Source organism: Allobosea sp. CCNWLY174, from assembly GCF_037120455.1.
Lineage (GTDB): Bacteria > Pseudomonadota > Alphaproteobacteria > Rhizobiales > Beijerinckiaceae > Allobosea > Allobosea lupini.
Genome location: NZ_JBBBBQ010000002.1, coordinates 448,578 through 503,644, shown reverse-complemented (window position 1 = coordinate 503,644; position 55,067 = coordinate 448,578). Strand labels below are relative to the sequence as shown.

Genomic DNA, 55,067 nt, shown 5'->3' with positions numbered 1-55,067 from the left:
GCTGCCGGTCGAGGCCGGCAGCTGGGAGGAGAACCCGCCGACCATGCTCGAATTCGCCCGGCGCGACCTGCGCTGGTGCCTCGGCAATCTGCAGTATCTCAAGATCATGGACATCCCCGGCCTGAAGGCGATGAGCCGCTTCCAGCTGGCCTGGGCGATCCTGATGTTCATCGGCCTGCCGGCCTGGACGCTGATGATCGCGCTCCTGCCACTGAAGGTGCTGGAGGATCGCGGCATCGCCGACTACCCGGCCGGCTCCGCCGCCTTCCTCTATGTGCTGTTCTTCGCGATGTACCTCTCGCCGAAGCTCGCCGGCTTCGCCGACATCCTGCTGACCAAAGGCGGCACGCAGCGCTATGGCGGTACGGCGCGCTTCATCGTCTCCTCGCTTATCGAGATCGTCTTCGCCTTCCTGCAGGGCGCGGTCTCGACCTTCCGGACGACACTGTTCATGGTCGGCCTCGCCTTCGGCAAGGCGAAGATCGGCTGGAACGGCCAGGCGCGCGACGCCCACGCCCTCTCCTTCGCGACCGCCGTCGCGGGCCTCTGGCCGCATCTGCTCTTCGGCCTCTACATCTTCGGCACACTCATGGTGCTGTCACCGACCGTGCTGATCTGGTCGCTGCCGCTGACCGCCGGCTACATCCTCGCCATCCCCTTCGCCATGCTGACCGCGGCGCCGACACTGGGCGCCTTCTTCGTCCGCACCGGCCTCTGCGGCATCCCCGAGGATTTCGACCCGCCGGCCGAGATCGTCGCGATCCAGGGCGGCAAGGCGCGATGAAGCCGGTCGCCTACCCCAAGGGCACGGCGAAAAGCCTGTCGCGCTCGCTGCGCGTCTATCACGGCGACCATGTCCGCAAGGTCGCGATGGATTCGCTCCATGCCCGCTTCCTCAGAGCCGGTGATCTCGCCTTCGACATCGGCGCCCATGTCGGCGACCGCATCTCCTCTTTCCGCAGGTTGGGCGCCCGCGTCGTGGCGCTGGAACCGCAACCCGGCCCGGCCAGGGCCCTGCGCCTGATCCATGGCCGCGATCCCAAGGTGACGCTGGTCGAGGCCGCCTGCGGCGACAGCGAGGGCACCGCGACGCTCAGGATCAACAGCGCCAACCCGACCGTCTCGACGCTTTCGGGCGAGTTCGTCGATGCCGCCCACGGCCAGGACGGCTGGCGCGAGCAGGTCTGGGACCGCGAGCTCACCGTGCCCTGCACCACGCTCGATGCGCTGGTGGCCAAGCACGGCCTGCCCGCCTTCATCAAGATCGATGTCGAGGGCTTCGAGGCGCATGTCCTCGCCGGTCTTTCGCAGACGCCGGCCGCCCTCTCCTTCGAGTTCACCACGATCCAGCGCGATGTCGCCGAAGCCTGCCTCGCCCGGCTCGCGGCGCTCGGAACCTATCGCTTCAATGTCGCGCTCGGCGAGAGCCAGCAGCTTGCCTTCCCTGCAGCAGTCGATGCGGAGGATATGGGCAGCTATCTCCGCGAGCTCCCACACGAGGCGAACTCCGGCGACGTCTACGCGCTGCTGTCGCGCTGACCTCTCTACAGGCCGCTCTGACCGAGCCAGGAAAGCCCGGCCGCGACCAGCAGGCCGAGCCAGCCGGGATGCCGGCCCCTGGTCGCGTAGAGTACGAGGAGCGAGCCGGCTAGCGTCGCGATCGCCATGATGCGGATGTTAAGCGCGTATGTCGGCAGGTCGGGGGACCTAGCGATCACCATCAGCAGTGCCGCCAGCCCCCATCCCAGCACCGAGCACAGGTGCCAGTTCGCCCAGAGGATTCGCAGGTGCCGTTCGCGCAGCGGCGCCGGCGCGTGGAGCGGCACGATCGTTCCCGCCCGCAGCTGCCGAAAGATCAGGATCTCGCCGATCACGGAGTGGGCAATGCCGATCAGGATCATCAGCACGCCGGCGGCCAGCAAATAGCTTTGCATCGAAGGCAATCCATGCCCGTGAAGGGGCAGGACGCGCCTCACGCAACGGCAATCTGACCCAGCCCGCAGCGATTGCGGAAGCTGCCACGGTGTCGCGCTTCCGTCTCGGGCGGATCGGCTTTATGACCCGGCTCAGCCTGCGTTCATCTTGCGCTGTCCAGGCTGACCACGAAGGCAACCGGCCAAGGATGACCATGCTCGCTCTCGTTCGCCCCCTCGCCATCTCCGCGGCGCTTCTGCTGACCGCCCTCGCCGCCCGGGCAGCCGGCGACGTCGCCGTCGAGGTCAAGAACGAGTCGGAGCAGGTCGCCTGCGCCGAGAAGGACAACGTCACCATCAAGGCGATCTCGCCCGAGGTCCGGCGCTTCCGCATCGAGGCGGCGCATCCGGCCTATATCGCCGGCCTGCTGCGCGACAACTGGGACGCCGACTGGACCGATTGCGACATGAGCGGCGATCCCGTCCACAAGGCGCCGGTGCCGCCGCAGCGCATCACCTTCTATGAGAGCATCGAATACTGGCTGGTCGGCTACACCTTCGAGAGCTTCTGGCGCCCGGCCGAGACGACCTTCCGCGTCGGCGACCGCGTCGAGAAGGGCCTGCACCTCGTCCAGCTCTGGAAGCTCGGCAAGACCGGCTCCTACGAGGTCCTCGTCGTCTATCCGCAGGACGGCTACTGGCGCGTCCGGCCGCTGCCGCCGCAGCAGCTCTCGGCGGCCGCCTATGGCTCCTCCTTCCTGTTCGGACCGATCGAGCAGGATGGCGCCCGGCCGGTGGTGAACATCAAAGAGATCGCCTTCGATCCCAAGACGCTCTCCTTCAAGCTCAGTTTCAAAGACGGTTCCTCCGGCACGCTGAAGCTCGACAGCGTCGACGAGAATCGCATGGTGCTCGACGCCGTGCTCGACAGGCCGGTGACCGGCGGCAAGGCCTTCGCCGCGCTGCGTTCGATGTACGTCACCGAGTTCAACAACGACGTCGCCCGCATCGCCATCCGCGAGCCCGGCGCCAAGGGCTGGCGCGAGGAGGCGCTGATGCCCTTCACCGGCGGCAAGGCGACAGATGTCTGGATGGGCCGCACCACCCATTCGCGCCACAACACTTCCTCGCCTGACATGGTCTTCCGCGCCTTCTCGAAGGACCCGAACCCGCCGGCCAAGCCGGAGGCGAAGAAGTAGCGTTTTCGCTGTAACCACTCGCGAGTCATCCCGGACAAGCCGCGAAGCGGCGCCGATCCGGGATCCATGCCTGAACCGTTCCGGAATGGGTCCCGGGTCTGCGCTTCGCTCCGCCCGGGACGACCAGAGCCTTTGAAGACGAGGCGTGCGAAGAACAAGCCCGGCCATGGATACCAGCACCATCGCAAGCCTGATTCTCGGCGCCGCTCTCGCCGGCTTCGTGCAGGGCCTCTCCGGCTTCGCCTTCAGCCTCGTCGCCATGTCGGTCTGGGCCTGGACGCTCGATCCAAGGCTCGCCGCGGTCATGGCCGTGTTCGGCGGGCTGACCGGCCAGACCATCGCGGCCGTTACGGTGCGCCGCGGCTTCGACTTCGCCCGGCTCTGGCCCTTCCTGCTCGGTGGGCTCGCCGGCATCCCGGTCGGCGTCCTGCTCCTGCCGCTGGTCGAGCCCGATATGTTCAAGGCAGGGCTCGGCATCCTGCTCGCCGTCTGGTGCCCGATCATGCTGTTCGCGCCGCATCTGCCGCCGGTCCGCTCTGGCGGGTCCCTGGCGGACGGCGCGATCGGCTTGATAGGAGGCGTCATGGGCGGCTTCGGCGGCTTCACCGGTGTGCTGCCGACACTGTGGTGCTCGCTGCGGCGCATGGACAAGGACGCGCAGCGCTCGATCGTCCAGAACTTCAACCTCGCCACGCTCGCCGCGACCATGCTCGGTTATGTGCTGGCCGGGAACGTCACGCGCGAGATGTGGCCGGCCTTCGCCATCGTCGCACCGGCGATGCTGATTCCCTCGCTGCTGGGTGCAAAGCTCTATATCGGCATCAGCGAGCAGGCCTTTCGCCGCATCGTGCTCAGCCTGCTGACGCTGTCCGGAATCGCACTGCTGGCCTCGTCCTTGCCCCGTCTGCTCGGCGGCTGACTGAGCGGAACCCCCACCCGCCGCGCAGGTTAACGATGACGGGCCCGTCCTAACGGGCTAGCCTGCTGCCTCGATCCGACTGACGAGACCGACCAATGCCGCGTTTTGCCGCCAATCTTTCGATGATGTTCAACGAGTGGGAGTTCCTCGACCGCTTCAAGGCGGCGGCCGAGGCAGGATTCGAATCGGTCGAGTTCCTGTTCCCCTATGAGCATGCACCGGAGAAGGTCGGCCTGGCGCTTGCCGGCGGCGAGTTGGAGCAGGCTCTGTTCAACCTGCCGCCCGGCGACTGGGCCAAGGGCGAGCGCGGCATGGCCGCCCTCCCCGGCCGCGAGGAGGAGTTCCGCGCCGGCATCGAGACGGCGCTGGCCTATGTCCACGAGACCGGCGTCAAGCGCGTGCATATGATGGCGGGCCTGACCGACCCGAACGATCCCGCCGCGCAGAAGGCCTATCGCGCCTCGCTCGCCTATGCCGCCGACAAGCTCGGCGAGCACGGCATCGACCTCCTGCTCGAGCCGATCAACGGCAAGGACATGCCGGGCTATTTCCTCAATGATTTCGACCAGGCTGCGACGTATGTCCGCGAATCCGGCCGGCCGAACGTCAAGCTGCAGTTCGACATGTATCATTGCGAGCTGATCCATGGCGATGTCGGCACGCGGCTGGAGGCGCTCTACCCGCTGGTCGGCCATGTCCAGATCGCCAATGCCGAGGGCCGGCACGAGCCCGACGGCACGCGGCCCGACTATCCCGCGCTGTTCGCCCAGCTCGATTCGCTCGGCTATCCCGGCTTCGTCGGCTGCGAGTATCGTCCGCGTGCCGGCACGCTCGAAGGCCTCGGCTGGTTCTCGCCCTGGAAGAAGCACGCGTGAGCGCGGGCTTTCCCCATCCGGTGCTCGTCGCGGATATCGGCGGCACCAATTGCCGGCTCTCGCTGGTGCCGACCCCCGGCGCCCTGCACGAGCCGCTCGCCCGGATCAGCACCGGCGCGCACCCGACGCCCGAAGCCGCGCTCGGCTCTGTATTGTCGACGCTGACGGTGAAGCCGCGCTCGGCCATCCTCGCCGTCGCCGGCCCGCTGGATGGGCGCAAGGCGCAGCTCACCAATGCCAGCTGGCATTTCGATGGGCCGGAGCTCGGCCGCGCCCTCGGCTTCGAGCAGGGGTTGCTGGTCAATGATTTCGAAGCGCTCGCGGCGTCGCTGGCCGTGCTCAGGGATCGCGATCTGTTCAATCTCGTCCGCGGCCAGCCGGAACCCGAGGGCCCGCGCCTCGTGCTCGGTCCCGGCACGGGCTTTGGCGCTGCAGCTCTCTTGCGGCGCGGCGACACCGGCATGCTGGTGCCGACCGAATCCGGCCATATCGGCATCGGCCCGGAGGACCCGACCGAGGTGAAGCTGTGGCCGGCTCTGTCCGATGGGCTCGCGCGCGTCACCGTCGAGGAACTGCTCAGCGGCAGCGGTCTCATCCGCTTCCATCGCGCGGTGATGCGCCAGTCCGACGTCGCCGAGCCTGATGTCAGCGCCGCCGACGTGAGCGCGCTGGCGCTCGACGGCAACCCCGGCGCACTGATGGCCGTGGTCTGCTTCTGGCGGCTGCTGGCCCGCGTCGCCGGCGATCTCGCGCTCGGCTTCAAGGCGACGGGCGGCGTCTACCTGGCTGGCGGAATCGCGCCGCGCATCCTGCCGCTCGCCGACAAGGCCACGATCCACGCCGTCTTCGCCGGCAAGCCGCCGGTCGAGGATCTCGCCGCCCGTTTCGCGCTCAACGTGATCACCGCCGATGATCCAGCCGAACAGGGACTCGCCGCCATCGCCGCGGCTCCCGGCCGCTTCGGCCTCGACGATCCCGCGCGCTTGTGGTTTGCCTAGGCGCAGCGGCGCTCGCCTGACCTCATTCGAAGACGATTCCCAGCCTTGCCCCAGCTCTACGGCATCCAGGTCCTGCGCGCCCTCGCGGCGCTGATGGTCGCAGTCCATCACGTCCAGGCCGAAGCCGGCTTTCTCGCAGCCAGGGCCGGCACCGTCTTCATCCCTTCGCATGCCTTGCCTTGGAACGCCGGCGTCGACCTGTTCTTCGTCATCTCCGGCTTCATCATGGTGCATTCCTCGGCCGGTCTGTTCGACAAGCCCGGGGGAGCGCGCCTGTTCATCGCCCGGCGCATCGCCCGGATTGTGCCGCTCTACTGGGCTGCGACCACGCTCTTCCTCGTCGTGCTCCTCGCCTCGCCAGCCCTGCTCAATTCCGGTGCTCCGAACCTCCAGCAGATCGCCGCCTCCTATCTGTTCTGGCCCACGGCGAATGCCGCGGGCGAGCTGCAGCCGGTCTATTCGCTCGGCTGGACGCTGAATTACGAGATGCTGTTCTACGTCCTGTTCGGCGCGGCCTTGCTCGCGCCGGGGCGGCTGGTCGTGCCTCTGGTGACCGTGGCGCTCGCCGGGCTGGTCGGGGCCCAGGCGCTGGCCGGGCCGCTTCCCCTGCCCTTCGGCTTCTGGGGCCAGCCGATCGTGCTCGAATTCGCCGCCGGCATGGTGGTCGGCCTGCTCCGCCAGAACGGCCTCAGGCTCGACGGCCGCCTGCGTTGGCTGATGGCGGCAGTGGGGATCGTCGTTTTCGTACTCGCCGCCGGCGATGGCTGGGCCCAGACTTCCTGGGGCGCGGTTGTCCTGCGTGGTACCGGTGCACTGCTCCTCGTCGGAGCCGCCGCCTGCGGGCGCAATGTCACCGCCCCTTCGGCGCTGGTGCGTTCGCTGGCGGCACTGGGAGATGCCTCCTATGCGCTCTACCTGGTCCATCCCTTCGCGATGCGGGCGCTGCGCGAAGTCTTCGCCCATCTCGCACCGAGCGCGACCGGCCTCTTCATCGTGCTTGCGCTGGTCGCCGCCGTGCTCGCGGCGCTGGCCGTCTACCATTGGTTCGAGCGGCCGATGACGAAGGTTTTTAGGCGGGCGCTGCGGGCTTAGACTCGTCATGGTCGGGCTTGACCCAACCATCTCGGAAACCAGCTAGCTGGTCCTGAGATTCTCGGATCTGCGCTTCGCTTCGTCCGAGAATGACGCTCACTTTTTCTTCAACCGCATCCCCTTCAGCGATTGCCCGACCACGCCGCCATCGCGCCGGCGCTGCGACCGCTTGGCGACGATCGTTTCGACGTGCTCGGCCTGCGGGAAATAGCCGCGCTCCAGCACTTCGAGGGTATATTCCTCATAGGTCAGGCCGAGGGCCTCGGCCCGCTCCTGGCGCCTGAGCGCGATCTCGCGCGGCTTCTTCCAGGCCTTGCGATGGGCGAAGCGCCAGTCGAACGTGCGGCCGATCTCGCCTTTGTCGGCCGCGGGCTTGCGCTTCTTCTCCTCCAGAGGCGGGCCGCCATTATCGCCGATGCGGGCGGTTCTGGGCTTGCGCAGGGCCGGCTGTCTCATGGCCATTATCTCATATGAGATACAAAACGTATCTCATAGTGGATCGAACTTGGTCGCACCGCAAGCCCCGGCGGGGTGAGAGGCGGCGGCCGCAAAAGATCGCCGTGCGTTCGACCGGACGCGGCAACCGTGATCTATCGATTTCGTTTCGCATCGGGCTCTTCCGAAAAGTGGTTTCCACTTTTCGGCCCGATGCGATATCCCGCCCGCCATGGCTCCTTTGCTCCACCTTCGCGACGTCGCGCTCACCTTCGGCGGCCAACCCTTGCTGGAGGGCGCGGAAATCGCCGTCTCGGCCGGCGAGCGGGTCTGCCTGGTCGGCCGCAACGGCTCCGGCAAGTCGACCCTGCTCAAGATCGTGGCCGGCATTGTCGAGCCCGACAGCGCCGAGCGGTTCGTCCAGCCCGGCGCGACCATCCGCTATCTGCCGCAGGAGCCCGACTTCGCCGGCTACAAGACCTCGCTCGCCTATGTCGAGGCGGGCCTGGGCCCCGGCGACGATGCCTATCGCGCGCAATATCTGATCGAGGAACTGGGCCTGACCGGCGAGGAAGACCCCGCCAGCATGTCGGGCGGTGAATCGCGCCGCGCCGCGCTCGCCCGCGTGCTCGCGCCCGAGCCGGATATCCTGCTGCTCGACGAGCCGACCAACCATCTCGACCTGCCGGTGATCGAATGGCTCGAGCAGGAGCTGAAATCGCTGCGTTCAGCCATGGTGCTGATCAGCCATGACCGCCGCTTCCTGAGCTCGCTCTCGCGTGCCACGATCTGGCTCGACCGCGGCGTGACCCGGCGCGTCGAGCGCGGCTTCGGCGAGTTCGAGGCCTGGCGCGACGAGGTTCTCGCTCAAGAAGAACTCGACCGCCACAAGCTCGACCGCAAGATCGCCCGCGAGGAGGACTGGCTGCGCTACGGCGTCAGCGCCCGGCGTACCCGCAACCAGCGCCGGCTTGGCGAGCTGCATGGCCTGCGCGAGCAGCGCCGGACCGCCCGCCAGGCCGTTGGCTCCGTCCGGCTCGAAGCGAGCGAGGCGCAGGCCTCCGGCAAGCTGGTGATCGAGGCCGTCGACATCGCCAAGGCCTATGACGGCAGGCCGGTGGTCAAGGATTTCTCGCTGCGCGTCGCCCGCGGCGACTGCATCGGCATCGTCGGCCCCAACGGCGCCGGCAAGACGACGCTGATCAACCTGCTGACCGGCGCGCTGAAGCCCGACTCGGGCAAGGTCAAGCTCGGCGCCACGCTCGAAATGGTGACGCTCGACCAGCGTCGCGAAAGCCTCGACCCGGCGACCCCGCTCGGCGACGCGCTGACCGGCGGCGGCTCGGACCAGGTCATGGTCGGCGGCACGCCGCGCCACGTCATCAGCTACATGAAGGACTTCCTGTTCCAGCCGATCCAGCGCGGCACCGCCGTCGGCGCGCTCTCCGGCGGCGAACGTGGCCGGCTGATGCTGGCCCGCGCGCTCGCCAAGCCGTCCAACCTGCTGGTGCTGGACGAGCCGACCAACGATCTCGACATCGAGACGCTCGACCTGCTGCAGGAATTGCTCGCCGACTATGGCGGCACCGTCCTGCTGGTCAGCCATGACCGCGACTTCCTCGACAGGGTGGTGTCCTCGACCCTGATCTCGGATGGCGACGGCGTCTGGACCGAGTTCGCCGGCGGCTATTCCGACATGCTGGCCCAGCGTGGCCGCGGCGTCGGCGCCAAGGTGCGCGCCGTTCCGGTGAAGGGATCGGCAACGGCGTCAGCGACGCCCACCCCGACCGCCAGTACCGCTGCTGCCAAGCGCAAGCTCTCCTTCAACGAGCAGCACGCGTTGAAGACCCTGCCGCAGCAGCTCGAGAAGCTGCAGGCCGAGGCCGGCAAGCTCAATGCCGCGCTGGCAGGCGATCTCTACACCCGCGATCCAAAACTCTTCGCCAAGGCGACCGCGAGGCTGGACGAGGTCACGCGCGAGATCGCACAGACGGAAGAGCGCTGGCTCGAGCTGGAGATGCTGCGCGAGGAGATCGGGGCTTAAGGCGGCGGCCGGTGCAGCCCATACAATTCCGCTATCCGGCCAATCGCGAAAGCGTATTTATCTCGGCCGCCAAATCGCCCCACAGTCGCCCGGCAAAATGCTTTCCGAGGGAACACCAATGAGACTTAAGGGCAAGACCGCGCTGATCACCGGCGCGGCGCAGGGCTTTGGCCTCGGCATCGCCGAGACCTTCGTACGCGAGGGCGCACGGGTCGCGGTGCTCGACATCAACGGCGACAAGGCCCGCGAGGCCGCCAAGGCGATCGGCCGCAAGGCCTTCGCGGTCGCCTGCGACGTCGGCAAGGCCAAGAGCGTCGATGCCGCCGTGGCCAAGGTGATCAAGCGCTTCGAGCGGCTCGATATCGTCGTCAACAATGCCGGCATCAGCCATCGCAACCAGCCGATGCTCGATGTCACCGAGGCCGAGTTCGACCGCGTCTTCGACGTCAACGTCAAGTCGATCTTCCTGATGGCCAGGGCGACGGTGCCGCATTTCCGCGAGCATGGCGGCGGCGTCATCCTCAATATCGGCTCGACCGCCGGTGTGCGCCCGCGCCCGGGCCTGACCTGGTACAACGGCTCGAAGGGCGCCGCGAACCTGCTCTCGAAGTCGATGGCGGTCGAGCTCGCGCCGGACAGGATCCGCGTCAACGCCATCGCCCCGGTCGCCGGCGAGACGCCGCTGCTCGCGACCTTCATGGGCGAGGACACGCCCGAGAAGCGCAAGGCCTTCACCGCGACGATTCCCTGGGGCCGCTTCTCGACGCCGCAGGACATCGCCAATGCCGCGCTGTTCCTGTGCTCGGACGAGTCCGAGATGGTGACCGGGTCGATCCTGGCAGTCGACGGCGGCCGCTGCGTCTGACGCGGCCCTTCAGACCAGCCCGCCGCCCGTCAGCGGTATCGACTGCAGCAGCTTTACCGTGCCGTCGAGATCGAAGGCACGGCGTTCCAGGCTGATGCGAGGGGCCGCCGCAGGCCCCTCGATGCGCAGCAGGTGCCAGCAGGCGAGCTCGGCATGACCGCCGCGCAGGCCGATCGAGGCCGAGGGCACGCCGACGATCGGCACGTCGTGCTCGAGCCCCCGCCGCCAGGCCAGCGAGAAACGGTGGTTATGGCCATGCAGGACGAGCTCGGCCCCGGCCCGGCGCAGCATCGCCTCGAAGGCATCGGCGTCGACCAGTTCGCGCGTGCGCCGCGCGCCGCCGATATAGGGTGGGTGGTGAATCAGTACGACGCGGATCAGCCCCTCGGCCTTGGCTTGCGTCAGCAGCTTCTCGGCAATGGCGATCTGGGCCGAGCCCACACGCCCGGTCGCCATCAGCGGCATGGTCGGGATGCCGGTGTTCATCCCGATCAGCGCGACGGAGCCGCGCTGGCGATACCAGGGATAGCCGGCCTGTCCGTCATCGCTGGCGCACCAGGGCGCAAGCTCGCGCGCCAGCGCCGACAGTGACGAACGCGCATAGCAATCGTGATTGCCCGGCACGAAGCTGACCGCATCGCGCGGGCCGAGCGTATCGAGGAAGGAGAGCGCCGTCTTGAACTCGGTCGGCAGGCCGATATGGGAGACATCGCCGGTGCAGGCGATGTGGTCGGGCTTTTGCGCCAGGATGTCGGCGACGATCAGCCCGAGGATTTCCATGTCATGGGCATGGCGCCGCTTGCGTCGCCAGTTGACATAACCCGTGGCGCGCTTGCCGAGCAGCTCGCGCAGCGAGAACTTGGTCAGCGGCCCGAGGTGCGGGTCGGAGAGATGCGCGAGCGTGAACACACTCCAGCGCTTGCCTTCAACGCCCGCGCCGCGTCAAGCATGACAGCGGCGGCGGGCGAAGATGACGCAGCCTAAGGCTCAGTTGGCCGAGCCCATCAGCTCCGAGACGATGCGCGGATCGGTCAGGGTGACAGCCGGCTTCCAGACGAAGCGGGGCTTGGCGTTCAGACGGGCGGTGATGAATGCGAGAAGCATGGTAATTTCCCCAGCGGTAACGGTGTGAGCTTGTGCCCCCTATTTAAGGCGCGTTTGTGTTATATCGAGAGGGCAAACAGAGTTCCGTTATGCACCCATTGCATAGACAATTAACCCGGCAGCAGGATTTGCCCACATCGTGAGCAGCGAGGACGGATCCGGCCCGCGCTCCGACGCATCGGGAATCGAGCGAGTGCCGCGCGCGCTGCGCCGGCTCGCCGGCCGTCTCCTGCACCTCTATTTCCGCTTGCGCCGCGGGATGACGCTCGGCGTCCGCGCCGCCGTGCTGAGCGAGGCTGGCGAGGTCCTTTTGGTACGCCACACCTACACGCCGGGATGGCATATGCCCGGCGGTGGCGTCGAGCCGGACGAGACACTTCTCGACGCGCTCGCCAAGGAACTGCGCGAGGAGGCCAATATCGCGCTGACCGGTCCGGCCGTGCTGCACGGGGTCTTCCTCAACCGCCATGTCTCCGTGCGCGACCATGTTGCCGTCTTCATCGTACGGGCCTTCACGCAGAGCGCGCCGAAGCAGCCGGATCACGAGATCGCCGAGGCGCGCTTCTTCCCGCTTTCCGCCCTGCCGGACAGGACGACGCCGGGGACCCGCCGCCGGCTGGCGGAGATCGTCGAGGCAAGCGCGCCGCCTGCGGAGTGGTGAGCTCTATTTCAGTCCCGGCAGCATCCGGCGCAGCACGCCGTCCTTGCGGATGAGATAGTGGAAGAGCGCCGCGCCGATATGCGCGCAGACCAGCAGCGCCAGCAGGATGGCGAGCCAGCCATGGACGGACAGCACGCGCTTGGCGCCCTCCTCGTTCGGCGCAGCCAGCGCCGGCAGCTCGAACAGGTTGAACACCATTAGCGACGGGAACAGCGAGACGCCAATCCAACCGAGCAGCGGCACGATCAGCAGCAAGCCGTAAAGCGCCCAATGCACGAGATGCGAGGCAGCCTTCTGCCACCATTCCAGCGTCGGTTCGTCAGGCGGCGCGCCATGCAGCAGCCGGTAGAGCAGTCGGCCGGCGCTGAGCCAGAGGACCAGGAAGCCGAGCAGCTTGTGCGAGGAATAGAGGGCGTCGGTCACGCCGTCCCAGATGTCGAGCGTGTTGCCGCGATAGGTCATGACAAACCCGAGCGGGATCATCACGAACACCGCGGCGACCGTAATCCAGTGCAGCGCGCGCGCCGTCGCACTGTAGACGGCGACGCGTCCCGCGCCTGGCGTTACCGGGTCATGCCCCTGCGTCATTTCCCTTACGCGCTCCGGCTCGCCATATCTGGTCAGGGCCCGCTGCCACGACTATTCATCTGGTGTTCAATCTCGCCCTTTTATAGCCCAGTCTGCAATCTGCTGGCGATCAGGTCGATTGCGGGCACTGTCTTGGGAACCACGCAGAAGCGGAAACGTTGTAGAAGCGCTGTGTCGCGCCGGGTGATCTGTCCGAGCGAGATACACGTAACAAGCTCACATTCCTCCGCGCTCTCGGGCGCAATCTGACGGACCTTCCGATGCCTCAGTCGCGTAAGCTTTTCGACCGGCCGGGTGAAACCGATCTGGTCGCCGTCGACCGCGCTCTCGCCGAGTTTCGCGCCGCGCGTCCGGTGCTGCTGCGCCAGGGCGAGGAGTTGGCGCTGGCCTTGTCGGCAGAGCTTGCCGAGGCCGATCTCACCACCCGTCTCGATTCCCTCTCCGCCGGCAATGCCCGCCTTGTGCTGAGCGCCGCGCGCCTGCGCCGTCTCGGCGCCAAAGGGCGCGCCGAGACCGGCATCCTCGCCATGCCGGCGATCGATCTCTCCCGGGTCGAAACGCTCGCCCTGAAGATTGAAGCCCGCGTCGATGCCCCCGTCGGGCCGGCAGGTGCGCTCGACAATGCCGCGCTCGAACTTGCTCGCCTCGCACTCGTGCTGCCGGCAGTGATCCTCGTCCCGGTCCAGGCCGCGCAGGTCGCCGGCGAGCCGCTGATCGAGGTCTCGATCGACGCGATCAACGGCTACCGCGCCGCGCAGGTCGCGCGGCTTGCCATCGTAGGCCGCGCCCCCGTCCCGCTCGAGGGCGCGCCCGAGACCGAGTTCGTCGTCTTCCGCGGGGGCGAGGGCCTGCGCGACCAGGTCGCGATCATCGTCGGCAAGCCGGATCTCTCGACTGCCGTGCCGGTGCGCCTGCATTCGGCCTGCCTGACCGGCGACCTGTTCGGCTCGCTGAAATGCGATTGCGGCGACCAGCTGCGCGAGACCGTGCAGTGGATGGCTGAGAACGAGGGCGGCATCCTGCTCTATCTCGACCAGGAAGGCCGCGGCAACGGCATCTCCAACAAGATGCGGGCCTACAAGCTGCAGAGCCAGGGCTGGGACACCTACGATGCCGACGAGGTGCTCGGCTTCGATCTCGACCAGCGCCATTTCGACTTCGCCGCCGCGATGCTGAAGCAGCTCGGCGTCTCCAGCGTCACCGCGCTGACCAACAACCCGCTGAAGATCGGGGCGATCAAGGCCGCCGGCCTCGAAGTCGCCGCGACGCAGCGCGTGCTCGGCCGCCCGAACGTCCACAATGTCCGCTATCTCGCCTCGAAGCGTGATCGCGCCGGCCACTTCATCGATATGGACGCACTGATGGCGCGTGCCGCGCCCAAGGATTGACCGGCGCGAGCATTGATCGCGCGCCGGACCTGGGGCAGGAAGCCCGGATGTCCGATGCTCCCCTGCCAGATCGGGACCACCACGAGACCGAGCAGCCGCCCGCACCCTGGCCGACCGCCAGGGTGATGTTGCTGGTCTGCGCCGGCTGGCTGGCGCTGTCCTGGCCCTGGCTCTCCGGCGCGGTCACCATACCTTGGGACGCCAAGGCGCATTTCCACCCGCAGCTGCAATTCCTGGCCAGCTCGCTGCACAGGGGTCTCTCGCCGTTCTGGACGCCCTACGTCTTCGCGGGATCGCCGCAGGTCGCCGATCCGCAGTCCCTGATCTTCTCGCCGCCCTTCTTCCTGATCGCCCTGCTCAATCCCAGCCCGGATTTCCGCTGGAGCGACGGCGCTCTGTTAGGCTCCCTGCTCGTCGGCGCACTCTGCCTCGTCCTCATCTTCCGCGATCGTGGCTGGCACCCGGCCGGCGCGGTCGTCTGCGCCCTGTCCTTCGCCTTCGGCGCAGCTGCCGCCTGGCGCATCCAGCATGTGGGCCAAGTGCTGAGCCTGTCCTATTTCGCGGTGACGCTGCTCTTGCTATCGCGGGCGCTCGAACGCAGCTCCTGGCGCTACGGCTTCGCCGCCGGCCTCGCCGCCGGCTTCATGGTGCTGGGGCGCGACCAGGTCGCGCTGCTCGGCGTCTATGTCCTCGCCGGATTGGTGCTCGCCGCCATCGCCATGGCCGACAAGCCGCTGCCGGCACTGCGCGCCAGCCTGATGCCGCTCCTGCTCGGCGTCATCGGCGCCACATTGGTCGCGACCGTCCCGATCCTGCTGACCGCAGTCCTGGCGGAGGAATCGAACCGGCCGGTCATCGATCTAGCCGGGGCCGGCAAGGGCTCGCTGCATCCGGGCTCGCTGCTGACCGGGCTGATCGCCAATCTCTATGGCGCATCGGGACCGCTGGAGAATTTCTGGGGCCCGCCCAGCCCGGCCTGGGAGAAGCGCTTCGGCCCGCTCGACCTCTATCTCGCCCGCAATATGGGCGAGCTTTATCTCGGCCTGTTGCCGATTCTGCTCGTCGTGGGCGTCGGCATCGTCCGCGGCGCCCTGCTGCGGCGCGAGATCGTCGCGCTCAGCGTTGCGGCGCTGCTCGTGCTGGTCTTCGCGCTCGGCCGCTACACGCCCGGCTTTGCCCTGCTCTTCCACCTGCCGGGCATCGATTTCTACCGCCGTCCGGCCGATGCGCTCTTCATCCTCGGCGCGCTGCTGGCGATCCTCGGCGGCTACCTGACCCATCTCGTCCTGACCGATACGGCGCCACGTCCGCGCCGCTGGCAGATCGGGCTCGAGATCCTGCTGCTGCTGGCAGCGTTCGCCGCCGCGATCTGGCTGGCCTGGACGGTCGGCCGCCTGCATGTCGCCATCGTGCCGTTGGTCACGGCCGTGCTCTGCCTGATCCTGGTCGCGGGAGCGCTGGTCGCGGCACGCGGGCTCGCGCTGCAGGACGCCGGCATGGCCGCGGCGGTCATCCTCGCCGCGACAATGGTCGTCGACCTCGCGGTCAACAACGGCCCGAGCGAGTCGACCGCGCTTCCGGCCTCGATGTACGACGTCCTGCGCGCCGACAGCGGCAACGAGACCATCGCCTTGCTGAAGCGCGAGACCGCCCGCACTGCCGGCCCCGACCGGCGCGACCGCATCGAGCTCGCCGGCATCGACTTCCACTGGCCCAATGCCAGCCTCGTGCATGGGCTCGACAACACGCTGGGCTACAACCCGCTCCGGCTCGGCCTCTACAGCCAGGCGACCGGTGCCGGCGACCATGTCGCCCTGCCCGACCAGCGGACGTTCTCGCCGCTGATGCCATCCTACCGCTCGCTGCTAGCCGACATGCTCGGCCTGCGCTTCATCGCCACCGGCGTCCCGGTCGAGGAGATCGACAAGCGCCTTAAGCCGGGCGACCTCGTCCAGATCGCCCGGACCAAGGAAGCGTATGTCTACGAGAACCCACGCGCCTTGCCGCGCGCGCTCCTCGTCACCGAGGCGCAACAGGCCGATTTCAGCGCGATCCTGAAAACCGGGCAATGGCCTGTCGGATTCGACCCGCGCCGCACCGTCCTGTTCGAAAAGGCGCCGCCGCCATTGCCGACCGGCCCGGCCCAGCCCGGAAGCGTCCGCATCCGCAATTACGGCACCACCGAGGTGCTGCTCGATGTCGACGCGCCGCGCGGCGGCTTCGTCGTATTGAACGATGTCTGGCAGCCCTGGTGGGAGGTCGAGGTCGACGGCAAGCCGACGCAGTTGCTGCGGGCGAACGTGATCTTTCGCGCTGTCCAGGTCCCGCCCGGTCGCTCGACCGTCCGCTTCGTCTTCCGCCCGTTCGATGGCCTCTATCACGCGATCGGCGAGCGAATCCGCAAGGCGAACCCGCCGCCGGTCTGATCAGCCGAGCGCCGCCATCGCCGCGACCGGCAGCGGCCGGTGCGTCGCCAGCACACGAGCAAGCCCGTCGGGAACGACAGAGCCATCCCGGATCGTCTCGTCGCGGTGGATGCCGCCGGCGATGAACAGGCTGTCGAAGCCCATCATTCTGGCGCCGGCAAGGTCGGTGCGCACAGCGTCGCCGATGACAAGCACGCGGTCGGGATCGACGTCGCGCCCGCCCCGCGCCTCGCGGGCCGCCGCGAGCGCAAGATCATAGGCCGGGCGGTGCGGCTTGCCGGCCCAGGCGACATGGCCGCCGAGCTCCTCATAGATCGTCGCCAGCGCCCCGGCACAGGGAAGGAGATCATGGCCGACATGGACGACGAGATCGGGATTGCCGCAGATGAAGGGCAGTCCGCGCGCTGCGAAGCGCGACAGCAGGGGCCGGTACTGTTCCGGCTGCTCCTTGCGATAATCGTTGAGCTCGGTCGCGACGACGAACTCGGCTTCATCCTCACCGACTATCTCGACATCGAAGCCCTCGAACACCGCCCGGTCCTGTGGCCAGCCGATATGATAGGCTTTGCGCAGATGCGTCTCGGCGATCAGCGCTCGCGTCACATCGCCCGAGGTCACCAGCCGGTCCCAGGCGGCGCGTGGCACGCGCTTGCCATCGAGCACGCCGGCGATCTGAGCCGAGGGGCCCGGCGCGTTCGAGAGCAGCACCACGGTTCCGCCGCCCTCGCGATAGCGCATCAGCGCCTCGCAGGCAGGATCGAGCGCCAATACGCCGTCATGGACGACACCCCAGACATCGCTGATCAGCACGTCGTAGCGGGCGAGCAGCGCGCCCGCTTCCATCAGGACTGGAACGCTCATGCCCGGTCTACCGCCTCTCGGGTGATTCGCGCTTCCACGTCGGCGCGACGCGGCAACGGCGCCACCGCGCCATAGCCCTGCGTCGAAAGCGCCGCCGCGATATTGGCATAGGCGCCGGCTGCGAAGGGATCGCCGGTACGGATGTATTCGGCAAGGAAAGCGCCATCATAGCAGTCGCCGGCACCGGTCGCGTCGATCGCATCGACCTTGATCGGCACGAAGCGCCGGCGGCTATCCGGCGTCGCGACCAGCGAGCCCTCATGGCCGAGCGTCAGCGCCACGACCTTGGCGCCGAGCTTGAGATAGAAATCGACGATGGCGTCGGGCTGCTCCAGCCCGGTCAGCAGCTTTGCGTCGCCGTCGCCCGGCAGGACGATGTCGGCCATCCCGCAAGCGGCGTGGACGATCGCCCGCGCCCGCGTCAGCGGCCAGAGCTTGAGCCTGAGGTTGGTGTCATAGGCGGTGAGCACGCCGTTCTCGCGCGCAATCGCAAACGCCTCGAACACCGCGTCGCAAGCACTCGCCGAGATCGCCTGGCTGATGCCGGAGGCCTGGATCACCCTGGCTGAGGCGATGAGATCCCTGGGCAACTGCGCGGGGCCATAGAGGCTCGCGGCCGAGCCGGCGCGCAGATAGGAGAAGAGGTGGCCCTGCGGGCCGTGGGAGACGAAATACAGCCCGGTCGGCGCGGTGGGGTGCGTCGAGACATGGCTGTCGTCGACGCCCTCTTCAGCCCACACCGTCCGGAACGTACGACCCGGCTCGTCGTCGCCGAGCGCGCCGATATAGGCGACCTTCGCACCCTGCCGCGCCGCCGCGATCGCGCAATTGGAGGTGTCGCCGCCGAGGCCGAAACGGTAGGCGCCCGCTTCGCCCCGCGTCGCATTGAACTCGCCGAGAGGCTCGCCGATACAAACGATATCCGTCATGAATCCAAACCGAGAAGCGCGACCGCGGACGCGAACGATCTTCTCACTAGAACATTGCTGGCCGTGGTCAAAAGGCTTTGGCCGGAAAGCGCCTATTCCGCCGCCTCGCGGCTTTCCGATGCGACCAGCAACGCATCGGCCAGCCGGACGATCTCCTGGCGCAAGGCCGCCTCGCCGGCGGCCTTGCCGCCATTCTGCTTGCGCAACGCCGCGAGCTCGCGCTTCAAGCCCGCCCGGTCCGCTCGAGCCTGGTCGCGAGCACCCTGGACCGTGCCGATCTCCGCATGCAGCGCCTCAAACATCTCGTCGCGCTCGCGCAGAGCCGCGCGATGAGCAGCGGCCTCGCCCGCCATCTGCTCCTTCAGATGGGCCTCGGCCGCAGCGGCAGCCTCGATCCTGCCCTCCAGCGCCCTGATCCTGGCCAGCGCCTCGGCATGCTCGGCGGATGCCTGGGTCATCGCCGCCTCCAGTGTTGCGATCTCGGCGCCGAGCTCGATGGCGTTCGCATCGGCCGTGCGCAACGCAGCTTCGGCTTCGTTTGCACGCGTCGAAAGAGCGTCGGCCCGCAATCTCTCGCTGTCACGATCCAATCTCATGGTGGAGAGATCCATGCGCGCCTCGGCCAGCGCCGTCTCGGCCGTGGTGAGGCGAGTCGAAAGATCGTCGCGCCCGGCCTCCAGCGTGAGCCTGAGCGTATTGGCCTCGACCAGGGCGACACGCTGGCGGTCATGCTCGCTGGTGAGCACCGACAGCGCCTGGTTGCGCTCGGCGAGCGTCGTCCCGGCCTTCTCGTGCAGCGCCCTCAGCTCGGCGAGCTCATGGCTGCGGGCGGCTAGGTCGGCCGAGGTGCCGCTGAGCGCCTGCCGGGTCTCGGCCAGCTGGGCCTCCACGGCAGCAAGATCGCCGACACGGCTCGACAAGGTCGCCTGAGTGGTCTGGTGAGCGGCGCTTTCGCTGGCCAATGCCTCGCGCGTCTGCGTCAGCTCGTGCGTCCTCTGCGCAAGCTCGACTTCGAGCGCCTCGATCCGCTGCTTGCGTTCCATGAGGTCGGTCTCGAGCCGGCCGATCGTCATGTCGCGCCGGCCGATCTCGCTCATCGCACCGGCCTTGGCAGCAAAGCCGCTCTCGGCCTTCTGTTCCAGCGCCCGCTCGCGGACCGCCAGTTCGGCGCGCAGATGGTCGCGGTCGGCGGCGATCTCGGCGAGCGACAGCGGGAATGCGGCTTCGGCCCGGCGCCGTGCGAGCCGATCGGCCCTGCGGCTCAACGCCGGTAGCGCCGCAAGGGCGAGCAGGCTTGCCGACAGGAAGCCGAGCGCGACGAGCATGGCGGCTTCGATCAAGGTGGGGCGGCTCCGATGTCTGTGATCAGCCCGGGCTCAGGCTGCCATGCCTTGATAGATAAGGCCAGCAGCCGGCGATTGTCAGGTCAGAACGGGTTCCAGGTCGCCTCGGGCGTGAACTTGAGATAGCCGAGGTTGACGCCGAGCCGCCAGCCGACGCCGGTGCGGATCGGCACGACCATGACGCCTCCGGCCGTCAGGGCGGTGAAGCCGAACCCGCCGACGAAATAGACCGAGCCGTCGACGCCACCGAAGCGCTGGTAGAGCGCGCTGACACTCGGCAGGTTGTAGACCAGCATCATCGTGCGGGCGCCGTCGCCGCCGAAATCGAAGCCCACCGACGGTCCCTGCCAGAACACCTTGCGGTCGCCGGCATTGCGGGTGAACAGCGTACCCTCGCCGAAGCGCAGCCCGCCCACGAAGGCGCCCGATGCCTCCTGGCCGAGGACATAGCCGTTCGGCTCGCCCCAGCGACGCACGGCCTCCTCGACCGTCAGAGCAAAGCCGCGCGAGACATTGCCGAAGAACTGGTGGCCGGAGCTGACCAGCTCGTTCTGGGTGAAAGAGCGCTCGGCCGGCTGGGCGGCAGCGGGACCGGCGGCAAGGCCCGCGCCGAGCAGCAGGGCGCTGGCGAGCAGGGTGCGGCGGGTAAAGTTCATCTCATCGTCTCCAGGCAAGCGCCGGGCATTGGGCATTCGGCCTCCTGCCGGGGTGGCGTCGACGGCGGACCCACGCGAATCCGCGCGATCACGGTAACCTCCTGGATACGCCGTATGTGTATCCAAGCGGTGAACTGCGGCGCAGGACGTGCCGTAACGCGACTAGAGCCAAGGATTGGTGGGCGATGAAGGCCGCAGCAAGGCATGCCGGGACCCTGATCGCCGGCATCATGGCAGGCTGTGCGTTTCTCTTCGCCGCCACGGCGAGCCGGGCTTCGACCCTCCCGGCGGGCTTGCCGGAGCTGCCCGGTCTCGGCGAGGTCATGCAACGCGACAACCGCAGCGGTCTTGCACTCTCCGGCTTCGATCCCGTCGCCTATTTCCTGAACGATGCCGCAGTGCCTGGCTTGTCCGACTATGAGCTGGTCCACGATGGGGCGGTCTGGCGCTTCGCCAGTGCCGCCAACCGCGACGCCTTCCGCGAGGCGCCGCAGGTCTACATGCCGCGCTTTGGTGGCTTCGATGCCAGCGGCGTGGCGGATGGGCGCGCGGTCGATGCCGATCCGCATCGCTTCGCCGTCATCGGCTCGCAGCTCTATTTCTTCCGGAGCGACGAGAATCGCCGGCGCTTCCTCGACGAGGCGGCCCTGCGAGCCAAGGCTCAGGAACGCTGGCCGACCGTCGCGACCTCGATCGCGCGCTAGATCACGATGATTCCGGATCGAACCGATCCAAAATCATAAAACGTGATCGATTCCAGAAGATTAGAGCAGGATTTCTGCGAAAAACCGATTCCGACTTTTCGCATCCTGCTCGGAGTAGGGTCAAGCGCAGCGACAGGTCGCCGCCTTCTCGATGGCGAGCCGGGCCAGACGCTCGCAGCTCGCCGCGACGAAGGGCGGATTGCGGAAATCCCGCTCGGCATGGCCGTAGCCGGGCCTTTCGCCCTCGAGGGTCAACACGATACCACCAGCTGCCGCGAGGATCGCATCGCCGGCGGCGATGTCCCATTCCATGGTCGGGCCGCCGCGCACATGCAGGTCGGCCTCGCCCGAGGCGATCAGCCCGAACTTCACAGCCGACGATACCGGCGCGCCATCGCCTTTCGCGACCGCGGCCGCGACGCCGGCGCTGACCGGGTCGCCATGGAAGCGGCTCACCAGCATCAACGGTCCCTCGGCCGGCTCGGTCCGAACATGGACCTGCCGCGCCGCGTCGAGCGGGTTCGCCTCGGCATCGAGATCCTGGGTGAAACTGCGCTCGCCGCCGAACCAGAGCCGGCCGATGGCGGGCGCGGCGATCGCCCCGGCGAGCGGACGCCCATCCCGGACCACGGCGATAGCGACGCAATAGCTGTCGCCGGAAGCGAGGAATTCACGCGTGCCGTCGAGCGGGTCGAGCAGGATGAAGACGGAAGCCGGCGCCACATCGCCGACGCTCTCCTCGCTGATAACCGGAAAGCCCGGCAGCAGCTCGGCCAGCGCCTGCTTGGCGGCCAGATCGGCGGCAAGGTCGGCGGAACAGACTGGCGAGCCGTCCGCCTTGAGCTTGACGTCGCGCGCCGCCCGCTTCGCCAGCAGGACGGCGGCTGTGCGCCGCGCCGCCTCGCCGAGGGCGCGCGCGAGCCCGTCCCGATCGGTCAGGCGTGGATCGTCGTGAGCGATGGCCATCGTTCGAACCAGTCTCGCCGGCGCCGTGTGCTATCTTGGTTCCATGCCGGGCAGCGCCTCCGGCGACATCACTCCATTAGGTAGTGCATGGTGCGGTAAAGAAAAAGCCGGCTCGCCTTCTGGCAGCCATCTTGCCGGGGCATGCCGGCGCGACACGTCCGCATAATCGCGCCGATGCGCCTCCGCAGCTATGGTTAACCAGCTGCAAACCAGCCTGGCGCATGCTCCACCACTGACATGGGGCGCGCCGCCCTGATTCTCTTGACCGCAGGACCGGATCATGACCGCCATCTCGCTTGAGCCGCTCGATCTGGCCGCGCTTCTCTGCAGCCGCGTCTGCCATGACGTGATCAGCCCGGTCGGGGCGATCGTCAACGCACTCGAAGTGCTCGAGGAAGACGATCCCTCGATGAAGGACTTCGCGCTCGACCTGATCAAGAAGAGCGCGCGCAACGCCTCGGCCCGGCTGCAATTCGCCCGCCTCGCCTTCGGTGCCGCCGGCTCGGCCGGCGCGATGATCGACCTTGGCGACGCCGGCGCCGTCGCGAACGGCTTCCTCAACGACGAGAAGCTCTCGCTCGACTGGGAGGCGCCCCGCGCCCTGCTGCCGAAGAACCAGGTCAAGCTCGTGCTCAACCTGCTCGTGCTGGCGACGCAGGCGATCCCGCGCGGCGGCAAGATCACCAGCCGCTGCACCGTCGACGGCGAGCAGGGCAGCTTCGCCATCACCGCCACCGGCTCCCATGCGCGCATTCCCGCCCATGTCGAGGAGCTGATCGCCGGCCGTTCGGAGAGCGGCGCCATCGATGCCCATGCGGTCCAGCCGGTCTATACCGGCATGGTCGCGCGCGCGGCGGGAATGAAGATCGCCTTCTCGATCGAGGGCGACACGGTCAGCATCGTCGCCGAGCCGGCCTGACATCTCGAGGAAAGCCGCCCGCCGTCACGATTCCTTGCGGTTTCCGCTCGCTCTCAACTGATCATAAACCCTTGCGCCGCAATATCCGCGGCAGCATCGGTGGCGTGAGTGAGCGGTCCTTGCATGGACGAGTTGCTGCAAGAGTTTCTGGGAGAGACCGGCGAGCACCTCGACATGGTCGATCGGGAGCTCGTCCGCTTCGAGCAGGAGCCGAACAACGGCGACATCCTGCGCAATATCTTCCGGCTCGTCCACACGGTCAAAGGCACTTGCGGCTTCATTGGCCTGCCGCGGCTGGAGGCGCTGACCCATGCGGCTGAATCCGTCATCGGCCAGTTCCGGGACGGCGCGAGCGTGTCCTCCAGCGCCGTCACCGCGATCCTCGAGACGATCGACCGGATCAAGGAGATCATGGCCGAGCTCGCCGAGAAGGGCCAGGAGCCACCGGGCCATGACGGCCAGCTGATCGACGAGTTGCGCGGCCTGGCGCAGCGGGCCAAGCAGGAACTAGCCAGGCGGCAGCCGCAGGGCTCGCTCGACCCCGTCGCCGCCTATCTTGCCCGCACGGCCGAAACGAGATCGACGGAAGCGGCCATTGCGCCCGCCCCCGGCTCGATCCAGGACGAGATGGACCTGGTTTTCCGAGCTGCGCCGAGCCCGCTCGACCAGCCCGGCATGGCCCATGGCGAGACCATCCGCGACCCAAAGGCGACCGGCCCGGCGACGCTGCGCGTCAATGTCGACACGCTCGAACATCTGATGACCATGGTCTCGGAACTGGTGCTGACCCGCAACCAGCTGCTCGAGATCGCCCGCCGCCAGGAGGATGCCGGCCTCAAGGCGCCGCTGCAGCGGCTCTCGCTCATCACCGCCGAACTGCAGGACGGCGTGATGAAGACGCGCATGCAGCCGATCGGCAACGCCTGGTCGAAGCTGCCGCGTATCGTCCGCGACCTCTCCACGGATCTCGGCAAGCAGATCGAACTCGTGCTGGAGGGCGCCGAAACCGAGCTCGACCGCCAGCTGCTCGACCTGATCAAGGATCCCCTCATCCATATGGTGCGCAACTGCGCCGACCATGCGATCGAGGAGCCGCAGGAACGCGCCGCGCTGGGCAAACCGAAAACCGGCACCATCCGCGTTTCTGCCTATCACGAGGGTGGCTCGGTCACGATCGCGATCTCGGATGACGGCCGCGGCATGGATGTCGCCCGCATTCGCAGCAAGGCGATCCAGCGCGGCCTGGCGACCGAGACCGAAGTCGAGCGGATGAGCGAGTCGCAGCTCCTGCGCTTCGTCTTGCACCCGGGCTTCTCGACCTCCGATTCCGTCACCGCCATCTCCGGGCGCGGCGTCGGCATGGATGTGGTCAAGGTCAATGTCGACGCGATCGGCGGCATGATCGACATCGCCAGCATCGCCGGCGCCGGCACCACGATCACCATCAAGATCCCGCTGACGCTGGCGATCGTCTCGGCCCTGATCGTCGCGACCGAGGGGCAGCGCTTCGCCATTCCCCAGGTGGTCGTGCGCGAGCTGGTGCGCGTCAAGGCCAATGGCGAGCACCGCATCGAGCGTATCAACAACGCGCCCGTGCTGCGCCTGCGCGAACGGTTGCTGCCGATCATCGCGCTGGCCGGGGTGATGAACCGGACGACGGACGCGGCCATCGCCGATGACGGCTTCATCGTGGTGACCCAGATCGGCGAGCGCCAGTTCGGCATCCTGGTCGAATCGGTGTTCCACACCGAGGAGATCGTGGTGAAGCCGATGTCGACGCGGCTGCGCCATATCCCGCTGTTCTCGGGCAACACCATCCTGGGCGACGGCGCCGTGGTGCTGATCGTCGATCCCAACGGCGTCGCCCGCCTCGTCGGCGTGGCGGCGGCGCAGGACGAGACGACCTCGGACGACCCCCTCGAGCTGGGCTCTCCCGTCGAGCGCACGACGATGCTGGTCTTCCGGGCCGGCAAGGACACGGTGAAGGCCGTGCCCCTCTCCCTCGTCACCCGCCTCGAGGAGGTCGAGGCCGGGCTGTTCGAGACCGGCGGCGGACGCGCCTTGCTCAATTACCGCGGACGTCTCATGCCGGTCGTCCCGGTCGAGGGCTGCGCCCTGCGCCAGGCTGGCCTGCAGCCGATGGTGATCTTCTCCGAAGGCGATTTCAGCATGGCGCTGGCGGTCGACGCCATCGTCGACATCGTCGACGAGGTGCTCGACATCGAGATGCTGGCCATGCCCGAACAGGGGCTGCTCGGCTCGGCGATCATCCGGGGCCGCGCCACCGAGATCCTCGATCTCGCGCATTATTTGCCGAAAGCGAACCCCAATTGGCTGCATCTGCGCCGTGGTGAGTCCGGCTCGCCACGCGTCCTGCTGGTCGAGCCCTCCGAATTCCTGCGCGAGATGCTCGCCCCCGTTCTGAAGGCGGCGGGCCTGCAGGTCGTCCACGCCTCCGATCCCGCCATGGCCGCTGGCCTTGCTTCCGGCAGTGCCACCCTCGACGCCGTCGTCGTCGACATCGATCGCGACGCCGAGGCAGCTTTTGCTCTCGCCGCGCGGCTGCGGGCCGAAGCTCGCCATGCCGGACTGCGCATCATCGGGCTGACCAGCCTGCCGACCCCCGAACTGCATGTCGCCGCGATCCACGCGCAGTTCGACGAGGTCGTCGCCAAGTTCGACCGGCGCGCGCTGATCGCCGAGCTGGCTGAAACCCGTCCCAGACTGAGGCGAGCCGCATGACCGAGCCGCGCGAGGACAGCCCGTCCGGTCTTGCCGCCTTTGAGGACTCGCTCGACTACGTCACCGTGACGGTGGGCGGGCAATTGCTCGGCCTGCCGATCGGGCGCGTGCAGGACGTGTTCATCGCCACGCGCATCACGCCGGTGCCGCTGGCCCCGTACGAGATCGTCGGCCTGATCAATCTGCGTGGACGCGTCGTAACCGCGATCTGCATGCGTCGGCGCATGCGCCATGCCGACTCCGGCGCCATGCCGAGCGGCACCGAGGAACACGAGCTCACCGCGGTCGGCCTCGACCAGGGCGGCGAGGCTTTCGCCCTGATCGTCGACGCCGTCGGCGAGGTGATGCGCCTCAGCCGCGCGACCTTCGAGCCGGTGCCGATCCATCTCGACAGCGCCTGGGCAGCCATCGCCAAGGGCGTCCACCGCCTCGACGATCGTCTCCTGGTGGTCATCGACGTCGACGCCGTCCTCAACATCGAATTGCCGATCGCCGCCTGACGATCCGCTTGGAGCCATGTCATGAAATATTGCCTCGTCGTCGATGACTCCGCGGTCATCCGCAAAGTTGCCCGCCGTATCCTCGAAGGGCTGCAGTTCCGCATCGCCGAGGCGGAAGACGGCGCGCGCGCCATCGACGCCTGCAAGGGCGAGATGCCGGACGCAATCCTGCTCGACTGGAACATGCCGATCATGGACGGCTACGACTTCCTGCGGAACCTCCGCCAGATGCCCGGCGGCAAGCGGCCCAAAGTGGTGTTCTGCACCACCGAGAACGACATCGCCCACATCGCCCGCGCCATGCATGCCGGCGCCGACGAGTACATCATGAAGCCGTTCGACAAGGAGATCGTCGCGTCGAAGTTCCACCAGGTCGGCCTGCTCTAGCTCTGGAGCCCGAGCGGCATCCGACAGCCCCGCTTTCCCATCGCGTGCCCCCATGATCGCCACGCCGCATTTCGCCGAACGGCCAGCAGCGCGCCCGAGCACCGTGGTGATCGCCGACGATTCCGTCGTGGTGCGGGGCTTGTTCGCGCGCTGGCTCGGCGAGAGCGGCCGCTTCCATGTCGTCGGTGTCGCGGGTGATGGCGAGGCCGCCATCGAGCATGCCGGGCGCCACCATCCCGACATCATGGTGCTCGACCTCGACATGCCGGTGCTCGACGGCGTCGAGGCACTGCCGCGGATCGTCAAGGAAAGTCCACGGACAGCCGTGTTGCTGACGACCACGCTCACCGAGCGCAATGCGCAGCTGGCGCTGCAATGCATGAACATGGGCGCCATCGACGTCCTGCCCAAGCCAGACAGCCGCAGCGGCCTGACGCTCTCCCTGGACTTCCGCAGCGAGTTGCTTGGCAAGCTCGGCAGCATCGCCCAGTCCCGTCTCCGCAACGGCGAGGCGGCACCCGACCCAGGCGCGGCCGTCGCGATGCCGAACGGGGTCGCCGATCTGCGCTCGCTGGTCTCGGTGATGCCGCGCTATCTCGTGATCGGCGCCTCGACCGGCGGGCCGCGAGCGGTCGCGCGCGTGCTTGGCGACCTCGGCGAGGCCCTCGCCAACCTGACCACGCTGATCGTTCAGCACATGCCGCCGCTCTTCACGGCCTCCTTCGCCGACCAGATCGCGCTTCAGCTCGGCGTGCCGACGCGCGAGCCGCATGATGGCGAGCGCCTCGCCCGCGGCACGATCTATGTCGCGCCGGGCGGACGCCATCTCGGCATCGAGCGCAAGCTCGGCCACATCGTCGCCAGCATCAGCGACGGACCACCGGTGCATTTCTGCCGCCCGGCGGTCGATGTCCTCTTCGCCGAGGCCGCCCGCCATCTCGGCCCGGCCGCGCTCGGCCTGATCATGACCGGCATGGGCAGTGACGGAACCGACGGGGCGACCGCCCTGCGCCACGCCGGCGGCGCCGTCATCGCCCAGGACGAGCTATCGAGCACGGTCTGGGGCATGCCGGGCTCGGTGGTGCGCGCCGGCCAGGCCAGCGCCGTGCTGCCGCTCGGCGGTATCGGCCCCGCCATCCGCACGCTAGTCGGCGGGGGTCGTCCGGCATGACCGAGCTCGACTTCGACTTCCTGCGCGTCCTGCTGCAGCGGCGCTCCGGCCTCTTCCTCAGCATCGAGAAGCGCTATCTGGTCGAGAGCCGCCTCGGCATGCTCTGCCGCCGCCGTGGCATCGCCGGCATTACCGCGCTGGTCGTGCAGCTGCGTACCAGCCCCGCCTCCGACCTCGAGGCCGCCGTCATCGAGGCGATGACGACCAACGAGACGCTGTTCTTCCGCGACCGCATGCCTTTCGACCTGTTCCGCGACGTCGTCCTTCCGGAGAAGCTCGCGGCCAATGCCGAGAGCCGGACGCTGCGCATCTGGTGCGCGGCGGTCTCGACCGGCCAGGAAGCCTATTCGCTCGCCATGCTGCTCGACGAGGTCGCCGACCGCTTCGCCGGCTGGACGATCGAGATCCTCGGCACCGACATCTCCGTCGAGGTGCTCGACCGGGCGCGCCAGGGACTTTACAGCCAGTTCGAGGTGCAGCGCGGCCTGCCGATCCAGCTCCTGCTCAAGCATTTCCGGCAGGAGGGCGACAAATGGCGCCTGTCCGAGCGCATCCGCGACATGGTCAAGCTCAGGCAGCATAACCTGCTCGAGCCGAACCATCAGCTCGGCCAGTTCGATGTCATCTTCTGCCGCAACGTGCTGATCTACTTCGACGTCCCGACCAAGGCGCGGGTGATGTCGGCGCTCGCAGAGCGGCTGGCCCGAAACGGTGCCTTCATCCTCGGCGCGGCCGAGACCGTCATCGGCATCACCACGACCTTGGTGCCTGACCCGCAGCACCGGGGCATCTACCGCGACGCCGCATCGAGCCCGCAGGCGCGGCGACCAACCTTCCCAACCCCTGCCGAGACAAGCAGCGCCTTCTCCTCGCGGAAAATCGCGCGGCCCTGAGCCTCTCGGCTTTCGGGCTCGCTTATGGGTCAAGCCCACCCCGGCGTTCCATCGCTGAGCTCGGATCCCAGAGCCGAGGCGGGCCGAAAAAGGCGCCTCTGCCGCAACGCCAATCCTGACAACCGGCATCGTCCGGCTTCCGGGCTCGCTGCAGCGCGAAGCCTCGGAACAACGCGACTGGCCGGCGCAAACAAAAACCCCGCCTCGCGGCGGGGTCCCCGTTCACCTGTCGTGTACATCCGACGATCAGGCGATCTAACTCTTGGACGTCGAACATGACGCCGTGATGACTGGCATCAGGCCGGAATGCGCTCTTCCACCTCGCTGGGCTCGCGCAGCACATAGCCGCGGCCCCAGACCGTCTCGATATAGTTCTTGCCGTCGGAGGCGTTGGCGAGCTTTTTGCGCAGCTTGCAGATGAAGACGTCGATGATCTTCAGCTCGGGCTCGTCCATGCCGCCATACAGGTGGTTCAGGAACATTTCCTTGGTCAGCGTCGTGCCCTTGCGCAGCGAGAGCAGCTCCAGCATCTGGTATTCCTTACCGGTCAGATGCACGCGCTGGGCATCGACCTCGACGGTCTTGGTGTCGAGGTTGACGACGAGGTCGCCGGTCGTGATCACCGACTGGGCATGGCCCTTCGAGCGGCGCACGATGGCATGGATACGCGCGACGAGCTCGTCCTTGTGGAACGGCTTGGTCAGGTAGTCGTCGGCGCCGAAGCCGAGGCCCTTCACCTTGTCCTCGATGCCGGCGAGGCCGGAGAGGATCAGGATCGGCGTCTTGACCTTGGCGACGCGCAGGCTGCGCAGCACCTCGTAGCCCGACATATCCGGCAGGTTCAGGTCGAGCAGGATGATGTCGTAATCGTAGAGCTTGCCGAGATCGACACCCTCTTCGCCCAGATCGGTCGTGTAGACGTTGAAGCTCTCGGACTTCAGCATCAGCTCGATGCTTTGAGCGGTCGCGCTATCGTCTTCGATCAGCAGAACCCGCATGTCACGTCCCCAATTTCGCCCCGAGGCCAGCGATTCCGTTCATTCCCCCAGAACCCTCGTGGCCCTGGAGACGAACGCTTGCCCGATGAAACGCCACGCGACACGCTACGGGGAAATGGTTAACAAACCCTGATTCCCGGGCGCAAGCGCTTCTTGGCAGAAGGTTGACGATCCTTGTCGAGGTGAGTCGAATTTGACACGGATCGTTCGAGCTTCGGCCGCGAAAGCACCTTTCGCGTAAGCTCGCGTCGAGGAAAACAGGCGTTAATGGCCCGGCTCTCCGACGCGGCTTCGAAACGTAGTGTTAATCACTCGGGTAAACGAAAGGTTTACGGCAGCGAATCATGAACGGCGCACGACCAGGCCAGGACCGGTTATCCACACTCGCCACCATGATCGGCGAACTCGATGCGACGTCCGTCTATGGCCGCGTCACCGCCGTGCGTGGCCTGCTCGTCGAGGTCTCCGGCCCGATCGCGGCGATGAGTCTGGGCGGCCGGGTCGGCATCGAGATCGCGCCCGGCGTGCGCGTCCCCTGCGAGGTCATCGGCTTTTCCGGAGAGAAGGCACTGGTCATGCCTTTTGGCGGCCTCGACGGCGTCCGCCGCGGCTGCCCTGCCTATGTCGACCGCACCGTCGCCGGCCTGCGCCCCACCACGGCCTGGCTCGGCCGCGTCGTCGATGCGCTGGGCCGGCCGGTCGATGGCGGCCCGCCGCTGCCGCAAGGCGAGCACACCATTCCCTTCCGCAACGACCCGCCTCCGGCCCATTCTCGCCGCCGCGTCGGCCCGCCGCTCGACCTCGGCGTGCGCGCCCTCAACACCTTCCTGACCTGCTGCCTCGGCCAGCGCATGGGCATTTTCGCCGGCTCCGGTGTCGGAAAATCGGTGCTTTTGTCGATGCTGGCGCGTTATGCGCGTGCCGACGTCAACATCATCGGCCTGGTCGGCGAGCGCGGCCGCGAGGTCCAGGAGTTCCTGCAGGACGATCTCGGGCCGGACGGGCTTGCCCGTTCGATCGTCGTCGTCGCGACCTCGGACGAGCCGGCGCTGATGCGCAAGCAGGCGGCGCTGACCACGCTGACCCTCGCCGAATTCTTCCGCGACCAGGGCCTACAGGTGATGTGCCTGATGGATTCGGTCACCCGCTTCGCTATGGCGATGCGCGAGATCGGCCTCGCCGCCGGCGAGCCACCTACGACCAAAGGCTATACTCCGACCGTCTTCGCCGAACTGCCGCGCCTGCTCGAACGCGCCGGGCCCGGCACCGGCAACGGCGCGATCACCGGCCTCTTCACCGTGCTGGTCGACGGCGGCGACCATGACGAGCCGGTCGCCGACGCAGTGCGCGGCATCCTCGACGGCCATATCGTCATGGAGCGTTCCATCGCCGAGCGCGGCCGCTATCCGGCGGTCAACATCCTGAAATCGGTGTCGCGCACCATGCCGCGCTCCTGCGACCCGCTCTATTATCCGGTCGTGCAGAAGGCCCGCGCCACGCTCGCGACCTATGCCGACATGGAAGAACTGATTCGGCTCGGTGCCTATCGCCAGGGCGCTTCCGCCGAGGTCGACGAGGCAATTCGGCTCAATCCCGAGCTCGAAGCCTTCCTGAAACAGGCCAAGGACGAAGCAACCCCGCTGGGCGACGGCTATGCCCGGCTCGCCCGAATCATGGGGATGTGAGCGGCTCTACAGCGTCCCGACATGGTCGAGCAGCGCCAGTGCCGCGGGAGAAGCCCAGTCCGCGTCGCCGAGCATGTAGCCGCGCACGCCGCCGCGCCGATCCGTGACATAGATCACCGGCAATCCTTCGGCGTTCGACAGCAGCTGCCCCGTCCCCGGTGCCGCGACGACCTTGCCGCCGCGATCGTAGAAGACGGGCAGGCGCCTGACGCCGAGGCGCTTGAGGTACTCCGCGACATGGGCCAAATCCCGCTCGTCGGTGCTGATCGAGACGATCTCGACGCCTCGGGCCCGGAAATCGGCGAGTTGCCGTTCGAAGCGCGGCAAGGTGATTCGACAGACCGGGCACCACGTGGCCCAGAGATAGATCAGGTTGACCTTGCCCGGCACCGGCCTGGCGGTTGCGGGCTTGCCGTCGAGCCCCTGCAAGGAGAGCGGCGTCATGATCTCGACCGGGTCGAGCTCGATGAACTGGTAGCGCGCGGTGCGGAACTGCGGCAGCCGCGCCTGCGCCAGGACCGGCGCCGCAAGCAGTCCGAGCGAGGCCTGCAGGGCGAAGCGGCGGGTCATTGAATGGGAAAGCATCTAGTTTTGTGTTCGCTTTCGTCGGGACGGCGGTGTGATAGATCGGCCCAGGCCGCGCCCCTATGCACGATCGCGCCAGTGACACAGCCGACCTTGTCGTTTCCAAGATGGGCTTAAGCGCGCAGTCGCCGCACCAGCGCGATCATGGCAAGCAAGGCGAAGCTCTGGATCGTCGCCGACACCATCAGCGTGCCGGACGCGCCCAGCCGCTCGACCAAGAACGCGAAGAGCAACGGCGCCGCGGCGAAGGTCAGGTTCTGCGGCACGGTCAGGCGGCCGAGCATCGCGCCGAAGCCGTTGCGGCCGAACAACGCCAGCGGCAGGGTCGCTCGCGCGACCGCGATCACGCCCATCGCAGCGTTGAACAGCACGACGAAAGTGATCGCGAATGCGCTGGAGCCGGGCGCGACCGCCATCAATAGGCAGGCTGCCGGTCCGAGCGCCAATCCCACCAGAGCCACCCGCTCGACCGGGAGACGTTCGCCCGCAATCGCATCGACGGATCGCGCCACCAGGGTCGCCGGACCGCTCAGCGAGGCAATGGCGACGGCGCTCGCCCCCGCAATGCCCGCGCCCTGCATCAACCCGATGATGTGCAACGGCAGCCCCCAGGAGACCAAACCGCTCGCCGAGAAGCTCAATGCCAGCAGCCAGAAGATCGGCTGCCTCTGAGCGGGTGGGACCCTGCCCTGCTCCTCGGCCGGCACCGCCGACGGGCCGGGGTCGGCCAACGGCTTGGCACGGTAGGCCGGGATCGCCAGATGAATCGGCAGCACGATCACGAGCTGGATCGCCGCGAACACGAGAAGGCAGGCCCGCCAGCCATAATCGGCGCTGAGCCAGGCGGCCAGCGGCCAGAACACGCTGGAGGCGAGCCCTGTCACCAGCATCATCAGCCCGATCACCCGGCGCGTGCGCTCGCCCATCAATTGCGCCACCGTGACGTTGCCGGTGTTGGCGAGTTGCATTGCATGGCCGACGCCGATCACGAGCCAGGTCGCAAGATAGCTGATCGGCCCCTGCGCCAGAGCCAGCAGCGCCAGGCCCATGGCGGAGATCACCGCTCCCAGCGCCATCGCCAGGCGTGTCCCGCGCCGGTCGAGATGGCGCCCGAGCATCGGCGAGATCACCGCCCCGATCACCAGGAGGATGGTGATGCCACCAAAGACGATTGTCGGGCCGAGTCCGATATCGCGTTCGAGATAGGCCGCCAGAACCGAGGGCGAATAATAGATCGAGCCCCAGCCGATGATCCGCGTCAGGGCGAGGCCGGCGAGCAGCAGGCTGTATTCGGGGAGGCGGCGCGAGGCGGGCAAGGACGTTTCCGGCGCGCCGGCATGCGCGCCCCTTGTTTTGATTCGCCGCAGATTAGCGCGCGCCGCGCTCCCCTGGCAGGGCACGGCACGCACCCTTCGCATGCATCGAAAGCGAACGATCCTGGTAAGGAACGATCAACCTCCTTGCCCCATTGTACTTTTCGTCTCGCGGAGTGTTCCGGCGGCGAGCCGAGGGGTCGGCGCACTGCCATGCGTAATCAGGAGTTCGGCACGACATGAAGTCGCGAGAGACCCTTTTGCGTCTCAAACGCTTCCAGGTGGACGAGAAGCGCCGCCGGGTAAGCCAGATTGAGATGATGATCGCGGAATTCAACCGTATGGCTGGAGATCTCGACAGAGAGATCCAGAATGAAGAGACGCGGGCCGGCATTTCCGATCCGGCCCATTTCGCCTATCCGACCTATGCCAAGGCGGCGCTCGGCCGTCGCGACAACCTGCGCCAATCCGCCGACAACCTGCAGGGCCAGCTCGACGAGGCCAAGGGCGAGCTGCAGGAAGCCTTCGAGGACATGAAGAAGGTCGAGATCCTCGATGACCGCGAGCGCGCCTCCGAGCGTGCCGCCGAGGCCGCACGCGACCAGGCGATGATGGACTCGATCGGCCTGCGCACGCGGGCCTGAGGGCCCGCTCTCTATTCGATCACCGGGCAATGCGGGACGGCGCTGCGTGGCATCGGACCGCCGAGGCGCGGATCGTCGACGACCTCGACCCCGCGCCTGAACGCCGAGAAGCCTGAACGCTGGTAGAACTCCACCGCTCCCTGATGGTCGAGCGTGCAGGTGTGCACCCAGAAGCGGCCGATAGGCCTTGCCCAGGCGCGCTCCAGCGCCCGGTTCATCAGCCAGCGCCCGGCTCCCTTGCCGACGACGCTCTCGTCGAGGCCGAAGAAGGCAAGCTCGCCCTCGCCTTCCACCCGGAAATCGAGCTCTAGCAGACCGACATCGCGCCCGCCGAAGCAGACCGCGAAGAACTCGACCAGCGGATCGGCCAGTATCGCTTGCAACTCGGCCACCGGCTTCACCAGCCGGCTGAACCACATCCAGCGCTCGCCGAGCAGGCGATAGACGGCCAGATAGCGCGCCACGTCACCGCGCCCGATCGCCTCGAGCGAGAAGCCCTCGACGCCCGGCGGATCGGTTCGCCGTTCCGGCGCGGACAACATCTCGAGCGAGGTCACGATCGCGGCGATCTTGCCGGCGGGCAGGTCGGTGGTGCCGTTCAGGCTGATGGCGAATGTCTCGGACATGGGCTCGGGCGCGGCTTCCTGCATCGGCGGCCGCATCGGCACGGCGGCGCTCTTCTGCTACCGCTTGGCGCCAATTCCGTCGAGCAGGGTCGTGATGGCCAGCGCCGCGACCTGGTCGCTGCTGGCGCCGCTGGCGCGCATCCATTCCGGCACGCGGTTCAGCCCGCCGAGGAAATATGGCACCAGCAGGTGCAGATCCTGCCCATTAGCGGCTTCTCCGCTGGCGACGGCGCCGGCAAAGAGATCGTGCCAGAGCTGGGCGTATTTCTCACGCATCTTGCGGCTGCGCCGCTTGATGATCGGCGGCAGGTGCTCATAGACGTGCATGTAGGTCGGGTCCTTGCCGACCAGGCTCGAAACATGCACCCCGACCGCTGCGGCCAGCCGGTCTGCGAACGAAGCCTCTTTCGGCAGGCCGCGCATCGTCTCGGCCAGGCGAGCATAGAGCGTCTCGATGCCCTGGTTGAGGATCTCTTCGAGGATCTCGTCCTTCGACCTGAAATGGTAGTAGAGACTGCCGGCCTTCATATCGACCAGCGCCGCCACCGCCCGCATCGTGCAGGCGTCATAGCCCTCGCGCACGATGATTTCAGCCGCCGCGTCGAGGATCTCGTCCCGTATCGTCCTTTGCTTCGTCGTCGCTGAACCGGCCGCCGCCGGCCTTCCCGCATCGCGCGCTTTCATCCTGGATCCGCCCGTCCCCAGCATTGGCGACGACCCGCCGCCTTTTCGGGTCGAACATGCGTCCATTCGGAAGCGCATGATTGCCGTCACTACTTTCCCTTGCGCCGAGGATCAAGGTGACAACCTTTCCGTTCAAGCTGAAATTCCAGAGTCATCGCGTAAATTTTAAACCGAACGATAGTTTGATTTGCCTTTCCGCGAGGATTTCCGATCGGCTTTTCAACGCCGAACCCATCGCTGCGCGATAGTGCTCAGTGGAACGACCTGGGCATGACAATTGGCAGTGCGGGACAATACCGGCATGTATGGCTACCTAGCCATGGGCTCGACGCGTCAGCCCTTGCCGGCGACGTCGTCTCGCTGGTGCTTGCCAGCCGCCAGGCCATCGGGGTCGTCCGGCTCGTAAGGGGCATGCGGCCCAGTCGGATGGGCAGAGCGGGGATTGGGGCCCGCCCGCCGCTGTTCAGGCGCGCCGGACTGGCCGGGGCGCGGCGCGGTCACGAAAGCGGCAGGGGCATCGGTCAGGCGATTCTCGCGCTTGTTCGGCATGAGGCGATCCTCTCGGGAGGAGAACCGTCTCACGCCTGATGAGTTCCACCGCGCGATCAGACCGTCGGCGTGGCATCGACATGCAGGGCAAAGCCGCGCGCCTCCGGCTCGCCCAGCTCGGGCCGCAAGGTCATTGCTGGGCTCAGGTAGTCGCCGAAATTCTGGCGGCGGTAGCGGATCGGCGCCGTCGTCGCCAATGTCCGCATGCGCTCGCGCAGCTGATCGGCCTCACGCTCGAAATCCGCGTCCTTGAACCGGTCCACCCGGTAGACGACGTGCGGCGGCAGCACCTCATAGCCGGGATAGTAGAGGATGCCGTGATTGATCGGGAACAGCAGGTCCTCGATCGGCCCGTTGATGCCGCGCGGCGAGTAGTGCTCCTCCCAGCCGCCGACGGTGACCAGCAGCATGGCGCGCTTGCCAGCCAGCGTGCCCTCGCCGAAGCGATCGCCCCAGCGCTTGTCGCTGTGCTCGCCGACGCCATAGGCGAAGCCGTAAGCGAAGACCCGGTCGACCCAGCCCTTGAGGATCGCCGGCATCGTGTACCACCACAGCGGGAACTGCAGGATGAGCGTGTCGGCCCAGAGCAGCTTCTCGATCTCGGCCTTGACGTCGGCGGTCAGCGTCCCCTCGGCGAAAGCCTGCTTCGAGGCGGCGCCAGCGGCGAAGCGCTCGCCCTCCGGCCAGCTCGGAAAATCGGCGCGGTCGACCTCCGACTTCCAGCCGTCGGCATAGAGATCGCTGACGCGGACCTCATGGCCCTGGGCCTCCAGTTCGGCAACGGCGACATCGCGCAGCGCGCCATTGAGCGAGCGGCGTTCGGGATGGGCGAAAACAAGAAGGACCTTCATAGCGGAGCCTTTCCAGGAGGATGAGGCTTTTCAGCTAGGCGCTCCTCCGTTTCTGCACTACAAAGGTGCAATGGATATGATCATGCCGATTAATGGATAAATCGGATATCACCCTGGAACGCATGCGCAGCTTCGTCCGCGTCGCCGAGCGCGGCAGTCTGTCGGCAGTGGCGCGCGAGCTCGGTCTCGGCCAATCCTCGGTGACGCGGCATCTCAACGAACTGGAGGACGCGCTCGGTATCGCCCTGCTCAGCCGCACGACACGGCGGGTGACGCTGACCGAGGAAGGCAGCCGCTACTATCAGAACTGCCTCGCCATCCTGCGCCTGGTCGAGCAGGCGAGCGACGAGGCCCGCAGCACCCGCGACGCCCCGGCCGGTACGGTCCGCCTGTCCTGCACCGCCTCGTTCGGCGTCCTGCATCTCACGCGACTGATCTTCGCCTTCCAGGACCGGCACCCTCAGATCGATATCGATCTCAGCCTCAGCGACGAGCGCATCGACCTCGTCCGCGAGGGCATCGACATCGCCATCCGCCTCGGTCCGCTCGCCGACAGCACGCTGAAGCTGCGGCCTCTCGGCCAATCGCAAAGGCTGTTCGTCGCCGCGCCGCAATATCTGGCACGGCATGGCATCCCGACCTCGGCCGACGACCTTGCCAGGCATCAGGGCATCCGCATGACGAACGTCGCCGGCAGCGCCGTTCTCGCCTTCGCGGGCAAAGCCGGAGAGCATTACAACGTGCCCTTCGACGGGCGGCTGCGGGTCGATCATGGCTTGGCCGTGCGCGAGGCGCTGCTCGCCGGCCGCGGCATCGCCCCCACCCACCGCTGGCTCGTCGACGACCTGCTCGCCTCCGGCCGGCTGGAGCCGATCCTGACCGGCTACACGCTGCCGAGCGTGCCGCTCAGCATGCTGATCGTTCCGGAACGAGCAGCCGTGGCCCGCGTGCGCCTGCTGATCGATTTCCTCGCGGCGGAGATCGCCACCCTGCCCGGCATGGCGCCGACCTGAGGCCTGCTCAGCGCAGGAGCGACTGGCCGGTCATCTCGGCCGGCTGCTCCAGCCCAAGCAGCGCGAGCAGCGTCGGCGAGACATCGGCGAGGCGGCCCTCGGCCAGTCCCTTCGCCTGCCCGCCGATCAGCATCACCGGCACCGGAAAGGTGGTGTGGGCGGTGTGCGGATTGCCGGTGACGGGATCGACCATCAATTCGGCATTGCCGTGATCGGCCGTGACCAGCAGCGCTCCACCCTTGGCAAGGATCGCGTCGGCGATCTGGCCGAGGCTGGCATCGATCGTTTCGACCGCTTTGATCGCCGCCGAGAGCACGCCGGTATGGCCGACCATGTCGGGATTGGCGAAGTTGAGCACGAAGAGGTCGTACTGCTCGCTCTCGATCGCGGCGACGACCTTCCCGGTCAGCTCCGGCGCCGACATCTCCGGCTGGAGATCATAGGTCGCGACCTTCGGCGAGGGCGTCATGCTGCGCTCCTCGCCCTCGAACGGTTCCTCGCGCCCGCCATTGAAGAAATAGGTGACGTGCGGGTACTTCTCGGTCTCGGCGAAGCGGATCTGCCTGAGGCCCGCTTTCGACACGGTCTCGCCGAGCCCATTGGCGAGGCTTTGCGGCGCGAACAGCGCCGGCATGATCGGATCGAGCTCGGAGCTGTAGGAGGTCATCCCGACCGCGCCGACGAGCTTGGGCATGCGCGGGCGCGGGAAGCCGCTGAATTCGGCGAAGAGCAGCGGCGCCAGGATCTCGCGGATGCGGTCCGCGCGGAAATTGAAGCTGAGCAGGCCGTCGCCATCGGCCATGCCGCTATAGCCGCCGATCACTGCAGGCTTGATGAACTCGTCGTTGACATTGGCGGCATACGCCGCCTCGATCGCCGAGCCGGCAGTCGGCATCCGCTCGCCCTCGCCGAGCGCAAGCGCTTTCCAGGCGAGCTCGACGCGCTCCCAGCGATTGTCGCGGTCCATCGCGTAATAGCGGCCGGACAGCGTCGCGACCTTGACCTGAGAGGGCAGCGCCGCCTCGAGCGCCGCGACATACTCGGCCGCCGAGCGCGGCGGGGTATCGCGTCCGTCGGTGAAAACGTGGACCACCGCCGGCACGCCGGCAGCGACCACGAGCTTCGCCAGCGCCACGGCATGGTCCTGATGGGCGTGGACGCCGCCCGGCGAGACCAGGCCGAGGATATGGCAGGTGCCGCCGCTGGCCTTCAGGCGCCCGATCACCCCGCTCTCGTCGAGCGCCTGTTTCAGCGTGCCGTCTGCGACCGCCTGGTTGATCCGCGGCAGGTCCTGCATCACGACGCGGCCGGCGCCCAAGTTCAGGTGGCCGACCTCCGAATTGCCCATCTGGCCCTCAGGCAGGCCGACATCGAGGCCGGAGGTGCGCAGGAAGGCGTGCGGCGAGGAGGCCCAGAACCGGTCGAAATTCGGGGTTCTCGCCAGCACGACAGCGTTGTTGTCCTTGTCGTCGCGCCAGCCCCAGCCATCGAGGATCATCAGCATGACGGGGCGGCTGGACATGCGCGTATATCCTGTGCGTCTGCGAACAAGTGCTTGTGCGGATATCACGCTCCGCGCGGCCAAGGCGAGCGCTAAGAATAGCGCAGCGGTTCCTCAAAGCCCTCATCCTGAGGAGCCGCAAAGCGGCGTCTCGAAGGATGTTTCAGCAGGCTCATGAGGCAACTGGAACATCCTTCGAGACGTGCCTTCGGCACTCCTCAGGATGAGGGCTGAGTTTGAGAAGGGAAGATTGCCATGCCGATCAAGGCCGTCGTCTTCGATGCCTATGGAACCCTGTTCGACGTCCAGTCGGTCGCCGGCATTACCGAGGATGCCTTTCCGGGCCATGGCGAGACCATCACCCAGATCTGGCGGCTGAAGCAGCTCGAATACACCTGGCTGCGTGCGCTGATGGGCCATTACGAGGACTTCTGGAGCGTGACACAGGCCTCGCTCGACTTCACGCTGAAGACACTCGGTCTCGAAGCTAGTCCCGATCTTCTCGCCCGCATCGCCGCGGCCTATGACGCGCTCGCGCTCTATCCTGAAGCGCTGGCGGCGCTGCAGGGGCTCGCCCCGACGCGCCTCGCCATCTTCTCCAACGGCAGCCCGGCCATGCTGACCAACCTCACCCGCCAGGCCGGCATCGACACGTTGCTGGAGACCGTGCTCAGCGTCGACGAGATCAGGACCTACAAGCCCGATCCGCGCGGCTATCGCCTGGTCGAGGAGCGGCTCGGGCTGACCCGCGACGAGATCCTGTTCGTCTCGTCCAACGGCTTCGACATCGCCGGCGCCAAGGCCTACGGCATGACGGTGGCGCGCATCGAGCGTGTAACCTTGCAGGCCCTGCGCGACGAACTCTCAGGCGCAGCGGTGATCGGGCCGAAGAGCCTGTTCAAGGCGCTGCGCATGCAGGAGGAGCAGCTTGGCGCAGGCGCCGATCTCACCATTTCCGCCCTGACCGAACTCGTTCCTTACGTGGCGGCGCGCCGCTGAGCCTTCCACCCAGGAGACCAATGATGATCCGCTTCTACTACCACCCTTCGCCGAACCCGGCGAAAATTGCGCTCTTCCTGGAGGAAGCCGGCCTGCCCTATGAGATGGTGCCGGTCGACACCCGCAAGGGCGACCAGTTCAAGCCCGACTTCCTCGCGATCAACCCGAACGGCAAGACCCCGGCCCTGACCGACGGCGACGTCAAAATCTTCGACAGCAACGCCATCCTGCTCTACCTCGCCGAAAAGACCGGCCAATTCCTGCCGCCGGACACAGCCGAAATGCGCGGCCAGATGCTGTCCTGGCTGATGTTCGTCGCCACCGGCATCGGGCCTTATACTGGCCAGACCGTGCACTTCTCGCGCTTCGCGCCGGAGAAGGTGCCCTATGCGATCAACCGCTATGCCCGCGAGGCCGAACGGCACTGGGGTATCCTCGACGACCAGCTCGGCAAGCACCGCTATATGCTCGGCGACGACTACACGCTGATCGACATGGCGGTCTGGGGCTGGGCGACACGGGCGCAGTTCGCTCTCGGCGACGAGGCCTTCGCCAAGCTATCGAATGTTCGGCGCCATCTCGACGAGATTTCCGCCCGGCCGGCGGCGCAGCGCGCCGTCGCGCTCAAGGACAAGTTCGCCTGGAAGACCGAGGTCGACGACGAGGCGCGGAAGATCCTTTTCCCGCAGAATGCGTTTCTGAAGAGCTGAGCGCGCTCGTCATTCTCGGGCGAAGCGAAGCGCAGACCCGAGAACCTCCTGACGAGAAGGCGCCAGCCAGCGCCTCCTCAGGCCTGAGATGCTCGGGTCAAGCCCGAGCATGGCGGCTGGCGCTCACACCACCGCGGTCAAACCGCCATCGACCATCAGGAGATGGCCGCTGACATAGTCGGAGGCTTCCGAGGACAGGAAGATCGCCGCCCCCGCCAGCTCCTTGGTCTCGCCCCAGCGGCCGACCGGAGCGCGGCTCTTGACCCAGTTCGAGAAGGTCTCGTCGGCGAGCAGGGCCTGGTTCAGCTCGGTGACGAAATAGCCGGGGCCGATCGCATTGACCTGGATGTTGTGCTTGCCGAGCTCGGCGGCGAGCCCCTGCGTCATCAGGGCGACAGCGCCCTTCGACGCCGTGTAGGGCACGATGCTCGGCCGGCCGAGCTTGCTCATCACCGAGCCGATATTGACGATCTTGCCGCGGTTGCGCGGCGCCATCCGCTTGGCCACCGCCTGGGTGACGTAGAACACCGAATGCAGGTTCGTCGCCATCAGGAAATGCCAGTCCTCGGCCGGGAACTCGACGAAGGCACCGCGCCGCTGTGTGCCGGCATTGTTGACCAGGATGTCGATCGGCCCGACCTCGGTCTCGATCTTCGCCACACCCGCCTCGACCGCCTTCTGGTCGGTGACGTCGAACGCGGCGACGGAGGCCTTGCGGCCGGCGGCGGCGATGGCGCTGCGAGCCTTCTCGAGCTTCCCGGCATCGCGCCCGTTCAGCACGACATGGGCGCCGGCAGCGGCGAGGCCCTCGGCGATGGCGAGGCCGATGCCCTGGCCGGAGCCGGTGACCAGCGCGATGCGCCCGTCGAGCTTGAACAGATTGAGCGACATCCTATCCTCCCGGCCTCGGCCTGACTCGTTGCTTGTGAGTGCTTCAACGGTTGGGTAAGCGCTTTAAAACGATTAGACAATGCCGCAGCCGCATGGCTGCCGCCTTATCAGGAGTCCTGCCATGCGCGCCGTCGTGATCCATGCCGAGAAGGATTTGCGGGTCGAGGATGCGGTCGTGCCGGAGCTCGGCCCGCTCGGCGTCAAGGTGGCGATCAAGGCTGGCGGCATCTGCGGTTCCGACCTGCACTATTACCTCCATGGCGGCTTCGGCACGATCCGGGTGCGCGAGCCGCTGATCCTCGGTCACGAGATTGCCGGCATCGTCGAAGCGGTCGGCAGCGAGGTCAGCCGGGTGAAGCCGGGCGACCTCGTCGCGGTCAATCCGAGCCGGGCCTGCGGCCGCTGCCGCTATTGCCAGGCCGGCCAGCAGCAGCATTGCCTCGACATGCTGTTCTATGGCAGCGCCATGCGCTTCCCCCATGTCCAGGGCGGTTTCCGCGAGATCCTGGTGATCGAAGAGCGCCAGGCGGTGAAGCTGCCGGCCCATGTCGGTGCAGCGCAGGCGGCCTTCGCCGAGCCGCTTGCCGTCTGCCTGCATGCGGTCAAGCGCGCCGGCGCGCTGCTCGGCAAGCGCGTTCTCGTCACCGGCTCGGGCCCGATCGGCGTCCTGACCATCGTCGCGGCCCGCGCTGCCGGCGCGTCCGAGATCGTCGTCACCGACGTGGTCGACGGCCCGCTGCCGACTGCCGTCAAGATGGGCGCGACCACCGCGATCAACGTCATGGCGGAGCCGGAGCGGCTGAAGTCCGACTACGGGGCGGAAAAGGGCGCCTTCGACGTGATGTTCGAATGCTCGGGCAACCAGCATGCGCTGACCGGCGCCTTCGACGCGCTGCGGCCCGGCGCGGTCATCGTCCAGATCGGCGTCGGCGGCAATTTCACCATTCCGATGAACGTCGTCGTCGCCAAGGAATTCGACCTGCGCGGCTCCTTCCGCTTCCATGAGGAGTTCGACTGGGCGGTCGAATTGATCGCGTCCGGCCGCATCGATCTCTCGCCGCTGCTCACCGCCTCGATCCCGATCGAGCGCGCTGTCGAGGCCTTCGACCTCGCAGCCGATAAGTCGAAGGCGATGAAGGTGCAGCTGGCCTTCTGAGGAACCGCGTCATGCTCGGGCTTGACCCGAGCATCTCAGGCCGGAGGAGGCTCTGGTCAGCACCTTCTCGTCATGAGATTCTCGGGTCTGCGCTTCGCTCCGCCCGAGAATGACGCCTACCCAACCTGTCGCAACATCGCACCCGTCTCATCGATCGCGACGCCGTCGCGGCCCCCATGCTTGACCCGGTAGAGCCCGGCATCGGCGCGCGCGGCGGCATCGGTCAGGCTGTCCTCAGGCAGCGCCATAGCCGCCCCCAGGCTCGCTGTCATCGGCACCGCCCGGCCGTCGCTGAGCATGATCGGCGCCTCGCGCAGCAGCGCCGCGATCTTGTTCGCGACCGTCGCCAGCGACTGCGCCGAGCAATCGCTGATCAGCAGGATGAACTCGTCGCCGCCCCAGCGCGCGCAGGCGTCGTAGCTGCGCAGGGCCGGGAGCATCCGGCGCACGCAGGCGACCAGCACCTCGTCGCCGGCCCGGTGGCCGTAATCGTCGTTGACAAGCTTGAAGCGGTCGAGATCGACGATGATCAGGCCACAGGCCGTGCCGTGGCGCTGCGCCCGGTTCTGCTCGCGCGCAAAGACCTCCTCGAAGCCGCGACGGTTCAGGACCGACGTCAGCGGGTCGTGCTGCGCCAGCTCTTCGAGCTTCTGCGTACGCTCGCGCACCATTGCCTCGAGCCGCCCTGTATTGTCGCCGACGGCCTGGGCCATCTCGTTGAAGGCGCGCGACAGCCGGGCGATCTCGTCATTGCCGTCCTCTTTCGCCACGGCCGTGAAATCACCGGAGCGGACCCTGGTGACGCCCTGCTCGACCCATGCCAGCCGGTCGAGCACCTTGCGCTTGAACAGGAAGGTCATCAGCCCGGCCACGGCGATGAGGATCGCCACCATCAGCCCGGCGAGCGGCGCGAACAGCTTGCGGTCGATGATGGCGTCGACATCCATCACCGTGACGTTGAACCAGCCGAGCCGGTCGAGGAAACCGACACCGACCAGCACCTCGTGCCCGTCCATCTGCATGAAGCGTGACAGGACCAGCGCCTCGCCCTTGGCGACACGCTGCATCATCCCGGCGAGCGCCTTGCGGTCGCCCTCCTCATCGAGCAGGCGGAAGATCGTCTTCTTCGCCGTGGCGTCCTTGGTCAGGCTGTGGAAGTCGACGACGCGCGGGTCGCGATGCGCCTGCACCGCCCCTTGCAGGTCGACGAACATGCTCTGCACGCCGGTCTGCGGGAACTCGACGACCTCCTTGATGAACTGCGTGAGGTCGACGCCGGTGCCGATCAGGCCGAGCACCTTGCCGTCCTTCTGGATGATGCAGTTGATCCAGACCTTGGTGACGGAGAGCACCTCGTCGCGATTGACGTTGAGATGGCAGCCTTTGCCGAGCGCCCGCGTCTTGAAGTACCAGGCATCCTGCGGAGCACTCGGCGAGACGGTATAGCGCAGCCGGTTGTGCTCGTAGGTGTTGTCCTTGTCGTTGAAATAGTAGTGGCCGCTCTTGTCGACGACCGCGAAGTAGCTGCGGTCGGTGAAGGACAGCCGGTAGTGCTCGAGCTCGGCAAGGCCGCGCTTGGCCTTCTCCGGATCGGTCTCGTCCTGCGCCCAGTCGACGATGACAGGCGCGCGCGCCACCGTCTCGGCCAGCGAGACCTCACGCATCAGCGCTTCCAGCCCGCGATAGCGATCGAACAGGATCTGCTTCTCGGCGAAGAGCGTGCCGAGCTTCACCACAGTGCCGTTGACCATCCAGAGGAAGATGCCGGACGCAGGCACGGCGATCGCGACGAGTGTCGCCAGGACGAGCACGAGCACACGCGCCTTCAGGCCCGAATTGGTCCAGGCTTTCAGCAAACCCATCTCGTCGGCATCTCCCGCGCCTTCCGACATGCTCGGAATCGCTCGGGAGGCATGGTGGCCGCGATATGGTTTACGTTTCGTTGACGAATGTGGCGGGCTGGGCCGTCTTTCCCGTCATGGTCGGGCTTGTCCCGATTATCCACATCTTCGTCCTTCGAGAGCGGCGTTCAAGACGTGGATGCTCGCCACAAGGGCGAGCATGACGAGCTCGAATTGCGTCGCGGTCATGGGTCCAGGCTAGCTGCTGCGCAGCGCCCCGGAACGACGACGAAGCGCTAGAACAGCCCCTCGATCTGGCCGTGCGCGTCGATGTAGATGCGCTCCGCCGCCGGCTGGCGCGGCAGGCCGGGCATGGTCATGATGTCCCCGCAGATCGCGACGACGAAGCCGGCACCGGCCGAGAGCCGGAGTTCGCGCACCGGCACGGTGTGGCCCGACGGCGCCCCGCGCAGGGTCGGGTCGGCCGAGAAGGAATACTGCGTCTTCGCCACGCAGACCGGCAGGTTGCCGTAGCCGGCCGCCTCGAGCTCGGCGAAGCGGGCGGTCACCTTGGCATCCGCCGAGATGCCGGCCGCGCCATAGACCTCGCGCGCGATCGTCTCGAGTTTCTGGCGCAGCGGCATCGCATCGGGATAGAGCGGCGCGAAATCGGCCTCGCCGCTCTGTGTCAGCGCCGCGACCTTGGTCGCGAGCTCTTCGGTACCGGCCCCGCCCTCGGCCCAATGCCGGCAGATCACTGCCTCGACGCCGAGATGGTTGCGGCAGAAGTTCTGGATCAGCGCATGCTCTGCGGCTGTATCGCTGGTGAAGTTGTTGATCGCGACGATCGCCGGCACGCCGAACTTCCTGACGTTCTCGACATGGCGGGCGAGGTTGGAAAGCCCGGCCTCCAGCGCCTTGAGGTTCTCCGTGCCGAGCATGTCGCGGGCGACGCCGCCATGCATCTTCAGCGCCCGCACGGTCGCGACCACCACCGCGACATCCGGCTTCAGGCCGGCCTTGCGGCACTTGATGTCGAAGAACTTCTCGGCTCCGAGATCGGCGCCGAAGCCGGCCTCGGTCACGACATAGTCGGCGAGCTTCAGCGCGGCGCGCGTCGCGATCACCGAATTGCAGCCGTGGGCGATGTTGGCGAAGGGGCCGCCATGGACGAAGGCGGGCGTGCCCTCCAGCGTCTGCACCAGGTTCGGCATCAGCGCATCACGCAGCAGCACGGTCATCGCGCCCTGGGCGTTGAGCTCGGCCGCCGTGACCGGGCGCTTGCTGCGGGTGCGGCCGATGACGATGCGCCCAAGCCGCTCTTCGAGATCGGCGAGATCGCGGGCAAGGCAGAAGATCGCCATCACCTCGGAGGCGACGGTGATGTCGAAGCCGTCCTCGCGCGGGAAGCCGTTGGTCGCCCCGCCGAGCGAGGAGACGATCGAGCGCAGCGCCCGGTCGTTCATGTCGACGACGCGCCGCCAGGCGATGTGGCGTTCATCGAGATCGAGCCCGTTGCCCCAGTAGACATGGTTGTCGAGCATCGCCGCCAGCAGGTTGTGGGCGCTGGTGATGGCGTGGAAATCGCCGGTGAAGTGCAGGTTGATCTGCTCCATCGGCACCACCTGGGCATAGCCGCCGCCGGCGGCCCCGCCCTTCTGGCCGAAGCAGGGGCCGAGCGAGGGCTCGCGCAACGCGATCATGGTGCGTTTGCCGAGGCGCTTCAGCCCGTCGCCGAGCCCGACCGTCGTCGTCGTCTTGCCCTCGCCGGCAGGCGTCGGGCTGATCGCGGTGACGAGGATGAGCTTGCCGTCCGGCTTCTCCGCAAAGCCCGGAATCGCCCCGGTATCGACCTTGGCGATGGACTTGCCATAGGGGTGCAGCGCAGCATCGGGGATGCCGGCTGCCTCGGCGATCGCGCCAATGGGCTGAAGCGTCGCCGCGCGGGCGATCTCGATATCGGTAGACATGCCGTCCCTCAGCGCTAGGTCTAGGGACGCCTTCGCCGGTCGATTCCCTCGCGCGCAACTATTGCCGAAGAATCATGGTCTGCGCCAGCCGGCGCTGGCCATGAAAACGGGCTCTCGCACGCGGCGAAAGCCCGCTTCCGGGATCAACTCGGCCTCAGAAGGTGCTGAAGCGATAGTTCAGGCCGGCGCGCACGATATGGCCGGTATTCTCGAAACGCGAGACATAGGAACCGCCGGCAGGGCCGACCGGCTGCAGGTTGACCGGCACCTTGCGCTTGCCGAGATCGTAGTAGAGGTACTCGGCCTTGACCGAGAGATTGTTGGTGAAGGCGTATTCGAGACCGCCACCGACCGTCCAGCCGATTTCGACATTGTCGCGGCTGCCGACGTAGTCGACCTGGCCCGGTACCGCGGCGCTGAAGAAGGTCGCGCTGTTCTTGACGTCGCCATAGGCAAGACCGCCAGTGGCGAAGACGAGCAGGCGATCGAAAGCATAGCCGGCGCGCAGGCGCACCGTGCCGAAATACTCCATCTCCTGCCGGAAACTGGAAGGCGCATTGGTGGTGCCGATGAAGCTCTCGCGCTTCTTCAGGTCGGTGTAGGAGAAATCGGCTTCGGCGCCGAGCACGATCTGCCCGATCTGGTAGTTGTAGCCGACCTGGGCGCCGCCGATGAAGCCGGTATCGCTCACCGACAGGCTCGGCGGACGACGCGAGAAGGCGACGTTGGCGATGGTGTTCGCCGCTGTGCCTTCGGTCTGGATGTTGTTGTCGGTGAAGACCGCGCCGGCATGGACACCGACATAGAAGCCGGTCCAGGTGAAGATCGGCGCGATCGGCGCCAGGACCGGCCCCTTGCGCGAGGGCAGATCGGCAGCGAATGCCGCGCCTGACAAGCCCGCAATGGCGAGCGATGCGAGAAGTCCAGTCCTGATCATGTGAAGCTCCGGTCGTCGCCACGTGGCAGATCATGCTACGCAGCCATCAACCCCCCGGATGCAGCATGCTTGAAATTGAGCAAGCAAGGGTGAAATCGGCCGTCACGGGTTCGTGTACAAGACTGATTTTGCCGGAAAGGTGCAGATGGGACACAGTCTTCCTGGAGGATCGTGTCGTGAGCCAGCAGTCGCCAGATCGTCGCAACGTCATCAGCCTGCTGTCCGCTGCTGGCCTGGCTGCACTGTCCCAGCCGGAGCACGCTCTCGCCCAGGAAGCCGAACGACCGCTGACACCGGCTTGCGAGGGCCGCGCCACGGCGACCCCACGGCAGACGGAAGGCCCCTATTTCACCCCGTCCTCGCCCCAGCGCGCCGATCTGCGCAGCGACGGCGACGGCACGCTGCTGGTACTGAGCGGCTTCGTGCTGACCCGGCAATGCCGGCCGATCCCCGGCGCCCTGCTCGATTTCTGGCATGCCGATCCATCCGGGCAGTACGACAACCGCGGCTTCCGCTTCCGCGGCCATCTCTTCGCCGACCAGCAGGGTCGCTACCAGTTCATCACGCGCACGCCCGGGCTCTATACCGGTCGCACCCGCCATCTCCATGTAAAGGTGCGAGGCGGCGCGCAGAGCCCGGTGCTCACCACCCAGCTTTATTTCCCGGACGATCCCGGCAACCGCCGCGACAGCCTGTTCGATCAGAAACTGCTGATGAGCTTGCGACCCGCAGAAGGCGGCCAGCTCGGGCGCTTCGACTTCGTGCTGGCCGCCTGAGCGCTACAGCCGCGCCTGCGGATCGGGATGGCCGTCGATCCGCATCTGGAACAGGAAATAGGTCGGCGAGCAGAAGCCGTAATCCTTGACCGTCGTGGTCGCGCCCGGCACGTCGTCCGGAATCGCCTGGCACATATAATCCTCGCGGCAGAAGCTGGTGGCGCTGCAGGTGCCGCGATTGCCGCGCGTCACCGCCTGCGACAGGCAGTCGTCGAAGCGGTTGGTCGCGACGCAATCGTCGAAGGCCTTGCCGCCGGCGAGCCCGCAGATCTCGTCGGGCACCTTGCCATTGGCGAAGCCGGCGAAGGTCCGGTCGGCCGGCGTGCACTGGCGATAGGCCATCCCGGCGGGAACGCCGATCTTGGCCGGCCGGCAGGTGAAGGCGGTCTGCGAAAAGCCTGAGGCGAAGGCGCCGAACTGGCCGGTCTTGCGGTAGCGGTCGAGATAGGGCTTGCCGATAGCGGTGGTGATCGCACCGGTCAGGCAGGGCTGGCCGGAGAAATTGCGGGCTTCGTCGAGCCTGACGCACTGGCCGAGCTCGATCCCGACCGCCTTGCTCTCGACCAGCGGCTTGCAGACCGAGCCGGCAGCGCAGCCCCAACCTTCGCCGAAGGCTCTCGCGCTCTCACCGGTCAGACAGGGCATGGTCAGCGCGGCCGGCTTGTAGGTAAAGGGCCGCTCCGCCTGCCAATTCGCCGGTGGCGCGAAGGACGGCGGGCGATAGTGCTCCGGCTCGGTCCCGGCGGCAACGGCGGCGACATAGGCCGCGCGGCGGAAGCCTTCCGAATAGAAGTGCGGGGAGATACCGGTCTTGATCCGGTTCAGCGCCGAGGTCGAACTGTCGTCGAGCCCGAACATGTGGAAGCCGGCGGTGGCGCCGGCCTGATGGCAGCCCATGCAGGAGCCGTTGTCGAGCCGCTCCAGCAGCGCCTTCTCGTTGCGCACCAGCCGGCTGGCGCCAAACTCGAGCCCGGTCAGCGCGCCCGCCGGCACGGCCTCGGTGAAAGGGTGATTGGCGAGCCGGGCACTGCCGAAGGTCGAGTAGGAGATCGCCTTCGTCGCCAGGAAGCGCTCGGGCAGCTGGTAGACGCCCCGGTCGATCGCCGGGAGATTGCTCCTGACATAGTCGATCAGCTCCTGCCGGAGCGCGGCATCGCTCTTCAGCTTCGCGACGTCAGGCGTGTTCTCCAACGGCTTGGGCTTGAGCGACAAGCCGCCCTCCCCTTTCGATGCCGCAAAGACCCGCTGCAGATAGGCTGCCTGTCCGCCGAACTCGGTCTCCATGCCGGAGGGGAAGCGCACGATCTGGGCGTTGAGCTCGATCTGCTTGAGGCTGATCCGCTGCGGCGAGAGCGGCCCGCTGGCGAGCTGCCGCGCCAGCATGGCCGGATCGCCGCCTGGCGCGATCGACCAGGCTTGCGCCGCCTCGCGGCAGGAGCCGCCCTCGCCCGCCTTGACGCTGAAGACGGCGTTGAGTGTGAACGGCAGGCGCGAGGCCAGCCGGCGCTTCAGCTTCGCATCGTCGAAGGCATAGGCCAGCCGGTAAATCAGGCGCACCTCGCCGCAACCGGCTTCGCCCAGCAGCGCCGCGAAGTCCTGCCGGTCGAGCCGGTTGACGATCGCCGTCAGCTGGAAACGCGCGATCGGCGAGCGCAGCCAGCGCAGGTCGATCACCCGGCCGACATTGCCGTCGGTGACCTCATGGAGCCTGCGGCCATTGGCCAGCATCTCGGCGCGCAGTGCCGTGACGTCCTCGTAGACCTGGCCGGCAATCGTCCGAAAGGCCGAACTGTCGCGGGCGAGATCAGACGTACTGGCGGCCCGGCCACCGCCAAGCACATCGGACAGCGCATAGCCGGTCGCTTCCAGGCGCCGCAGCGTGGCGACATCCTGGACATCGAGCAACGGCTCGGCGGCGTCGGCGGACGCGCTCGCTATAGCAAAGGCCAGCATGGCCAGACCCAGCCAGCGCCGACCAGCCCACTGCATGGCGTCCGTCTCCGGTCGATTCGCGCCACCTCGCGCAAGGGAAGGATAGTCTCGCGCCTGCCAGCGTCCAGTCGCAGCTAATCAGGGCCAATCGCCAAGCTGCTCCCGCGCACGGTGCAGGAAGCCGCGTACGGCCGGATCCTCGGCCAGGCCGATGGCGCGGCCATAGGCCTCTCGCGCGGCCGCAGCCGCGCCCGTGCGCGCCAGCAGGTGAGCCTTCAGCGCCCAATAGGGTTGGTAGCCGGCAGTCTGCGCTTCAGGCAGTTCAGCCAGGATTGCCAGCCCGCGCTCCGGCCCGAACGCTTCGGCGAAGGCGGCTGCGCGCCCGGTCAAGGCTCCCAGCGTCGGCGCGAGCCGCATCAGGCCTTCATAGAGCTGCGCCAGGATAGGCCAGTCGATCCGGCCGGTGCGAGCCCGGCCGGCATGGACCGACTGGATGGCCGCCTCCAGCTGGAACGAGCCCAGACGCCCTAGGCGCGAGGCGGCGGCGAGTTCGCGCTCGGCCTCGGCGATCAGCTCCGCCGACCAGAGGGTCGTATCCTGGTCGGACAGCGCCACGAATGAGCCCGCGGGGTCGCGCCTTGCCGCCTGGCGGGCCTCGCAATGCAGGATGAGCGCGAGCAGCCCGCGCGCTTCCGGTTCCGCGGGCAGTAGCGCCGCGACCAGCCGCGCCAGGAAGATCGCCTCGCCGGTCAGACCCTGGCGCTTGCGATCGGCGCCGGCAACATCCTCCCAGCCGCTGCCATAGGCGGCGTAGATCGCCTGCAACACGCAATGCAGCCGCTCCGGCAGTTCCGCCTGCTCCGGTACGGCGAAGGCGAGCCCGGCCTCGCGGATCCTCGCCTTCGCGCGGACGAGGCGCTGGCCGAGCGCAGCCGGAGAGGTCAGGAAGGCGGCGGCGATGCGCGCGGCGTCGAGCCCGAGCACGGCCTGCAGCATCAGCGCCGGCCGCACCGAAGCGTCGATCGCCGGATGGGCGCAGACGAACAGCAGTTTGAGCCGCTCGTCCGGAAAGACGCCGCTGTCGCCCTCGTCGTCCCGCCCTGCAACAAGTGCCAATGTCGGTGTGGCGTCGGCGCGCGCCCGGCGGCGGCGCGCTGCGTCGATCAGCGCATTGCGGGCGCTGGTCAACAGCCACGCTTCCGGCCGCGCCGGCACGCCGGCCTCGGGCCAGCTTTCCAGCGCGGCGCGGAAGGCTTCGGCTAGCGCATCCTCTGCCGCAGAGAGGTCGCGCCATTGCCGCGCCAGCGTCGCCAGCAGGCGGCCATAGCTGGCACGGGCGGCTAACTCCGCCGCCGCCCTTGCCGCCAGAAACTCGCCCGGCTGCGCCATCGTCGGCCGGGCGCTCAGGCCGCAGCGGGGGGAGGCAGGACAGGTCTTACCTCGACCGATCCGTAGGCGGCCGCCGGACTGCGGGCAGCCCAGTCGAGTGCGACGTCGAGATCGGGCACTTCGACGACGAAATACCCGCCCAGCTGCTCCTTGGTATCGGGGTAAGGCCCATCCTGGATCTGGCGCCGGCCGTCGCGGACCTTGACGACGGCGCTGCTCCGCGGCGGCTGCAGGCCCGCCCCGCTGACCACGATGCCGGCCTGATTGAGCGCGCCGATATACGCCGTCCAGGCGCCCCAATACGCGGGGGCCCTGGCAGGGTCGTCGCGCATGTCGAACTCGGCCTCTCCTTCGCGGAACATCAGCATGTATTGCATCGCGCTCTCCTGTGGCTCATGACCGTCGAGGACGAAGGAGCGATTTCCTTCGCCGCCGCCTCGACGCCGGAGCAAGGGCGATTTCGACAGGCGTCAAAAATAAATCAGCCGGAGCGGCCTTCGCGAGCAGCGCGCGCCTTGCGTGCCAGCTCCTCGAACTCCGCCCGCATCTCCTCGAGCTTGTCCTCGTCGAGCTCTTCGAGATCGAGCAGCTCCTCGCGCGCCCCTTCGATCTTGTCGATCAGCTCGTCGAGCTTGATCTGCATCGCCGCCGTGTCGCGGTTCTGGCTGTTCTGGATGATGAACACCATCAGGAAGGTGACGATCGTCGTCGAGGTGTTGATCACCAACTGCCAGGTGTCGTTGAAGCCGAACAACGGCCCCGATAGCGCCCAAACGACGATGATCGCCAAGGCGGCGAAGAACGTCTGCGGCTTGCCGGCCCAATGCGCCGTCGCCTGCGACAGGCGGGTGAAGACGGAGCGGCTGTTCCCCGCCGCGATCTTGTTGGCCATGGCTGCCTCCGGATGCGCCCGCACCGATCAACCCCGATCGCGTGCGGGCGTTCCCGAAGGACGAGATCGCTGGCTCAGTAGACGACGACCGAGCGGATCGACTTGCCCTCGTGCATCAGGTCGAAGCCGTGATTGATCTCCTCGAGCGAGAGCTTGTGGGTGATCAGGTCGTCGATGTTGATCTTCCCCTCCATGTACCAGTCGACGATCTTCGGCACGTCGGTGCGACCCCGCGCCCCGCCGAAGGCAGTGCCCTTCCAGACGCGGCCGGTGACCAGCTGGAACGGCCGGGTGGCAATCTCCTTGCCGGCCTCGGCGACGCCGATGATGATCGACTCGCCCCAGCCGCGATGGCAGCACTCCAGCGCCTGGCGCATCACATTGGTGTTGCCGGTGGCGTCGAAGGAGAAATCGGCGCCGCCGCCGGTCAGGTCGACGATCGCCTGCACCACCTTGTCGTCGCCGATCTCGGCCGGGTTGATGAAGTCGGTCATGCCGAACTTCTCGGCCATCGCGCGCTTGGCCGGATTGATGTCGACGCCGATGATCTTGTCGGCGCCGACCATGCGGGCGCCCTGGATCACGTTGAGGCCGATGCCGCCGAGCCCGAAGACGACGACGTTCGCGCCCGGCCATACCTTGGCGGTGTAGATCACCGCGCCGATGCCGGTGGTCACGCCGCAGCCGATATAGCAGATCTTGTCGAAGGGCGCGTCCTCGCGGACTTTGGCGAGCGCGATCTCGGGCAGGACGGTGAAGTTCGCGAAGGTCGAGCAGCCCATATAATGGAAGACCTCGCCGCCATCGCAGGAGAAGCGCGAGGTGCCGTCCGGCATCAGCCCCTGCCCCTGCGTGGCGCGGATCGAGGTGCAGAGATTGGTCCGGCGCGACAGGCAAGACTTACAGCTGCGGCATTCCGGGGTGTAGAGCGGGATGACGTGGTCGCCGGGCTTCAGCGTCGTCACGCCGGCGCCGACCTCGCGCACGATGCCGGCGCCCTCATGGCCGAGGATCGCCGGGAACTTGCCCTCGGAATCCAGGCCCGACAGCGTATAGGCATCGGTATGGCAGATGCCGGTCGCCATCACCTCGACCAGCACCTCGCCAGCCTTCGGTCCGCCGATCTCGATGGTCTCGATCGTCAGCGGCTTGCCGGCCTCCCAGGCCACGGCGGCACGTGTCTTCATCTCAGCACCCTCCTTCAGAGCGTTTTCCGCGCCTATTTCAGATAGGTTCGCAGCATCCGTATGATTCCGTCGAGTTCGGCTTCGGGCTCGACACCAGTCTCTTCCTCACGAGCCCCGCTTCCCCGCGCAAGACCGAAGGTCTCGCGCAGATGGCTCTCCAGAACTTCGGCCATCAGTCCGTTCGCGGCCCCGCGCAGCGCTGCGATCTGCTGCAGCAGCGCGCTGCACTCCGTGCCCGCCTCGACCGCGCGCTCCAGCGCCTCCGCCTGGCCCTTGATGCGGCGCAGGCGGGCGACGGCCCGCTTCTTGTCTTCAGGACTATGCGGCATGGCGCTTCATGCCCTACGACCAGGATACTCCACGGGAGTATATCGATCGCCGGCACGGCGGCAAACAAAAAAGCCGCGCGAGCATGGCTCGCGCGGCTTCTTTTCAGCTGTCGGACTGGTCAGTACTTGCGGACGACCGGAGCCGGCGCGTAGGCGACCGGGCGCTCGACAGGGCCGCAGCAATCGGGCTCGCCGAAGTTCCAGCGCATGCCGATCTTGATGTCGTGGCTGTCGATGTCCTTGATCTTGAGCGGCCCCTGCACCTGCCCGCCATAGGCGTTGACGAGTCGGCCCGACTGGGCGTCGCCGAGATTGAGGTAGCGATAGCCGACTTCGAGGGTCAGGTTCTTGTTCACCTCGTAGCCGACACCGGCCATCAGCGCCCAGGCGACACCGCTCTTGGTGCCAGCATTGGCGGTGCCGAGCGTGCTGTAGCCGGGGCCCCAGCCGCCAGGGGTCAAGGTGCTCATGACGCCCTGGTCGGTGACGCCGTGGATGCGGTTGCTCGCATAGCCGATACCGGCGCCGATATAGGGCGTCAGGCAGTTCCAGGTGCCGAGGTCGACATAGGCGTTGAACAGGGCGACCATCGAGCTGATGCTGCCCTTGTAGGTGTTGTGCAGGAGTGTACCGCCACCCAGGTCGACTTGGTCGGTCGCACCGAAGCTGCCGCCGCCGCGATACTCGAAGGTGCCGTCGACGCGGAACCAGTTGTTGAAGCGATAGCCGATACCGACGCCGCCGAAGAATGAGGTCGAGCGATCTTCCTTGGCAGGCCAGGTCCCGTTCGCCTGGCGAACGTCTTCCTGCTCGTACTTGCCGAAATTGGTGACGCCGACGCCGATGTCGCCGCGCAGATAGATGCCCGACGAGATCGTGCCGCGCAGCTCAGGCGGCGGCGGAGGTACCGGCTGGGCCATCGGAAAATCTGCGGCACTGGCGATGGCGGACGCGCTCACGGCCATGGCGCCAGCAAGCGCGAGAGATTTCAGGCTGCCCATGGCGGGACCCCTCGAATGTGCGCGCCGCCG

54 protein-coding genes (1 of these 54 only partly in view) are annotated in these 55,067 nt (G+C 67.3%); 26 read left to right on the top strand and 28 right to left on the bottom strand.

The annotated features are described in order from the left end of the window. Positions 1 to 784: the 3' portion of a glucans biosynthesis glucosyltransferase MdoH gene (gene mdoH, locus V7S63_RS09190; RefSeq protein ID WP_336529994.1), read on the top strand. It extends 1,025 nt beyond the left edge of the window; 784 of the gene's 1,809 nt are visible here — the last part of the coding sequence; the start codon falls outside the window, past its left edge; its stop codon occupies positions 782 to 784. Continuing rightward, the gene (locus V7S63_RS09185) at positions 781 to 1,539 is read left to right on the top strand and encodes an FkbM family methyltransferase (protein WP_336529993.1); all 759 of its coding nucleotides are present in this window, start codon (positions 781 to 783) and stop codon (positions 1,537 to 1,539) included. The genes mdoH and V7S63_RS09185 overlap by 4 nt, the downstream gene beginning before the upstream one ends. A gap of 5 nt (positions 1,540 to 1,544) precedes the next feature. Here V7S63_RS09185 and V7S63_RS09180 read toward each other — a convergent pair whose 3' ends face one another. Further along, positions 1,545 to 1,934, bottom strand: a complete 390-nt coding sequence (locus tag V7S63_RS09180; RefSeq protein WP_336529992.1) for a hypothetical protein — start codon at positions 1,932 to 1,934, stop codon at positions 1,545 to 1,547. 194 nt (positions 1,935 to 2,128) lie between these two features. Between V7S63_RS09180 and V7S63_RS09175 the strand changes: the two genes are divergently transcribed. The 5 genes from V7S63_RS09175 (at position 2,129) to V7S63_RS09155 (ending at position 6,996) form a co-directional block, all read left to right on the top strand. Then, positions 2,129 to 3,112 carry a hypothetical protein gene (locus tag V7S63_RS09175; protein WP_336529991.1) on the top strand — a complete coding sequence of 328 codons (984 nt, stop codon included), beginning with the start codon at positions 2,129 to 2,131 and terminating at the stop codon, positions 3,110 to 3,112. A gap of 166 nt (positions 3,113 to 3,278) precedes the next feature. Next, on the top strand, positions 3,279 to 4,031 hold the full coding sequence (locus tag V7S63_RS09170; RefSeq protein WP_336529990.1) for a sulfite exporter TauE/SafE family protein: 753 nt from the start codon (positions 3,279 to 3,281) through the stop codon (positions 4,029 to 4,031). Positions 4,032 to 4,126: 95 nt separating this feature from the next. Continuing rightward, positions 4,127 to 4,906, top strand: coding sequence for a 2-oxo-tetronate isomerase (otnI, locus tag V7S63_RS09165; protein ID WP_100964171.1), 780 nt, complete (start codon positions 4,127 to 4,129; stop codon positions 4,904 to 4,906). Continuing rightward, positions 4,903 to 5,904, top strand: coding sequence for a glucokinase (locus V7S63_RS09160; RefSeq protein ID WP_167561702.1), 1,002 nt, complete (start codon positions 4,903 to 4,905; stop codon positions 5,902 to 5,904). Before otnI ends, V7S63_RS09160 begins: the two co-directional genes overlap by 4 nt. A gap of 45 nt (positions 5,905 to 5,949) precedes the next feature. Beyond that, on the top strand, positions 5,950 to 6,996 hold the full coding sequence (locus V7S63_RS09155) for an acyltransferase family protein (protein WP_248307620.1): 1,047 nt from the start codon (positions 5,950 to 5,952) through the stop codon (positions 6,994 to 6,996). A gap of 96 nt (positions 6,997 to 7,092) precedes the next feature. Here the strand turns inward: V7S63_RS09155 and V7S63_RS09150 are convergent, their stop codons facing one another. Further along, complete coding sequence (locus tag V7S63_RS09150; protein ID WP_100964282.1) at positions 7,093 to 7,452, bottom strand: hypothetical protein; 360 nt, start codon at positions 7,450 to 7,452, stop codon at positions 7,093 to 7,095. Between the two features lie 211 nt (positions 7,453 to 7,663). Between V7S63_RS09150 and V7S63_RS09145 the strand changes: the two genes are divergently transcribed. Both V7S63_RS09145 and V7S63_RS09140 read left to right on the top strand, forming a co-directional pair. Continuing rightward, positions 7,664 to 9,475 carry an ABC-F family ATP-binding cassette domain-containing protein gene (locus V7S63_RS09145; protein WP_336529989.1) on the top strand — a complete coding sequence of 604 codons (1,812 nt, stop codon included), beginning with the start codon at positions 7,664 to 7,666 and terminating at the stop codon, positions 9,473 to 9,475. A 118-nt stretch (positions 9,476 to 9,593) separates the two neighbouring features. Beyond that, entirely contained in the window at positions 9,594 to 10,340 is a 747-nt protein-coding gene (locus V7S63_RS09140) for a glucose 1-dehydrogenase (protein WP_091839171.1), read from the top strand. A gap of 9 nt (positions 10,341 to 10,349) precedes the next feature. Here the strand turns inward: V7S63_RS09140 and V7S63_RS09135 are convergent, their stop codons facing one another. Continuing rightward, a complete protein-coding gene (locus V7S63_RS09135; RefSeq protein WP_336529988.1) occupies positions 10,350 to 11,249 on the bottom strand; it encodes a metallophosphoesterase family protein in 900 nt (299 codons plus the stop codon). A 334-nt stretch (positions 11,250 to 11,583) separates the two neighbouring features. Between V7S63_RS09135 and V7S63_RS09130 the strand changes: the two genes are divergently transcribed. After that, positions 11,584 to 12,105, top strand: a complete 522-nt coding sequence (locus tag V7S63_RS09130) for an NUDIX domain-containing protein (RefSeq protein ID WP_442896441.1) — start codon at positions 11,584 to 11,586, stop codon at positions 12,103 to 12,105. A gap of 3 nt (positions 12,106 to 12,108) precedes the next feature. On the opposite strand, the gene V7S63_RS09125 is transcribed toward V7S63_RS09130, so the two are convergent. Then, positions 12,109 to 12,693: a cytochrome b gene (locus V7S63_RS09125; RefSeq protein ID WP_336529987.1), complete on the bottom strand. Its 585-nt coding sequence runs from the start codon at positions 12,691 to 12,693 to the stop codon at positions 12,109 to 12,111. Between the two features lie 260 nt (positions 12,694 to 12,953). Here V7S63_RS09125 and ribA point away from each other — a divergent pair, with 260 nt between their 5' ends. Together ribA and V7S63_RS09115 are read left to right on the top strand one after the other, a co-directional pair. After that, positions 12,954 to 14,081: a GTP cyclohydrolase II RibA gene (gene ribA, locus V7S63_RS09120; protein ID WP_336529986.1), complete on the top strand. Its 1,128-nt coding sequence runs from the start codon at positions 12,954 to 12,956 to the stop codon at positions 14,079 to 14,081. 47 nt (positions 14,082 to 14,128) lie between these two features. Further along, on the top strand, positions 14,129 to 16,507 hold the full coding sequence (locus tag V7S63_RS09115) for a hypothetical protein (RefSeq protein WP_336529985.1): 2,379 nt from the start codon (positions 14,129 to 14,131) through the stop codon (positions 16,505 to 16,507). On the opposite strand, the gene V7S63_RS09110 is transcribed toward V7S63_RS09115, so the two are convergent. The 4 genes from V7S63_RS09110 to V7S63_RS09095 all read right to left on the bottom strand — a co-directional run bounded on the left by V7S63_RS09110 (position 16,508) and on the right by V7S63_RS09095 (position 20,296). After that, on the bottom strand, positions 16,508 to 17,368 hold the full coding sequence (locus V7S63_RS09110) for a TIGR01459 family HAD-type hydrolase (RefSeq protein ID WP_336529984.1): 861 nt from the start codon (positions 17,366 to 17,368) through the stop codon (positions 16,508 to 16,510). Beyond that, positions 17,365 to 18,297 (bottom strand): sugar kinase, encoded by a 933-nt coding sequence (locus tag V7S63_RS09105; RefSeq protein WP_336529983.1) that lies wholly within the window; start codon positions 18,295 to 18,297, stop codon positions 17,365 to 17,367. Before V7S63_RS09105 ends, V7S63_RS09110 begins: the two co-directional genes overlap by 4 nt. Before the next feature lie 92 nt (positions 18,298 to 18,389). Then, the gene (locus V7S63_RS09100; RefSeq protein WP_336529982.1) at positions 18,390 to 19,637 is read right to left on the bottom strand and encodes a coiled-coil domain-containing protein; all 1,248 of its coding nucleotides are present in this window, start codon (positions 19,635 to 19,637) and stop codon (positions 18,390 to 18,392) included. Between the two features lie 86 nt (positions 19,638 to 19,723). Continuing rightward, on the bottom strand, positions 19,724 to 20,296 hold the full coding sequence (locus V7S63_RS09095) for a DUF1134 domain-containing protein (protein ID WP_091839135.1): 573 nt from the start codon (positions 20,294 to 20,296) through the stop codon (positions 19,724 to 19,726). Between the two features lie 185 nt (positions 20,297 to 20,481). Between V7S63_RS09095 and V7S63_RS09090 the strand changes: the two genes are divergently transcribed. After that, a complete protein-coding gene (locus V7S63_RS09090; RefSeq protein WP_336529981.1) occupies positions 20,482 to 21,000 on the top strand; it encodes a YHS domain-containing (seleno)protein in 519 nt (172 codons plus the stop codon). Between the two features lie 120 nt (positions 21,001 to 21,120). On the opposite strand, the gene V7S63_RS09085 is transcribed toward V7S63_RS09090, so the two are convergent. After that, positions 21,121 to 21,966: a 3'(2'),5'-bisphosphate nucleotidase CysQ family protein gene (locus V7S63_RS09085; RefSeq protein WP_100964194.1), complete on the bottom strand. Its 846-nt coding sequence runs from the start codon at positions 21,964 to 21,966 to the stop codon at positions 21,121 to 21,123. Positions 21,967 to 22,246: 280 nt separating this feature from the next. Here V7S63_RS09085 and chpT point away from each other — a divergent pair, with 280 nt between their 5' ends. From chpT to V7S63_RS09055, 6 genes are all read left to right on the top strand, one after another. Then, positions 22,247 to 22,885 (top strand): histidine phosphotransferase ChpT, encoded by a 639-nt coding sequence (gene chpT, locus V7S63_RS09080; protein WP_091839123.1) that lies wholly within the window; start codon positions 22,247 to 22,249, stop codon positions 22,883 to 22,885. A gap of 123 nt (positions 22,886 to 23,008) precedes the next feature. Continuing rightward, a complete protein-coding gene (locus V7S63_RS09075) occupies positions 23,009 to 25,627 on the top strand; it encodes a hybrid sensor histidine kinase/response regulator (protein ID WP_336530237.1) in 2,619 nt (872 codons plus the stop codon). Further along, positions 25,624 to 26,127 carry a chemotaxis protein CheW gene (locus V7S63_RS09070; RefSeq protein ID WP_100964197.1) on the top strand — a complete coding sequence of 168 codons (504 nt, stop codon included), beginning with the start codon at positions 25,624 to 25,626 and terminating at the stop codon, positions 26,125 to 26,127. Before V7S63_RS09075 ends, V7S63_RS09070 begins: the two co-directional genes overlap by 4 nt. Before the next feature lie 21 nt (positions 26,128 to 26,148). Then, the gene (locus V7S63_RS09065; protein WP_057190702.1) at positions 26,149 to 26,514 is read left to right on the top strand and encodes a response regulator; all 366 of its coding nucleotides are present in this window, start codon (positions 26,149 to 26,151) and stop codon (positions 26,512 to 26,514) included. 52 nt (positions 26,515 to 26,566) lie between these two features. After that, the gene (cheB, locus tag V7S63_RS09060) at positions 26,567 to 27,685 is read left to right on the top strand and encodes a chemotaxis-specific protein-glutamate methyltransferase CheB (RefSeq protein ID WP_336529980.1); all 1,119 of its coding nucleotides are present in this window, start codon (positions 26,567 to 26,569) and stop codon (positions 27,683 to 27,685) included. After that, positions 27,682 to 28,578 (top strand): CheR family methyltransferase, encoded by an 897-nt coding sequence (locus V7S63_RS09055; protein ID WP_336529979.1) that lies wholly within the window; start codon positions 27,682 to 27,684, stop codon positions 28,576 to 28,578. The genes cheB and V7S63_RS09055 overlap by 4 nt, the downstream gene beginning before the upstream one ends. 296 nt (positions 28,579 to 28,874) lie before the next feature. On the opposite strand, the gene ctrA is transcribed toward V7S63_RS09055, so the two are convergent. After that, positions 28,875 to 29,576 (bottom strand): response regulator transcription factor CtrA, encoded by a 702-nt coding sequence (gene ctrA / locus V7S63_RS09050; protein WP_091839107.1) that lies wholly within the window; start codon positions 29,574 to 29,576, stop codon positions 28,875 to 28,877. A 392-nt stretch (positions 29,577 to 29,968) separates the two neighbouring features. On the opposite strand from ctrA, the gene fliI reads away from it, so the two are divergent. Then, the gene (gene fliI, locus V7S63_RS09045) at positions 29,969 to 31,261 is read left to right on the top strand and encodes a flagellar protein export ATPase FliI (protein ID WP_244543948.1); all 1,293 of its coding nucleotides are present in this window, start codon (positions 29,969 to 29,971) and stop codon (positions 31,259 to 31,261) included. 6 nt (positions 31,262 to 31,267) lie between these two features. Here the strand turns inward: fliI and V7S63_RS09040 are convergent, their stop codons facing one another. Then, complete coding sequence (locus V7S63_RS09040) at positions 31,268 to 31,846, bottom strand: TlpA disulfide reductase family protein (protein ID WP_336529978.1); 579 nt, start codon at positions 31,844 to 31,846, stop codon at positions 31,268 to 31,270. A gap of 113 nt (positions 31,847 to 31,959) precedes the next feature. After that, complete coding sequence (locus V7S63_RS09035; RefSeq protein WP_336529977.1) at positions 31,960 to 33,162, bottom strand: MFS transporter; 1,203 nt, start codon at positions 33,160 to 33,162, stop codon at positions 31,960 to 31,962. A 236-nt stretch (positions 33,163 to 33,398) separates the two neighbouring features. Between V7S63_RS09035 and fliJ the strand changes: the two genes are divergently transcribed. Then, entirely contained in the window at positions 33,399 to 33,803 is a 405-nt protein-coding gene (gene fliJ, locus V7S63_RS09030) for a flagellar export protein FliJ (protein ID WP_091839090.1), read from the top strand. An 11-nt stretch (positions 33,804 to 33,814) separates the two neighbouring features. Here fliJ and V7S63_RS09025 read toward each other — a convergent pair whose 3' ends face one another. The 4 genes from V7S63_RS09025 to V7S63_RS09010 all read right to left on the bottom strand — a co-directional run bounded on the left by V7S63_RS09025 (position 33,815) and on the right by V7S63_RS09010 (position 36,513). After that, entirely contained in the window at positions 33,815 to 34,465 is a 651-nt protein-coding gene (locus V7S63_RS09025) for a GNAT family N-acetyltransferase (RefSeq protein WP_336530236.1), read from the bottom strand. 21 nt (positions 34,466 to 34,486) lie between these two features. Continuing rightward, complete coding sequence (locus V7S63_RS09020) at positions 34,487 to 35,113, bottom strand: TetR/AcrR family transcriptional regulator (protein WP_336529976.1); 627 nt, start codon at positions 35,111 to 35,113, stop codon at positions 34,487 to 34,489. Positions 35,114 to 35,446: 333 nt separating this feature from the next. Next, a complete protein-coding gene (locus V7S63_RS09015) occupies positions 35,447 to 35,662 on the bottom strand; it encodes a hypothetical protein (RefSeq protein ID WP_336529975.1) in 216 nt (71 codons plus the stop codon). A gap of 56 nt (positions 35,663 to 35,718) precedes the next feature. Further along, positions 35,719 to 36,513: an NAD(P)H-dependent oxidoreductase gene (locus tag V7S63_RS09010; protein WP_336529974.1), complete on the bottom strand. Its 795-nt coding sequence runs from the start codon at positions 36,511 to 36,513 to the stop codon at positions 35,719 to 35,721. 92 nt (positions 36,514 to 36,605) lie between these two features. On the opposite strand from V7S63_RS09010, the gene V7S63_RS09005 reads away from it, so the two are divergent. Then, positions 36,606 to 37,526, top strand: coding sequence for a LysR family transcriptional regulator (locus V7S63_RS09005; RefSeq protein ID WP_336529973.1), 921 nt, complete (start codon positions 36,606 to 36,608; stop codon positions 37,524 to 37,526). Positions 37,527 to 37,533: 7 nt separating this feature from the next. On the opposite strand, the gene gpmI is transcribed toward V7S63_RS09005, so the two are convergent. Next, entirely contained in the window at positions 37,534 to 39,048 is a 1,515-nt protein-coding gene (gpmI, locus tag V7S63_RS09000) for a 2,3-bisphosphoglycerate-independent phosphoglycerate mutase (protein WP_336529972.1), read from the bottom strand. A gap of 234 nt (positions 39,049 to 39,282) precedes the next feature. On the opposite strand from gpmI, the gene V7S63_RS08995 reads away from it, so the two are divergent. Both V7S63_RS08995 and V7S63_RS08990 read left to right on the top strand, forming a co-directional pair. Then, entirely contained in the window at positions 39,283 to 40,026 is a 744-nt protein-coding gene (locus tag V7S63_RS08995) for a haloacid dehalogenase type II (protein ID WP_336529971.1), read from the top strand. Positions 40,027 to 40,049: 23 nt separating this feature from the next. Beyond that, a complete protein-coding gene (locus V7S63_RS08990) occupies positions 40,050 to 40,736 on the top strand; it encodes a glutathione S-transferase family protein (protein WP_100964286.1) in 687 nt (228 codons plus the stop codon). Positions 40,737 to 40,859: 123 nt separating this feature from the next. Here the strand turns inward: V7S63_RS08990 and V7S63_RS08985 are convergent, their stop codons facing one another. After that, the gene (locus V7S63_RS08985; RefSeq protein WP_336529970.1) at positions 40,860 to 41,627 is read right to left on the bottom strand and encodes a glucose 1-dehydrogenase; all 768 of its coding nucleotides are present in this window, start codon (positions 41,625 to 41,627) and stop codon (positions 40,860 to 40,862) included. Between the two features lie 121 nt (positions 41,628 to 41,748). Here V7S63_RS08985 and V7S63_RS08980 point away from each other — a divergent pair, with 121 nt between their 5' ends. Next, positions 41,749 to 42,783: an L-idonate 5-dehydrogenase gene (locus V7S63_RS08980; protein WP_336529969.1), complete on the top strand. Its 1,035-nt coding sequence runs from the start codon at positions 41,749 to 41,751 to the stop codon at positions 42,781 to 42,783. 116 nt (positions 42,784 to 42,899) lie between these two features. On the opposite strand, the gene V7S63_RS08975 is transcribed toward V7S63_RS08980, so the two are convergent. The 3 genes from V7S63_RS08975 to V7S63_RS08965 all read right to left on the bottom strand — a co-directional run bounded on the left by V7S63_RS08975 (position 42,900) and on the right by V7S63_RS08965 (position 47,531). Beyond that, entirely contained in the window at positions 42,900 to 44,645 is a 1,746-nt protein-coding gene (locus V7S63_RS08975; protein ID WP_336529968.1) for a sensor domain-containing diguanylate cyclase, read from the bottom strand. 275 nt (positions 44,646 to 44,920) lie between these two features. Further along, positions 44,921 to 46,594: a formate--tetrahydrofolate ligase gene (locus V7S63_RS08970; protein ID WP_091839059.1), complete on the bottom strand. Its 1,674-nt coding sequence runs from the start codon at positions 46,592 to 46,594 to the stop codon at positions 44,921 to 44,923. Positions 46,595 to 46,748: 154 nt separating this feature from the next. Further along, on the bottom strand, positions 46,749 to 47,531 hold the full coding sequence (locus V7S63_RS08965) for an outer membrane protein (RefSeq protein ID WP_336529967.1): 783 nt from the start codon (positions 47,529 to 47,531) through the stop codon (positions 46,749 to 46,751). Between the two features lie 176 nt (positions 47,532 to 47,707). Here V7S63_RS08965 and V7S63_RS08960 point away from each other — a divergent pair, with 176 nt between their 5' ends. Continuing rightward, on the top strand, positions 47,708 to 48,307 hold the full coding sequence (locus V7S63_RS08960; protein ID WP_336529966.1) for a dioxygenase family protein: 600 nt from the start codon (positions 47,708 to 47,710) through the stop codon (positions 48,305 to 48,307). Between the two features lie 3 nt (positions 48,308 to 48,310). Here the strand turns inward: V7S63_RS08960 and V7S63_RS08955 are convergent, their stop codons facing one another. From V7S63_RS08955 to V7S63_RS08925, 7 genes are all read right to left on the bottom strand, one after another. Beyond that, positions 48,311 to 50,296: a hypothetical protein gene (locus V7S63_RS08955; RefSeq protein WP_336529965.1), complete on the bottom strand. Its 1,986-nt coding sequence runs from the start codon at positions 50,294 to 50,296 to the stop codon at positions 48,311 to 48,313. A gap of 81 nt (positions 50,297 to 50,377) precedes the next feature. Next, complete coding sequence (locus V7S63_RS08950) at positions 50,378 to 51,628, bottom strand: RNA polymerase sigma factor (protein ID WP_336529964.1); 1,251 nt, start codon at positions 51,626 to 51,628, stop codon at positions 50,378 to 50,380. 14 nt (positions 51,629 to 51,642) lie between these two features. Continuing rightward, complete coding sequence (locus V7S63_RS08945; RefSeq protein WP_100964226.1) at positions 51,643 to 52,005, bottom strand: YciI family protein; 363 nt, start codon at positions 52,003 to 52,005, stop codon at positions 51,643 to 51,645. Between the two features lie 104 nt (positions 52,006 to 52,109). Next, positions 52,110 to 52,520, bottom strand: coding sequence for a low affinity iron permease family protein (locus V7S63_RS08940; RefSeq protein ID WP_091839047.1), 411 nt, complete (start codon positions 52,518 to 52,520; stop codon positions 52,110 to 52,112). A 74-nt stretch (positions 52,521 to 52,594) separates the two neighbouring features. Then, on the bottom strand, positions 52,595 to 53,707 hold the full coding sequence (locus V7S63_RS08935) for an S-(hydroxymethyl)glutathione dehydrogenase/class III alcohol dehydrogenase (protein ID WP_336529963.1): 1,113 nt from the start codon (positions 53,705 to 53,707) through the stop codon (positions 52,595 to 52,597). A gap of 32 nt (positions 53,708 to 53,739) precedes the next feature. Next, a complete protein-coding gene (locus V7S63_RS08930) occupies positions 53,740 to 54,036 on the bottom strand; it encodes a metal/formaldehyde-sensitive transcriptional repressor (RefSeq protein ID WP_336529962.1) in 297 nt (98 codons plus the stop codon). A 119-nt stretch (positions 54,037 to 54,155) separates the two neighbouring features. Next, positions 54,156 to 54,995 carry an outer membrane protein gene (locus tag V7S63_RS08925; RefSeq protein WP_425285462.1) on the bottom strand — a complete coding sequence of 280 codons (840 nt, stop codon included), beginning with the start codon at positions 54,993 to 54,995 and terminating at the stop codon, positions 54,156 to 54,158. Positions 54,996 to 55,067 lie beyond the last annotated feature (72 nt).

What these genes read in the sequence shown, in the direction of transcription:
- V7S63_RS09185 (WP_336529993.1), top strand. Translation starts at nt 781, where the DNA reads ATGAAGCCGGTCGCCTACCCCAAGGGCACGGCGAAAAGCCTGTCGCGC.
- V7S63_RS09180 (WP_336529992.1), bottom strand. Translation starts at nt 1,934, where the DNA reads ATGCAAAGCTATTTGCTGGCCGCCGGCGTGCTGATGATCCTGATCGGC.
- V7S63_RS09175 (WP_336529991.1), top strand. Translation starts at nt 2,129, where the DNA reads ATGCTCGCTCTCGTTCGCCCCCTCGCCATCTCCGCGGCGCTTCTGCTG.
- V7S63_RS09170 (WP_336529990.1), top strand. Translation starts at nt 3,279, where the DNA reads ATGGATACCAGCACCATCGCAAGCCTGATTCTCGGCGCCGCTCTCGCC.
- otnI (WP_100964171.1), top strand. Translation starts at nt 4,127, where the DNA reads ATGCCGCGTTTTGCCGCCAATCTTTCGATGATGTTCAACGAGTGGGAG.
- V7S63_RS09150 (WP_100964282.1), bottom strand. Translation starts at nt 7,452, where the DNA reads ATGAGACAGCCGGCCCTGCGCAAGCCCAGAACCGCCCGCATCGGCGAT.
- V7S63_RS09145 (WP_336529989.1), top strand. Translation starts at nt 7,664, where the DNA reads ATGGCTCCTTTGCTCCACCTTCGCGACGTCGCGCTCACCTTCGGCGGC.
- V7S63_RS09140 (WP_091839171.1), top strand. Translation starts at nt 9,594, where the DNA reads ATGAGACTTAAGGGCAAGACCGCGCTGATCACCGGCGCGGCGCAGGGC.
- V7S63_RS09125 (WP_336529987.1), bottom strand. Translation starts at nt 12,693, where the DNA reads ATGACGCAGGGGCATGACCCGGTAACGCCAGGCGCGGGACGCGTCGCC.
- ribA (WP_336529986.1), top strand. Translation starts at nt 12,954, where the DNA reads ATGCCTCAGTCGCGTAAGCTTTTCGACCGGCCGGGTGAAACCGATCTG.
- V7S63_RS09115 (WP_336529985.1), top strand. Translation starts at nt 14,129, where the DNA reads ATGTCCGATGCTCCCCTGCCAGATCGGGACCACCACGAGACCGAGCAG.
- V7S63_RS09110 (WP_336529984.1), bottom strand. Translation starts at nt 17,368, where the DNA reads ATGAGCGTTCCAGTCCTGATGGAAGCGGGCGCGCTGCTCGCCCGCTAC.
- V7S63_RS09105 (WP_336529983.1), bottom strand. Translation starts at nt 18,297, where the DNA reads ATGACGGATATCGTTTGTATCGGCGAGCCTCTCGGCGAGTTCAATGCG.
- V7S63_RS09095 (WP_091839135.1), bottom strand. Translation starts at nt 20,296, where the DNA reads ATGAACTTTACCCGCCGCACCCTGCTCGCCAGCGCCCTGCTGCTCGGC.
- V7S63_RS09090 (WP_336529981.1), top strand. Translation starts at nt 20,482, where the DNA reads ATGAAGGCCGCAGCAAGGCATGCCGGGACCCTGATCGCCGGCATCATG.
- V7S63_RS09085 (WP_100964194.1), bottom strand. Translation starts at nt 21,966, where the DNA reads ATGGCCATCGCTCACGACGATCCACGCCTGACCGATCGGGACGGGCTC.
- chpT (WP_091839123.1), top strand. Translation starts at nt 22,247, where the DNA reads ATGACCGCCATCTCGCTTGAGCCGCTCGATCTGGCCGCGCTTCTCTGC.
- V7S63_RS09075 (WP_336530237.1), top strand. Translation starts at nt 23,009, where the DNA reads ATGGACGAGTTGCTGCAAGAGTTTCTGGGAGAGACCGGCGAGCACCTC.
- V7S63_RS09070 (WP_100964197.1), top strand. Translation starts at nt 25,624, where the DNA reads ATGACCGAGCCGCGCGAGGACAGCCCGTCCGGTCTTGCCGCCTTTGAG.
- V7S63_RS09065 (WP_057190702.1), top strand. Translation starts at nt 26,149, where the DNA reads ATGAAATATTGCCTCGTCGTCGATGACTCCGCGGTCATCCGCAAAGTT.
- cheB (WP_336529980.1), top strand. Translation starts at nt 26,567, where the DNA reads ATGATCGCCACGCCGCATTTCGCCGAACGGCCAGCAGCGCGCCCGAGC.
- V7S63_RS09055 (WP_336529979.1), top strand. Translation starts at nt 27,682, where the DNA reads ATGACCGAGCTCGACTTCGACTTCCTGCGCGTCCTGCTGCAGCGGCGC.
- ctrA (WP_091839107.1), bottom strand. Translation starts at nt 29,576, where the DNA reads ATGCGGGTTCTGCTGATCGAAGACGATAGCGCGACCGCTCAAAGCATC.
- fliI (WP_244543948.1), top strand. Translation starts at nt 29,969, where the DNA reads ATGATCGGCGAACTCGATGCGACGTCCGTCTATGGCCGCGTCACCGCC.
- V7S63_RS09040 (WP_336529978.1), bottom strand. Translation starts at nt 31,846, where the DNA reads ATGCTTTCCCATTCAATGACCCGCCGCTTCGCCCTGCAGGCCTCGCTC.
- fliJ (WP_091839090.1), top strand. Translation starts at nt 33,399, where the DNA reads ATGAAGTCGCGAGAGACCCTTTTGCGTCTCAAACGCTTCCAGGTGGAC.
- V7S63_RS09025 (WP_336530236.1), bottom strand. Translation starts at nt 34,465, where the DNA reads ATGCGGCCGCCGATGCAGGAAGCCGCGCCCGAGCCCATGTCCGAGACA.
- V7S63_RS09020 (WP_336529976.1), bottom strand. Translation starts at nt 35,113, where the DNA reads ATGAAAGCGCGCGATGCGGGAAGGCCGGCGGCGGCCGGTTCAGCGACG.
- V7S63_RS09015 (WP_336529975.1), bottom strand. Translation starts at nt 35,662, where the DNA reads ATGCCGAACAAGCGCGAGAATCGCCTGACCGATGCCCCTGCCGCTTTC.
- V7S63_RS09010 (WP_336529974.1), bottom strand. Translation starts at nt 36,513, where the DNA reads ATGAAGGTCCTTCTTGTTTTCGCCCATCCCGAACGCCGCTCGCTCAAT.
- V7S63_RS09005 (WP_336529973.1), top strand. Translation starts at nt 36,606, where the DNA reads ATGGATAAATCGGATATCACCCTGGAACGCATGCGCAGCTTCGTCCGC.
- gpmI (WP_336529972.1), bottom strand. Translation starts at nt 39,048, where the DNA reads ATGTCCAGCCGCCCCGTCATGCTGATGATCCTCGATGGCTGGGGCTGG.
- V7S63_RS08995 (WP_336529971.1), top strand. Translation starts at nt 39,283, where the DNA reads ATGCCGATCAAGGCCGTCGTCTTCGATGCCTATGGAACCCTGTTCGAC.
- V7S63_RS08990 (WP_100964286.1), top strand. Translation starts at nt 40,050, where the DNA reads ATGATCCGCTTCTACTACCACCCTTCGCCGAACCCGGCGAAAATTGCG.
- V7S63_RS08985 (WP_336529970.1), bottom strand. Translation starts at nt 41,627, where the DNA reads ATGTCGCTCAATCTGTTCAAGCTCGACGGGCGCATCGCGCTGGTCACC.
- V7S63_RS08980 (WP_336529969.1), top strand. Translation starts at nt 41,749, where the DNA reads ATGCGCGCCGTCGTGATCCATGCCGAGAAGGATTTGCGGGTCGAGGAT.
- V7S63_RS08975 (WP_336529968.1), bottom strand. Translation starts at nt 44,645, where the DNA reads ATGGGTTTGCTGAAAGCCTGGACCAATTCGGGCCTGAAGGCGCGTGTG.
- V7S63_RS08970 (WP_091839059.1), bottom strand. Translation starts at nt 46,594, where the DNA reads ATGTCTACCGATATCGAGATCGCCCGCGCGGCGACGCTTCAGCCCATT.
- V7S63_RS08965 (WP_336529967.1), bottom strand. Translation starts at nt 47,531, where the DNA reads ATGATCAGGACTGGACTTCTCGCATCGCTCGCCATTGCGGGCTTGTCA.
- V7S63_RS08955 (WP_336529965.1), bottom strand. Translation starts at nt 50,296, where the DNA reads ATGCAGTGGGCTGGTCGGCGCTGGCTGGGTCTGGCCATGCTGGCCTTT.
- V7S63_RS08950 (WP_336529964.1), bottom strand. Translation starts at nt 51,628, where the DNA reads ATGGCGCAGCCGGGCGAGTTTCTGGCGGCAAGGGCGGCGGCGGAGTTA.
- V7S63_RS08945 (WP_100964226.1), bottom strand. Translation starts at nt 52,005, where the DNA reads ATGCAATACATGCTGATGTTCCGCGAAGGAGAGGCCGAGTTCGACATG.
- V7S63_RS08940 (WP_091839047.1), bottom strand. Translation starts at nt 52,520, where the DNA reads ATGGCCAACAAGATCGCGGCGGGGAACAGCCGCTCCGTCTTCACCCGC.
- V7S63_RS08935 (WP_336529963.1), bottom strand. Translation starts at nt 53,707, where the DNA reads ATGAAGACACGTGCCGCCGTGGCCTGGGAGGCCGGCAAGCCGCTGACG.
- V7S63_RS08930 (WP_336529962.1), bottom strand. Translation starts at nt 54,036, where the DNA reads ATGCCGCATAGTCCTGAAGACAAGAAGCGGGCCGTCGCCCGCCTGCGC.